Origin of the sequence: Celeribacter baekdonensis, assembly GCF_003047105.1 — a bacterium.
Lineage (GTDB): Bacteria > Pseudomonadota > Alphaproteobacteria > Rhodobacterales > Rhodobacteraceae > Celeribacter > Celeribacter baekdonensis_B.
Map to the genome: position 1 here is coordinate 1 of NZ_CP028475.1, position 54,432 is coordinate 54,432.

The following is a 54,432-nucleotide window of genomic DNA, read 5'->3' on the forward strand; positions in this document are numbered from 1 at the left end:
GGCGAGATACCCGATATAGACACTGTGGTGGTTTATACGCATTTTCCGGGGTCCTTCCAGCATTCGAAATGCAGCGCCCAACGAAGGATGCCACTTGTTTCGACCGTGTTGCCCGGACCCAAAAACACCACAAATGGTGTATTGGGCATATTAGTAACGTCGGTCTGATCGCCACAGGTCTTCAAGCACGGTTAAGAAAACCGACGCGCGACGTCAGGTCAATCGTCCTTTGTTCCGTCATAGCTCGAATGCGGCTGCTGTGACCTATTTGCACGCTTGAAGGCTGGTCGCCGCAAACGCTTTAGTTTGAACCATTTTGCCTCGCGTGGAGGCCGCTCTGAGATATAACGTTCCCTTTGGATGAGTGCCTCGCGGCATTCCGCATGTTCGATAGAATTTCGGCAAAGTGAGCTCAGCCTCAACCTTTTCTGAGGTTGCGTCCGGGAGGGGAAGCATGAACCAATCTGAACGGTTGCTTCCTCCCATCTAGACGAGCGAGTTTGCACGAGCAGCGAACGTCTGGTTTCTGCCCTTCTTTACCCCACAAACCGATACCGCTCCTTCGCCTTGCTGAGCTTATTCGCGGCGCGTGCAGGGTCGGCCTGTCTCTCCGCCCGCAAGCGCTGACCCATGCGCTCCATGTCGTCTTGTCGGTCGTCGCTCTCGATGCCCTCAAGGGCGGCGAGCGTAGTGCAGTTGCCCACGGCGCGGGTCATCCTCAGTTTGATGTGGTCGGCCTTGTGGACTGCTTTCACCTTGTCCACGTCCAAATGGCTGCGCATTTCGCTCAGGTCCGTGTCGGCGTCTACCTTTGCCATGTCCCAAATCTCATGATTGGGCCAGCGGGCGCGGTTTGTGTCCATCGGGTCGGGGTCGCAATAGTGGATTTTCTCGAACGCTTCCGCGATTACATCGCTGAATTTGGCGTCGAAATCCTCCCATGTGGTGATGCCCCAGCGGTCTTTCATGATCCGCTTGCCTGCCCGCGCTTCAACGCGCCAGATTGGCTCTCTGAGCGGTCTTTCGGGTCCAGAGGGGGCAAGCCTTCGGCTTTGAGGCTTGCATTCCATATGTCCCACCAGATCGGCTTGCGCTTGTCAGTGATGTCCAACCGCTTGTCATAGAGGGTGATCGGCGCGGTTCGTGTGGCTGTGGATCACAAAATTTTCGGGCGTCGGCTCAAACTCTGGGGCCAGAATATCGACGCAAAAATCGGTGCGCCCGATGCTGACCTGATGCGGGCCATAGCGCACGCCCAGCCGTTCCAAGGTCTTGGCGGTATAGGCGCGGACCATGCCAAGCCCTTGGGTCGCCAAAAACAGCGAGCCGACAACAATGCGAATGCCCCAAGGATCGCGTGCATTCGGTTTCTTAAAGAACCATGTGACCGGCAGAGGCCCGCTTTGCAGGATAAAGCGATAGCCCTGCACGCCATGGGGCAACAGGTCAAAATCCGCGCCGCCATAGCTCACAGCGCGGTTTCTCGGGCGTCCTCGGCCTCTTCGCGGATCGGGTCGAGATATTCGAACAGCTCGGGCGGAATATTGGCCTCAATCGACAGTTCCAGACGATCAAAGCCACGGTGAACGATGCGCATAGTTTTTCCTGTTTGTTGGGCAGTATTTCCAGAGGGGGGTGCTATAATGATCCCCCCTCATTCGGCGGATGCCGCGCGCACCTTTCCAAGGTGGTTTTGAAGAGGTCGGGCGCAAGCGCCCTTGAATGGTGCCTCCGGCGGGGCAGCGATTGTTTTGGGGCCGGGCGTGACGCCCGGCGCTCCAATCAGGTGTTGGCCGCAAGCTGCTTTGCGATCCAGCTTTCTGTCCGTTCCGCGCATTTGGAGAGGTTCAGGAGGTCGTTGTGACCGAAGCTCGCGGTGTTGCGCCAATCGCCGTCCTGCGTCTTGTCGGCGCGGGTGAGATCGGCGGAATAGAAGCCGTCATTGTTCCAGATGGTAGCGGTGATCAGGCCGATTTTGAACCTGTATGCGGGTTGATTGGACATGGTGATTTCCTTTCTGTGCCAAGTCATTTCGGGTCGGCAGAGGACATAGAAAGGGCGCGAGGTGACGGTGTCGCCCCACGCCCCTAGAGCCATCCGGCCCCAAAATCCCGTTCACCGGGCCATCATCGTATCTGGCAGCCATGTCACAATTTGTGGGAACGCGAAAAGCACCACCACGGTGACCATTTCGATGGCCACAAACCAAAGCGCCCCCCGAAACACGTCCGGCAAGGGGTGTCGCGATCAATCCCGCAATCACGAAACAATTGAGACCCACGGGAGGCGTGATCAGTCCAATCTCACACATTTTACGCAGAGAATGCCGAACCAGATCGGATCAAATCCAAGCCCGAGACGGTCGGAACACGATGGGGAGTGTGATCACCATCATTGAGAATGCGTTCCAAAAACATCCCAAGCGGAATGTAGAGCAACAGCAGAACAGCGACGATAACATGGGCGGAACGCCGCTTTGAGTGATTGCGCCGGCAATCATTTGCGGGACCTGAACGAGGGTCAGAAAATAGCTAAAGATACCTGCGCCGATCATGGTGAAAAGGATCATCACCGTGGTCGTGGCGGTCGAACGAAAACTTTCAGACAGATTTCGTCTGAGGCTCCCCGCGCGGATTTTGCAAAAAGCAGCATCACGAAAGCCGCAAGTGCCCCGATCGCCCAGCCTCTGTGGGCGTGACCAGCCAAGGTAAATCCCCCGAGAACAATTGTGAAAAGCACCAAAACCTGCCACGCCTGTGTCGTGGTCGATATCCGGTCGCCCCATGTTGCCCGTGTGCGCGGGTGGAGTGGTCCTGAACCCGGCGGCCAATCAACGCCACGCCTAGCATAAAGGCAATCGTTGTGATGATGCCGGGCACAAAACCCGCGATCAACATTTTGCCAGCAGAGACTTCGGTCAGCGCCGCATAGAAAATCAACAGACGGAAGGGGATCAACACCCCCAAAACGCCGCCCGCCGCAACCGCTCCGGCCGCGAGACGGCGATCATAGCCCTTTGCCTTCATTTCAGGGAGGGCCACTGCGCCCACAGTCGCCGCAGTGGCAAACCGAAGAACCGGAGGTGCCGCAAACCCAGCCGAGGTCAGGATGCTAGCCATGGCAAAGCCCGCCGGGCAAATGGCCGACCCATTTGTTGGCCACATGGAACAGCCGTTTCCCGACCTGTGCGTGATGCGCAAACGCCCCCATCAAGATGAACAGCGGGATCACGTGAGCGCATAATTGCGGTATGGGCGAAGGAAAAGGATTTCAGTCTGGCCAGCAAAAAGGCCAGATTTTCAACCATGATGATGCCGAAAGCCCCGGACAGAGCCAGTGCGGCAAAGACCGGTGTGCCAAGCGCCATCAGCAGAAAGATCAACCCGACGGCGAGTGCGGTGATGAGTGTCACATCCATTGTCTATGTCCCGTTGTTGTGGGCGCGCAGCCGTCGCAAAAGCAACGGCATCAACGCCGTGCGAGGCAGGCAAACCTCGTCGTTAATCAGTGAATGTCGGATTGAACGCGGTCGAGTGTCGGCAAGGCCACGTGTTTCAACGCGATGCGCAGCGCATGGACCGCGGCTTGGAGTGCGGCAAACCAGAGCCCTGCAGCCACCGCAATTTTGGCCCACCAGATTGGCACTTGGAAATAGCCCAGCGGAATTCACGGATCGAAAACGAATAGATCGCTTCCTGAGTTGCAGGCCATGCCAGCATGGCAAACGTGAGCCCGGCGAACAGCCACGCCAAAGACGTGCAGACGCGGGACCAGGGCCGGGCAGCGCATCGGTCATCATCGTGACACGGATATGCCCGTCATCAAGCAACGTCGCCCCAAGCCCCATGAAGACCACCATCACCATCGACATTTCCGTCATTTCGAAAAGCCCCGCACAGCGCGTCCAAAGAGGGCGCGGGCCACCACATCCAATGTGATGGCCACCATCATGAAGGCAAGAAAGCTCAATGCCACCCATGATGTGATCCGGGCAATCCCGTCGAGCAGGCGGTTCAAACGCGCCAGCATCGCTTACAAGCCTGCCGCAATTTCGACCGGACGCTTCATTGTGCCGGTCCCTGCGTGGCGTGCGATGGCGTCTTCCACCACGTTCTGCATCGCATCCCCGTCAATGCCGTTCGGCTTGGCGACTGTCTCGATCCATTTATTGACTTGAGCAGGCTGAACCGTGGCTTTGGCCTTGGCTTTTTCCGCGTCAGGCAGAGAGGACAGGGTCACGCCTTCTGAGATCGCCTTTTGCACATACTCGGCCAACACCTTGTTGTAGATTTCGGCAAATTTCCCTGCGTAAAGCTCATTGGCGAGATCGGTACAGACCTGTTGATGCTCAGCAGGCAGGCCATCCCAAACGCGGCGGTTCATCACCGTCACCGCAGGGGCATGAGGACCATCGCCGATGTCATGGAAATTCGGCGCAATCTCGTGCAGCTTATAGGCCACGGCGGTGACGAAATCGAAACCGTAGACCCCGTCAAGCACGCCGCGTTCAAGTGCTTGATACACTTCGCCCGCCGCCATTGGCACAGCGATGCCGCCAAAGCCTTCGATCACATCCGTGGCCACACCATAGGCGCGGATTTTCTTGCCTTTGAGATCGGCAAGCGAGGTGATCGGCTCGCGCATGATGAGGGGGGCGTAGTTCCAGTTGGTCCAGTACAGCACCTTAGAGCGATGCCGGTCTTCCCACTCCTGACGCAGCGGTGCGAAGGCTTCGTAAACATCGCGGCACACCAATTGCAGTTCATCGGCACGCGCCATACGGAAATACCACTCAAGCCCACGTGTGACCGGGAGTTCGGCCTGATAATAGCCCGGAGCAATCAGAGTTGCCTCGCTCGTCCCATCACGCACAGCGCCCAGATGCTCCCCCACTTTGTTGAGGCTCCCGGCCCAGTAATATTTCATACTGATGTCCCCGTTTGTGCGTTTTTCCAGTTCCTCAAAGAACCAGCGATCAACCCAAGACGGTCCGGCCGTTTCACTCACGTAGCTGTCGAATTTCAGCGAAGTGGCAGCCTGCGCAAAACCGGGCAGGCTTGAGAACATCCCGGCCCCTGCCAAAGCCCCTGTGGTTTTCAAAAAGTCACGTCTTTTCATTGTAGTGTCTCCTCCAATATGCCCGAGCTCCTCCTGCCCGGTTGTCTTATTTTCCGGTTTACACCGGCGCTGCCTCAGAGGCAGCTTGGGTTCTAAGGTCGGTTTTCAAAACCTTCCCATAGCTGTTCTTCGGCAGATCCTTGACGAATTCGTAGCGTTTCGGGCGTTTGAACGCCGCGATATGTTGGCGGCACCAACTGTCGAGCTCCGGCACACTGGCGCTTTGTCCGTGTTCGAACACGACATAGGCGAGAACCTGTTCGCCCCAGTCCGGTTCGGGCACTCCGATCACGGCAACCTCAAAGACGGCCGGATGGCACAACAGCGCTTCTTCGACCTCACGGGGGTAGATATTTGTGCCTCCGGAGATGATCACATCCTTCGAGCGGTCGGTGAGATAGAGAAACCCGTCTTCGTCCAGATGCCCAAGGTCACCAGTATGAAGCCACCCGCCATTTAGGGCGTGTTCACTGGCCTGCGCGTTTTTTCCAATAGCCCTGCATGACCGTTGGCCCTTGAACGCAAATCTCCCCCGTCACCCCCGGTGGCACAGCGGTGCCATCGGCGCCAAGCACCGCGAGCGTGACAGCGCCCTGTGCAATGCCGACAGAGGCACGGCGGGCTTGCCAGCGTGGGTTCGACTGATCCGCGACCAAATCCCGCCCTAGGACGGAAATTGTCATCGGCGTTTCGCCCTGACCGTAAATCTGGACAAAACGCGGGCCATAACAGGCAAGGGCGTCATTGATGTCATTCGCATACATCGGCCCGCCGCCGTAAATGATCGTGCGAATGCCCTCACCAGTATATCCCTGCGCTTTTGAAACGGCGATCAGCCGTTTGACCATGGTGGGAGCCGCAAAGAAAACGAGATTTCCCCGTGTCTTGGCCAGACCGATGATCTCTTCGCTGTCAAACCCGTGCGAGGCGGGAATGAGGTGGGCACCACCGGCGCGGATTTGCGCGAACATATAAAGGCCCGCCCCATGCGACATCGGTGCGGCATAGAGCATGTGATCATTGGGGTGCGCGGCATCGACGTCCAAGGCGTAACAAAGCGTCATCTGACGCACATTCCCATGGCTTAGCATCACCCCTTTGGGGTTCCTGTCGTGCCTGAAGTGTAGAACAGCCAAGCGAGATCTTGATCTGAAACCGGCGCAGGGGCGTGAGTTTTTCATTTTGTCTGACGGGCATACAAAGCGCTGCTTCGTGAATATCTGCCTGTTCTGCAAACAGTGTCCCGCTTTGCGTGATCACCAGTGCGGCTTCTGAATCTCGAATGATCCATTCGGCTTCGCGCGGGTGAAGTTTGCAATTGATCGGCACAACCACGGCACCAATCCACCAACAGGCGTGAAGCGCTTCGATATATTCAGGCGCATTCTTGGCAAAAACTGCCACCCGATCCCCCGCCTGAACGCCATGTTCAGTGCGCAGCCACGCGGCGCGGTTACAGGTCGCTTGCAAGAGATCAGCATAAGTCTGGCGCAACACATCGCCCTCATACAGGGCAGGGCGGTTTGGCCAAGACAAGGCCGTTTGATACAGCCAATTCGCGATAGTCATCGTCTTTTCAGTCCTTGGATCATCTGGGGCAGGGGGCATCTGATTTAGGCGCGGTCGGCCTTTAAAACTGTCGCATAGTTGGCGACAGCCGCCCCGCCCATGTTGAAGGCAAGCCCCCATTGTGCACCTTCGCGTTGGATGTCCCCGCGCGTCCGGTCAGTTGCCGAAACCCGAGTGCATGCATGGAGACGCCTGTGGCCCCGACCGGATGGCCTTTGGCCTTGAGGCCGCCCGACAGGTTCACCGGCGTGCGACCGTCCGCATAGACTGTCCCCTCACTCAAAGCACGGGCACCTTGCCCTTTGGGAGCAAGCCCCATTGCCTCATAGATCAGCAATTCGGCAGGCGTGAAGCAATCATGGACCTCGGCAAAATCGAGATCGGACACGGTGATTCCCGCCGCCTTATAGGCCATTTGAATGGCGCGTTCCGGGCCCTCGAAGGCCACAAAATCACGACGGCTCATCGGTAGGAAATCCGATACATGTTCGGCAGCGGCCACCAAAACCCGTGCCGTCGCATCGCTGGCATGTGCCGTGCTTGCGCTCAACACAATGGCTGCTGCGCCATCCGTGACCAACGAACAATCGCTCAATCGAAGCGGAGGCGCGATCAACGGGTTTCTCTCGCTCACCTCGCGGCAAAAGTCATAGGGCAGCGCCTTATGCATATGTGCGAGGGGGTTTTTCATCGCGTTGTCATGGTTTTTTGCGGCGATGCGCGCAAATGTGTCCATGGGGTCACCGTACCGCTCGGCATATTGCGCTGCCGCAACGGCAAAGACTTGGGGAAAACTCAAAGCCGCTTCGGCCGCATCATTTTGATACCCAGCCCCCGCCAATGCGGTGGTGACATCGGGTGTCGAGCGATGGGTCATCTTTTCAGCGCCAACAACCAAAACGTTCCGGGCACGACCGGCCCGAATGGCGTTCAGTCCGGCATGGATCGCCGCCGCACCAGATGCACAGGCATTTTCACACCGCGTTGCGGGTTTGAACCGCAAATCAGGGTGGGCCTGCAAAATGAGGGAGGAGGCAAAACCATCCGGCACCAGCCCGGAATTGAAATGCCCGAGAAACACAGCATCAATGTCCGCAGGAGGAATTTGAGCGTCCTCGATTGCCTCGCGGGCGGCGTCGACGATCAAATCCTCAAGGCTTTGTTCCAGGCGCCCAAAGCGCGTGTGGCCGGAACCGGTGATAAAGATGTCTGTGGTCATGAAATATCCTCCTGCCCTAAAGGTCATGCAAAAAACACATGGCAGCAATTCGTAGAATTACGTATAAATCTACGTATGAACTACGTAGATGCATGTGCAGCGAAAGGGGTGGCCAGATGAATTACGATCAAATTTCCGAGGCAGATCTCGATTTGACCGGGTTCATGGATGCCCCGATTGGCCTCATGGTTCTTTCAAACCGTGTCATTCAACGCGCCAATACGGAGATGGAGCGTATCTTTGGCTGGACCCGTGACGAGCTTGAGGGACAGTCGATCCGCATCCTCTACCCGTCGAGTGTGGATTACGAAAAGACAGGCGCACGGTGGCAGAGGTGGCTCAAGGGCCGACCGCGCTATGCTGACGAACGGTTCATGCAATGTCGCAGCGGTGAGATCATCTGGACCCGAGCTGCGGCGCGCACCCTGACGCCAACCGATCCCTTTCGGCTTATGGTCTGGACCTTTGAGCATCTGGAAAATAGCCCCGCAACATCTGCGACACTGACGCCGCGCGAACGCGAAGTCGCGCGGTATATTGTGAATGGCTACACCAGCAAAGAAACAGGGCAGGCCATGGGGATTTCGCCGCGCACGGTTGAGGTCCATCGCAGTTCTGTCATGAAAAAACTCGGCGTACAGAATGCAGCCGAACTGGTCGCAAAGATGATTGTGCGGAGTTAAACAGCCCGGAACACCCGGCCGACAAGGGGGCAGGCAAGGCCATGAGTTGGGCCGCCAAGCCCCCCGCCAACACGTTTCTCACGCATATGGTTGAACACGCCCTTGCCGACGTTTCGGTGATGACAAGCACGATGACATCGAAATGCGGGTGCGGCTGTTTCGGAATGCCGTCAGGGCGACCAAAATGAGGCGGCCCCTCTTTGGCCTCTTTGATCTGGGTCCTTTTATCTGCTTTCACAAAGGCACCAGACGCATTAGGCATCCCTATCTTTCATGTCAGGGAAAATCATGGCGCAAAAATCCACCATTTATAAAGTTGAACTGACCGTATCTGATATGGATCGTCACTATTATGAGACCCATAAACTGACCGTTGCCAAGCACCCGTCAGAGACAGATGAACGGTTGATGGTGCGCCTTTTGGCGTTTGCTTTGAATGCCCATGAGCAACTGGAAATGACAAAGGGCCTGTCAACGGATGATGAACCAGATATTTGGCAGAAAAGCCTGAGTGGCGAGCTTGAGTTGTGGGTGGCGTTGGGCTTCCGAGCGAAAAGATTGTGCGGCAATCCTGTGCCAAATCCGACAAGGTCATTGTCTATTCTTACGGTGGCAGGACGGCTGAGATGTGGTGGGACAAGATCAAAAACAGCACCACGCGTTTTGAGAACCTTCAGGTCATAAATCTCTCAGAACAGGACACCCGTGCTCTGGAAGGACTGGCAAATCGCTCGATGAAACTACAGGTGAATATTCAAGACGGCGAAGTGATGGTCAGTGTCGACGAGAGCGCGGTTTACGTCAGCCCGGTCAAATGGAAAAACGCGGATCATTGAGCACGGGGCATAGGGACGGGTATGGGGACGGGCATGAGCCGTGCGATGCTGCCTAGGTGTTGGCGCAAGATCGTCTGCGAAATGGAATGTTGGAGCGCCTCTTGCCCGATTGGACCTTGCCATAACATCCGATGCCGCCTCTCTCTCACGGTGACCGTTATAGGCCTTTAAGGCCGAAAGCCGCGTTCGGCAGGCGCAGGATCAGGTTGGGGTCCGGGCTGATGGTTGACCAAACGGGCCAGAGGCTATCGTGGCCGACGCCAAAGAAATTCCCGCCGGTTTGGGTCAACAGGCTGGTGATGATCTGAAAATGCAAATGCGGCGCCCAGCCGCCGTTCTCATGCCAATCCCCCAACGGCGCAATGTCTTGGCCGATGGCAATGTCTGCCCCTTCAGCGAGAGCAGGGAGGGGGACGCCAAGATGACCATAAAGGGTCCAAAACGGCAGGCCCTCCGCCGTCCGATGTTCCAAAATCACCGTATGGCCGTAATCCAAAGGATCGGCATTATAGGCCACGCGATGCACCCGTCCGGCCAAAGGCGCGCAAACCATCGTGCCAGCGGGGGCGAAAATGTCGATGCCCAAATGACGGCTGCGCGGTTCTGGCCCCGAGGCATCGCGATATTGATCGGCCATATAAACGCTGCGCTGTTCGCCATAGAGGCCATAGCCGTAAAGCGGCTGATCGGCAGGCAGATCGGGCGCGCGTTGCCCGGTGAACCATGCATCAAAGGCGCGATCGGAAAAGGCGGGCATCCCGACGCGATCCGAAGGCAGCGGTAGGAACGCCGTGCCATTGGGATCGGGACGCATCACCGGGGCCACCGCCACGCGCGCAAGATCGGTGTGAATGGCCGTGGCATGGGGATTGGCGCATGGCCCAACCCATAGCGGATCACAGCGGTTAAAAACGCCGGGTCCAGCGCCTCAAGCCTCTGGATCAGGGCGGCATCCTCAACCGGATCAAGAGCGGCGCGAACCTGATCATAAAGCCCGTCCGCCTGATCCTCTGGCACAGAAGACACTGCTGACACGGTCACTCCGTCGAGACAGGCGACAATCGCCCGGTGCACATCCGGCGCATCGCGCAGCGCCACGGCCAGCTTTTGCGCCAATTTGGCGGGTATTTCGATCTGGCGCATCAGCGGCCTCCTCAACACAGCAACAGGCGAAACGGCAGAGGATTACAGCATCGAGCCAGTGTCAATGAACCTTTGATGCCAACTCAGCGCCTCGCGCAGATCATGCGGCGTGTGACCGCCAAACGAACTCTTTTTAGCCCGCTCGAAATACTCCCGCAGCGCATCACGATACATCGGATGGGCACAGTTTTCGATGATCAAAGCGGCCTTCTTTTTCGGGTCCAAACCGCGCAAATCGGCCAAGCCTTGTTCGGTGACAATCACCTGAACGTCTTGGTTGATGTGATCGACATGGCTCGCCATCGGCACAATCGCGGAAATGGCCCCGTTTTTGGCGATCGAGGGCGTCATGAAAATCGACAGATAGGCGTTGCGGGCAAAATCGCCCGAGCCGCCAATGCCGTTTTGAATGCGCGATCCCATCACATGGGTCGAGTTCACATTGCCGTAAATATCCGCCTCAATCAGCCCGTTCATCGCAATACAGCCAAGGCGGCGCACCAGTTCGGGGTGGTTCGAAATCTCCTGCGGCCGCAGGATCAATTTGTCGCGAAACAGCCGGGCATGGGTGTTGAAATACTCGGCCTTTTCAGGGGAAAGCGAAAAGGCCGTGGCGGAGGCGACGCGCAAAGTGCCGGCTTCGATCATGTCGAGCATGCCGTCTTGGATCACCTCGGTGAAGGCGGTCATTTGCTCAAAGGGCGCTTTGATCAACCCGGCCATCACCGCGTTGGGCACGTTGCCAACGCCCGATTGCAACGGCAACAGGCTGGGCGGTAGGCCCGCGCGTTTGGCCTCCCACATCAGGAACTCAAGGATGTGGTCGGCAATCGCTTCGGCGGTGTCGCCGGGGGCGGAAAACGGGGCGTTGCGGTCGGGGGCGTCGGTTTCGACAATGGCGACGATTTTGGACGGATCGACCTTGAAATGCGGCTGACCGATGCGATCATCGGGCTTGTTCAACGGGATCGGCACGCGGTTCGGCGGCAAAGCCGTGCCGTAGTAGATGTCATGCATCCCGTCGAGCATTTCGCTTTGCCAACTGTTAACCTCAAGGATGATTTTATCGGCGCGCTCCAGCCATGTTTTGTTGTTGCCGATGGAAGAAGAGGGGATCAAATCGCCTTCGGGCGTGATGCCGGAGACCTCGATGATCGCGGTGTCCAGCGGACCCAAAAAGCCCTGCCATGCCATCGGCGCGACCTGCGACAGATGCATGTCGAAATAGTTCATCTCGCCCGCATTGATCTTTTGCCGCGCGATGGGATCGGAGTTGTAGGGCAGGCGGAAGTCAATGCCGTCGGCTTTGGCCAAGGCACCGTCAAGCTCGGGGCCGGTTGAGGCACCGGACCAGATTTTGATTCGAAACGGCTGACCCGCAGAATGTTCGGCCTCAATGCGCGCGGCCAGAGCGAGCGGCACGGCTTTGGGATAGCCCGAGCCAGTAAAGCCGCTCATACCCACCGCCGCCCCATTTTGAACAAGGCTTGCGGCGTCTTCGGCACTCATGATTTTGGATTGAAGCGATTGCGGCGCGATGCGCGAGGGCTGGGTCAAGACCGGTCTCCATTTCACACGGATTCCGGGCGTGATGTGGGAGTGTCACGGCAAATGGGGTCCCCTCCCTCCATCAGCGCCCGATGTTTCTCGCATCTATGCCTTCGATGGAAGGAGGGTCCAGCACATTCTTGTGGTGTAACCCCGCTATGCGAATTCGCACAGATATGTGATAATTTATTTGCAAAACCGATCAATTGAACCGATTTTGCAAATGCTTTTTGTCGAACATTCCGGCGTGGTTTAGGTCGCGCACAAACGTCGCTTTAAAGCGTGGCGCTTTAGGCCCGGTGCCCGCGCGCCACGCGTAGGAATTGAACCACACGCGACGCATTTTGCGGGGCTTGCGCGTCTGGCCGTTCGGTGCGGCTGAGTTGATCCCAAATCGGGTGTCTGCGCGCCGTGCGGTCCAGTTTTGCAAACTGCACAAGACGGTGATTTTTGAACGGATCGTGGTGGCGATGATGGGCGTCAAAAACAGTGCGGTGGGTCATCAAAATTTCTCCTCTTGGACCCAAAGCCTAGCAGAAAATCGGCATTTTGTCAGGTCTTGCAACCAGAGAACATGCACCAAGCGGGCTTTGGCTCACGCCGCATCTTGGCGCACGCGCCAGTGCCACAACACGACCCCGGCCACGATGACAATTCCCATCGACAATAAAAATGGCGCGCCGGGCAGGTAATGCGCCGTGCCGGGGCGCGAAAAGATCGCGAAGGTTTCGGTCATGATCAAGGGGCTGAGAATGGTCGCGATGGCCGCGATGGAACCGATCACGCCCTGCAATTCGCCCTGTTGTGTGTCGGGGGTGGCGCGGCTCATCGTGCCTTGCAGCGCGGGGATGGTGACCGAGGAAATCCCTGACAGCACGGTGACGATCCACACCAACGGCACGCTACTGGTCACGCCCAAGGTGGCGAAGACAACGATATCGGCCAAAATGCCGCCCATGGTGACGCGATACGCCCCAAAGCGGCTCACAAGCGGCCCGATCAACACCGATTGCGCCAAACCCATTGAGAGGCCAAAGGCAAACAGCGTCAGGCCAATCATCCGCGCGTCAAATCCGAATTTTTCGACACCATAAAATGACCAGATCGCCGGATAGACGAAATAGGCCATTTCATAGAGGCCAAAGACCATCAAAAGCGGCTTGACCCCGGACAGCGACCCGATGGCGCGAAAGGCGGCAAAGGGATTGGCACGTCGCCAATGAAACGGGCGGCGTTTGTCGCGGGGCAGGCTTTCGGGCATGACCAAAAGGCCAAAGATCATGTTCAATCCGGCGATGCCCGCCGCCACATAAAACGGCGCACGGGTGTCAATTCCGGCCAAAAGCCCGCCAATCATCGGCCCCACCGCAAAGCCAACCCCCATGGCTGCATGGACAAGACCAAAGCGCTTTTCGCGATCCTCAGGCGCGGAAATATCCGCCATATAGGCAGCCGCCGTGGCATGCGTCGCGGCCGACAATCCGGCGATCAACCGGCCGATCAGCAACAGCCAAATCGTATGCGCCACCGCCATCACCAGATAGTCGAGCATCATCACAAACAACGCTGAGATCAGGACGGGTTTGCGGCCAAAGCGATCCGACAGATTGCCGACCGCCGGTCCAAACAGAAACTGCATCATCGCATAGCCGGTGGCCAACACCCCGCCCCAAAGGGCGGCATCGGCCAAGGCGCGCCCGGTCACGTCGCGGATCAGATCGGGCATGACCGGAAAGATCAGGCCAATGCCGATGCCGTCGATCAAGACGGTGAACACGATGAACAAGATCGGAAGATGGCGCAACATGACGAACCTCTGACACAGACTGCGCCTTTCTGACCGTCAAAACCACCGCTGTCTATCCGTCTTTGCGCACAGCCTTGATGAGCAAATCCGCCAAGCTGTCCGGGTGTGAGAAATAGGGCGAATGGCCTGCGGTGAGGCGATGCACCTGATCCTCAGGCCAATCTTTGACCATTTTTTCCTGCTCTTCCGGCGGGATGGTGCGGTCATCCGTGCAAAGCACATAATCGCGCGGCAGGGTGGCAGAGCGGGCTGTGATCGTCAGAGGCGTTTCTTGTGGGCGGATCGCCTGTGGCCCCAGATGCGGTAGGGCATAGGCCACGGCCTGCGCCGGACAATCGTGAAACAACGTCGCCACGACGGTATCAGCGCGAAAGGTAAAGGCCTTGTCGTCTGGGGTTTTCGCAATCGCGGCCAAAACCGGATGGGCGCGGGCGCTGCGACGCATGTCGCCAAGGCTTTTGCCATCCTCGGGCACATAGGCACAAACATAGATCATCTGCGCGACACATTCAGGCGCGGCCTCAGCGGCGGCGGTGATGGCGTAGCCGCCCGCGGAATGGCCGACCAGGATCACCGGCGTGCCGATTTCGGCGATCTTATGGAGGATCGCATCGCGGTAGAGATCCAGCGTCACCTCGAAATAGGGCGTGGTGTCCGCGCCATGAGAGGGCAGGTCCATCGCATGAACGATGCCCCCGCGTGCCACAAGTGCCGGGATCAGATCGCGCCAACACCATGCGCCATGGGCGGAGCCGTGGATCAAAAGAAAGACCGGATCAGTTGCTTCCAATTCAGACATGGCCAATCTCCTGTAAGAATGTTGTCAAAAGTGCGGCAAAGGCTTCGGGCGCATCTACGGGTGGCAAATGCCCGGAACGCCGCAGCAATTCAAACCGCGCGCCGGGGATGATGTCCAAAGTTTCGCGCATCAAATCGGCAGGGGTGGAGCCATCATAACCGCCGCCAATGCCCAAGCATGCCAGACGCAAGCCCGAGGTGGGCGTGTAAAAATCCGTGCCTGCAATGGCGGCGCAACAGCCCACATAGCCCTCAACGGAGGTGTTTAAAATCGACTGACCCCAGCGTTTGGCCGTCTCAGATTTGCGAAATCCGGGGGCAAACCAACGCTCCAACGTGGGCGCAACGATGCTTTCCAGCCCATGGGCCTCAATCTCGTCGATGCGTTTGTCCCAGACCGAGCGGGTGCCGATTTTGGCCGCCGTATTGGACAGGACCAGCGCGCGGATGTGATCCAGCCGCTTGACCGCCAGGCCCTGCGCGATCAACCCGCCAATGGAAATGCCGACAAACACCGCATCTCGCACCGCCAAATGATCCAGCAACCGCTCGGCGTCACGCACCAATGCGCCCATCGAATAGGGGCCTTTCGGCACGTCAGAGCCACCATGACCACGTAGGTCATAGCGGATGACCCGAAGCCCCTTTGGCAGGAGCGGCAGGACGTCATCCCACAGATGCAAATTGGTGCCCAAGGCATGACAAAACACAATCGTCGGGCCAGTGCGCGGCCCGTCGTCTTCAACGTTGAGAGAAATGTCACCAAGATCGACCCGCATCTGATCGCTCCTTTTAGAATGCGCGCAGATCATAGAGGGGGAGGCGGTGGGTCTCAATGGGGGAGGCGGGCCAAAAACCGCGCGATCACATCAAGGCTTTCAGGCTCATCCAAAAACGGCACATGACCGCGATCTTTCACCTCGGCACAGATCATATCCGGGCGGCGCGCGCACATCTCGTCCATACAGGCGCGGGGCAAAAGGGTGGAGTTTTCGCCCCGCAACAGCGCCAAAGGCAGCCCCGCAAGCGCCTCGAACAAAGGCCAGAGATCGGGCACGGCCCCGGTCACGCTTTGCGCTTCAATCGCGTCCCTAAGCTTAGGATCATAGCGCAATTCAAGCCGTTTTTCGCCCTCTGTCCAAATCCGGCGTGCATAGCTTAGCCAGTGATCCCGGCTGACATTGGGGAACTGATCGCCCAAAGCACGGGGCAATTTGTCGGCGGCATCTTCAAACGAGCGATAGGCCGAGGGGCGACCGAGATAGTCCATGATGTGGCTCAGCCCACGCGGGTCCATCTCTGGCCCGATGTCATTGAGCAACACGCCAGACAGGCGATGTTTGGCGGTGAGCGCCAAGACCATGGCAATCAACCCGCCCCGCGAGGTGCCTAAAATGGCGGCGCGGTCCAGCCCCAAATGATCCAAAAGGGCCAGCGCATCCGCGCCCTCTTGTGGCAATGTGTAGTTGAGGAAATTCGGGTCAAAATCAGACGCCCCGCGCCCGCGACTATCAAGGCGAATGACCGTGGCTTGATCTGCGAAATGCGCCACCACAGGTTCGAAATCATCCATGTTGCGGGTCAGTCCCGCGAGGCACAACAGAGCGGGACCTTTGCCCTGAACGTCATAGGCCAGCGAGAGGCCATCGGCGGTGGTGAACGTGTCAGGCATGGGCGGCGATCTCCGGAATTTGGGTCAGATCAGAGAGAATATAAGCGGGTTGGCCGGGCATCCGGTCGACGGGCAGGGACGCGCGGTTCACCCAAGCGGTGACAAAGCCAAATCGTGCCGCCCCGGCGATGTCCCAGCCATTAGAGGAGACAAACAACACCTCGTTGCGGGCGCAGTCGAACCGATCCGGGACCATGTGATACACCCGATCTGAGGGCTTGAAAATGCCGACGGTATCGACCGAGAGCACATCGTCCAACAGGCCGTCTAAACCCGCCGATGACACCGCAGCCTGAAGCATGTCTTGTGAGCCATTTGAGAGGATGGCGGTGGAAAACCCTTTGTCTTTCAGGGCTTGCAACATGATGGGCACCTCTGGATAGGCGCTCAATTCCTGATAAAGCTGCAACAAACGCGCGCGCAACGGCGGATCATCCTCAAGTCCCGCACGCGCCAGCGCCCAATCGAGCGCATCCATGGTGACAGTCCAAAACGGCGCATGATCCCCCATGATGGCGCGCAGCCAACTGTATTCCAACTGTTTGGCGCGCCAATCCTGCGCCAGTTGGGACCACAGCGGGATCAGGCGGGCAAAAGCGGGTTCATCCGCCGCGCGCTGGGCGGCAGAGGTGACATCGAACAGGGTGCCATAGGCATCAAAAATACAGGTGGTGATGGTCACATGCGCCTCCCTTGCAGCGAGGACAGACTGTCATGGAGTGCGCCCTGAGGAAAGAGGAGATGGCGCGGGTTTTAGAGCAACCCGGTCAAAAGCCAGAACCCGCCAGTGAAATGCACGGTCAGGGTAAAGGCATAGCTTGCCATCACCAAAAGCGCCTGATTTGGCGTCAGGCGGGTTTGGTCGGGGCGGCGGATGTGAAACAGGCTTTGCACGCCCGCGGCGGCGAGGATCATCATCGCCACCGAGTGATCGCGCAGAGCCGCCGAGGCAAAGGCGGCGGTCATGAACAGCGTGACGACACGCCCAAGACGTGGCCAAAACGCATCAGAAACCGCACGCACAACCCTGCCGCCACCAAAGGGCAGGAAGGGCAAAAGCATGATGAAATTGAACGTGCCCAACATAATCGCCGTGCTGCGCATGACATTGGCAAAGACCGGCGCGCTCACGACGAAGGTGTGAAACAGGCCAAAGCCGAGGATCATCGGAACAATCGCCAAGGCGGGGGCATAGAGCGCGGCAAAGCTTTCTTCCAGCGCGTGATCAAAGGGGCGATCCGAGCGCGGCGCGGCGAGATAGGGCAGGGGGATCAGCCGCACCCGCGCCACCTCATGGCCGATGATGCGACAGGCCAGTGCGGACCCCAACTCATGCAACAAAGCCGCAAAAACAAAGCCAATGCCAAGCAAAGGCGAGGTCAGCGCCGCGACCGCGACCGTGAGCACAAATCCAATCACAACGCCCGTGCCATCAAACCCGCTTGTGATCATCCTGCCCTGATGGGTCGACACCCCTTTGAGCAGAGGCAGGGAGAAGACCCCCAAAAGGATGGCGAGAAAGAGGAATGTCATAGCGATGTGCGGCGGCCTTTTGGCTTTGATCTTTGGGCTTTTGATGGGTCGAAAATGCGGCGACAATGTGGCAGGTGGCGGATTTGGCTGGGGATAACTCATCGTTCAACACAGTGTTTCTGAAATGAAAACGTTTAAAAATGCTTTTAAATGCGTCGAAAAATTTACAGGAATGCAAAATTTCAAGACAGGGGATGATTTGTCCGTCCCGCCTGCTAAATCTATATCTCGGACGCCCCTGTTTGGAGACAATGATGAACAGCACGGTTGAGAAACTCCGCGACTCCTTGCGGCAAATTCAGGATCAATTGGAACGGGATGCCGCAGAGGCGCGTGAAAAGTTTCAATATCGTCTCAGCAATGGCCGGGTGGTGTTCGAGGAAGAAGCGCGCAAACGCGGGCGTCTTTTACGTGTGCGTTTGTCGGTGTTTATCCGCCGCGCCCGTCCTTGGGAGGTGATCACCGCGCCGCTCATTTACAGTCTGATCGTGCCCTTCGTGATCCTCGATCTTTTTGTCACCGTCTATCAGGCGATCTGTTTCCCAATCTACGGTCTGCCAAAAGTCGAACGCAAAAAATACATCGCTGTGGATCGGCACAAGCTGACCTATCTGAACTTTATGCAAAAACTCAACTGCGTTTATTGCGGCTATGGCAATGGGCTTTTGGCCTATGTCCGCGAGGTTGCCGGACGCACCGAATATTACTGGTGCCCGATCAAACACGCCAGTCATCTGTCCGATCGTCACGAGCAATATCAGAACTTTTTGGAATTCGGAGACGGCGAGGCGTGGGACGAAAAATTCATTGAAATGAAAGGCAAAGCCCGTGCCTGCGAGGACTGTAGCGGCTGCGGCACGGGGGGCTGTCACTAAAGCGTCAAGGCCGAAGCATCATATCCGCCACGTTTTCCGCGATCATCATCGTGGGCGCATTGGTGTTGCCCGCGATGATCTGCGGCATGATTGAGGCGTCCACAACGCGCAGCCCCGAGACGCCGCGCACCCGCGCCTGCGGGTCCACCACTGAACTTTCGTCCATCCCCATGCGACAGGTGCCGACCGGGTGATAGATTGTCTCTGAGCGGGCACGAATATCCGCAATGAGCGCTGCGTCGCTTTGCAGGGCCGCACCAGGCAGAACCTCGGATGCGACGTGCTTTGCAAGCGCCGATGCAGCCATCACCGAACGGGCGATTTTGAGGCCAGATAAAAGCGTTGCCACATCCTCTGGGTGGCTCAGATAGCCGGCGTCAATCACCGGCGCAGCCCTTGGATCGGGTGAGGCCAATGTGATCCGCCCCCGCGATTTTGGCAAAAGATCACAAACATGCAGCGTCATGCCGTAGCCAAATGAGGTCTTGCGTCCATGATCACGCAGATAGGCCGGAATGAAATGGAATTGCAGGTTGGGACGTGGCTGATCGGGATCTGAGCGCACAAACCCACCAGCTTCGGCGACATTTGAGGTCAGTTCCCCGCCACGTTTGCGGCCAAAGGCGACGGCGGCACGCAGCGCACGGGGCACATATGTCGGCGCAATGCCAATGGGCAGGCGATCGCGCGCTTTCGACATCACTGTGATGTCGAGATGATCGGCTAAGTTCTGGCCCACCTCAGGCGCGTCATGCCGCACCTCGATCCCCTGCGCGCGCACCATGTCCCCCGGCCCAATGCCCGAGAGCATCAACAGATGCGGTGACTTGATTGCCCCGGCGCTAAGGATCACCTCGCCACCGGGATTGAGCAAAATCTCGCGATCCCGAAGCGCAACGCCATGGGCCTTGGTGCCCTTGAACAGCACTCGCGAGACCTGTTCTCCGGTCAAGAGCGTCACATTGGCCCGCCCACGCACCGGGTCCAAAAATGCCCGCGCGGCTGAAAACCGTTTGCCGTTTTTCTGAGTGACTTGGAGCAGGCCCACGCCCTCCTGATCCGCGCCATTAAAGTCACGCCGCTCTGCATATCCCGCCTCAACACCGGCGCGCACAAAAGCATGCGACAATGGGTTTGGACTACGCAGATCGGAGACGCAAAGTGGCCCGTCGGTGCCATGATACGCATCCGAAATCTGCGTATTGCTCTCCAACCGCTTGAACAGCTCAAACACCCGCGGCCAATCCCACGCATCCCCCGCCGCCTGTGCCCAAGCCCGGTAATCCTGAGGGTGGCCACGCATATAAATCATCGCGTTGATCGAGGAGGAGCCGCCCAAGGTCCGCCCGCGCGGCCAAAACAGGCGGCGGTCGTTTAGCGCTGGATCAGGTGCGGTGTGATCATTCCAATTATAGCCTTTGAGGCGCGCCAAAACCGCCAGCCCCAAAGGAATGTGAATGAAGGGCGAGCGATCCTTGCCCCCGGCTTCGATCAAACAAACCCGTTTGCTTGGATCGTCCGACAGGCGATTGGCCAACACGCATCCCGCAGACCCCGCGCCGACAATGATATAATCAAACATGTCACTCTCTCCCTCGCGGAGAGGCTACATCAGCCGTGCCGTCTGTCAGGTGAGACGTCGCGTCACATCCGTGGCTTTACCCGTGATACCTACTCAAAGAAAAGCCCCGCACGGGGGCGGGGCTTGGAGCTGTGGCAATCTGGACCGGATCAGAGGTTTTCAATCCGGGGCATGCCCATGATGTGATAGCCGCCATCGACGCGGATGATTTCACCCGTTGTATACGCGCCCACATCGGAGGCGAGGTACACGGCGGTGCCGCCCACGGCCTCAAGCGTTGCATTCGACAACAACGGCGCGTTCTGTTCGGCGTGTTTATAGGTGCGGCGCGCGCCACCGATGGCGGAGCCAGCCAGCGTTTTCATCGGACCCGGCGAAATGCCGTTGACGCGGATGCCTTCGGGGCCAAGGTCATTGGCAAGATAGCGGATCGAGCTTTCCAGCGCCGCTTTGGCCACGCCCATCACGTTGTAATTGGGCACAACTTTGTTGGAGCCTTCAAAGGTCAGCGTCATCAACGTGCCGCCATTGGGCATCATTTCAGAGGCGCGTTTGGCCACGTCGATGAAGCTATAGCACGAGATATGCAGCGAGTTTTTGAAGTTCTCGACAGAGGTGTCGCGGAACCGGCCGGTGAGTTCGTCTTTGTTGGAATAGGCGATGGCGTGCACGACAAAATCAAGGCTGCCCCATTTGGCTTTGAGTGCCGCAAAGGCTTCGTCCATTTGCTCCGGGTTGGTGACATCGACGTCCACCATCGTGTCCGAACCGACGCTTTCGGCCAGCGGTTGCAAGCGTTTGCCAAAGGCCTCGCCTTGATAGGTAAACGCAAGCTCCGCGCCCTCGGCGGCACAGGCTTTGGCGATGCCCCATGCGATGGAACGCTCGTTGGCGACGCCCATGATAAGCCCGCGTTTGCCCTTAAGAAGATCTGCCATGGATGAAATGCCCTTTTTGCTTTGCGGGTATTTGACCGTTTTGTGCCGCTAGGTCAAGTTTTTGAGGGCTGTGTTAGGTGAGCGGAGGCGGTTCGCTGCAATGAGACTGGAGGTCTGGTATGCGGGACAATGCGGGCTTTCGATGGCATTATGAGCAACTGAATTCGAGTAATCGATTCAAAACGCCCTCAACATATGTATGAACTTCCTCGAAATGCTCGAAGAGATGGTTTGTGGACGTGTCATTGTAAGAATGTATTCTTATTGTAAATTCAGGATCAAACCATGTTTCGCTCATGTGCTTGTCAAAAAAACGAGAACACGTCGTGATGTGGTACCGCGTCAGACAATTCAAACCTTCCCGATCACCCGCCTTCGAGGTTGCTCGATAGCAATCGAAGTATTTCACCGGGCTCCAATCTAACGCACCGGCGACAAAGGGGCGTTCACTTTCCGACATGTCTCGTGCCCATATGAAACTTGTCCCAACATCACGGTTTCCGTGGTCATCAAATATTTCCACGCTCCATATGTTTTTGGTAAAAGGTCGAATTTCAAAGGACGCACGCCCGTCAATTTGCATGGTTCGGTAACCCGGAGTTCTAACACCGAACAACTGTGCTAAACTGTGGCTCTTTTCAGGCGAATTCGAAAGCTGAACCACTATGTCCCATGGAAAATTTGCTTCAGGGCAAAGACTAAACCCGGTGATGACTTTTGCCTCTGATGCAAGTTTTTCGAAACTTCCTTCGAGATCATCCGTACACTGATCGAAACCCAGTGAGGTTTGGGCTTGAGCCGTCGAAGAAAAAGCGGCGGACAGCATTGCAAAGAGCAACAAGCGGAAGCGTGCAGAATTAAGCAAAGTATGTTACTCCATACGTCGTGTTTTTTATACTAGCCAGGTTTTTGATTGGCTACTCTGGGTTCAAACCCGACCTTGGCAACTCTCAGTCAAGCCCAGTCTAACACGAAAACGGCCACGCTCGTATAACGTGGCCGTTCAAATCATACCCTAAAACCAGATCAGTCGAGATATTTCGACAACAACATTGACCCGTTGGTGCCGCCAAACCCAAACGAATTGGTCATGACGGTATCAAGCCCTGCGTTTTCCACCAGAGTTGTGGCGATTTCAGTCGCGTGGATCGCGGGGTCGAGGGTTTCGACATTGATCGACGGGATGATGAAATCGTGTTGCAGCGCCAAGAGGCAATAGACGGCTTCCTGTGCGCCGGTGGCGCCTTGGGAGTGACCGGTCATGGATTTGGTCGAGGAAATCACTGGCGTGTTGCCTTCGCCAAAGACCCGGCGCACGGCTTCGACTTCGCCCACGTCACCGACCGGGGTCGATGTGCCATGCGCGTTGATGTAGCCGACCTTGCGGCCTTCCGGCAGGGTGGAGAGGGCAAGCCGCATCGCGCGTTCGCCGCCCTCACCAGAGGGGGCCACCATATCCGCGCCATCCGAGGTCGCGGCAAAGCCGGTCACTTCGGCGTATATTTTCGCACCGCGCGCTTTGGCGTGTTCCAACTCTTCGAGCACCAAAATCGCACCGCCGCCGGAGATCACAAACCCATCGCGGTTCGCATCAAACGCGCGCGAGGCTTTGGTGGGTGTGTCGTTGAACTTTGAGGACATCGCCCCCATCGCATCAAACAGGCAGGACAGGGTCCAATCCAATTCCTCGCCACCACCGGCAAACATCACATCTTGTTTGCCCATCATGATCTGCTCGCTTGCCGCACCAATACAATGCAGCGAAGTCGAACAGGCCGAGGTGATCGAATAGTTGATGCCCTTGATCTGATAGGCGGTCGCCAAGTTGGCGGAAATCGTCGATCCCATGCATTTCGGCACCGCAAACGGCCCCACGCGTTTGGTGGCTTTTGTGGCCAAAACCGACTGATGCGCGGTGAACATGGCGGAGGTGGACGGGCCACCCGAACCGGCAATCAAGCCGGTGCGCACGTTGATCACGTCTTTTTCCTCAAGGCCGGAGTCGGTGATCGCTTGGTCCATGGCGATGGAGGCATAGGCCGCCCCCGGACCCATGAACCGCAGGGCACGTTTTTCGACGTGGTCTTTGATGTCGAGTTTGATGTTCCCGGCGATTTGGCTGCGGAACCCATACTCTTTCATGTCTTCATTGGCAGTGATGCCGGAGGTGCCCGCCTTGAGAGAGGCCAGCACTTCCTCAGAATTGTTGCCGATCGAGGAGACAACCCCGAGACCTGTGACGACGACGCGACGCATGGCGTGTTCCTTCCCTGTGGTATTCGTTTCGATCCGCTTTGGGATCAGCTCTCGGAGAGCGCAACTTTCATGTCTTTGACGATATAAATCACTTCGCCATCGGCCTCGACGATTCCGTCTGCAACACCCATGGTCAGGCGGCGGGTCTGGATCGCTTTGGTGAAATCAATCTTGTAGGTCAACATCTTACGGTCCGGGCGCACCATGCCGGTGAGTTTCACTTCACCGACACCAAGCGCATAACCGCGCCCCTGCCAGCCGCGCCAGCCAAGGTTAAAGCCGGTGAGCTGCCACAGACCATCAAGGCCCAAACAGCCGGGCATGATCGGGTTGCCGGGGAAATGGCAATCAAAGAACCAAAGGTCCGGCGTGATGTCGAATTCCGCCACAACATGACCCTTGCCATGCGCGCCCCCGTCACCGGAAATCTCGGTGATCCGGTCCATCATCAACATGGGCGGGGCGGGAAGCTGCGCGTTGCCGGGGCCAAATAAGTCGCCCGCTGCACATTTAAGCAGATCTTCCTTGGTGAAACTCGTGGGATACTCGGCCATATAGAACCCTTGCCTTCCTGCAATCTTTCAAAGTCGTATCCCCTCTATCACCCCGCCCCCCAACCACGCAAGGCGCAAGAGCGGGCAAAGTCCGATGAGCGGGAGCGGGTGAAAATCGTCCGAACCGAGCCAAAACGTTGTCTGATTGCGGCGGGTCGTGTCTTGTTGCGATCTATTTTCATTTGAATTTAACCCCGCCTTGGCCTTATATTGGCACTTATACCAAAGAAACGGACCCCGATGACCCAGTCCCCAGCCCCCGAGCCGACGTGCCAGGCACTGCAAGACAAGAGCCTGCAAGACAAGACAAAGCGCGATCCGCGTCGTGGTGAGACGTGGCTGTGTGATGCGGGAGTGCGACCGACCCGTCAACGGGTGGCTTTGGCGACCTTGTTGATCGGTGACGGTCATGATCGCCATGTCACGGCTGAAAGTCTGTTTGCCGCGGCGCGCGATGCGGGCGAAAAAGTGTCCTTGGCGACGGTCTACAACACGCTGCGGGCCTTTTGTCAGGCGGGTTTGATGCAGGAGGTGACCGTTGATGGCTCGCGCTCCTATTTCGACACAAATATGAATGAACATCCGCATTTCTTTTGGGAAGAGCATGGCGCATTGACCGACGCGCCCGCCAAAGATCTGCAAATCGCACGTCTGCCGGACGCGCCCGAAGGCATGGAAATCGCCTCTGTCGATGTGGTGATCCGTCTGCGCCCCAAAACCCAAGTCCCGCACTGACCTCTGTGCCGGGCGCTCGGGCGATCCTGTTGAATAGGCTCGGCTTTCTGCATCCCTTTGCGCTCGACGCAGGTATTTTGGCGCTCGCGCTGTCAGTCACGCCGCTGGCGTTGTGGGCGCAGGGTGCTTTGCCGATCCAGTTTGAAACCCTCACAACCCCCGGCGAATTTACGATCTATTTCACCGATCTCCAATATTCCGCCGATCAGGTCTGGTTCGTCTCCGGCAGTTGCGAAAGTGCCTCTGAGGCGGCGGTGATTTCGGTGCAAGACTATGCCTATTCCGCCGATCTGACCGTGTTTTTGGCGCGCTATGCCTTTGAGGCGGATCAGGTGGTCTGTGTGGCCAATCCGGGTCAAGCGCCACAGGCGTTTTGGGATGCCTACCCGCAAAAATAAACGGTTCAACGGGAAAATTGAGGCTTGAGTTGACACCAAAAGGCGGACAAGTTTGGTCATGCACTGCGTTTCATATTCGTCTTCCGTGAGGGGCTTTTGAGGCGTGTTAGGAGGTCGATGTGGCACAGCTTTTCACCGGGTCAGATGGCCAATCGCGCTGCGCATGGTGCGCCAGTGACCCCGAATATATCCGCTATCACGACGAAGAATGGGGTTATCCGGTCGCCGACGACATCCGTTTGTTTGAGAAAATCTGCCTCGAAGGCTTTCAATCGGGCCTGTCATGGTGGACGATTTTGCGCAAACGCGAAGGGTTTCGCGCCGCTTTCGCCGGGTTTGATTTTCACAACGTCGCACAGTTCGATGAGGCGGATGTGACCCGGCTTTTGGCCGATGCGGGCATCGTGCGCCACCGTGGTAAAATCAACGCCACGATCAACAACGCCGCCCGTGCGGTCGAGATGGTGGCGAACGAAGGCTCGCTTGCTGCCTATTTTTGGTCCTTTGAACCCAAACCCGACGAACATGGCGCGCCGCAAACGGCGTCGATCTCGGAGACCTCAAAACGGCTTTCGAAAGACCTCAAAAAACGCGGCTGGAAATTTGTCGGCCCGACCACCTGTTTTGCCTTCATGCAGGCGATGGGGATGATCAATGATCACGCGACGGGCTGTGTGCATCGTGAGATCGCGGATCAAAAACGGGCGGTGTTTACGTCTCCGTCACAGGGCTGATCAGCTCCGCCAATCCGCGCAGCCACGCCCGGATGGCGCGCGGGTCCACCTCTTCGAGCCGGTCCAGATCGCCCGCTGCATCCGCAAGCTGGTCCAAAATGTCGTGTCGCCTATCATCTACCGCGTCCGAGAGGGGCAGGGTGGCCGCCGCGACCAAAAGCTGACGCAACTCCTGCACCTCGCGCATCTTGCGAAACGCTTCGATCATCGGTCCGGTCTGTGTCGGATCGCTGCGCCAGTCGCGCTCAAACAAGGACGTGACCCTTTGCCCGGCACCGAGGCAATCAAAGGCGATACAGCCGGAATAGCCGCGGTTCGCCAAATCGCCGTGAATGCCACAGGTAAACCCCGCAAGGTTGTGACAGCCCACACCTGCCGCTTTGTCATGGTCAAAATGATCGCCGCGATCAAAGGCCAAGGCCATACAGCACAGCGCGGCGCAGCGGCTACAGTCCGCAGAAAAGAGATCCGGTTTTTCCATGCCGCCATTTGACGCTAAACCCGGGTCAGTTCAACGAAAAAGGCGGCACCTGCGTGCCGCCTCGTCCACTCTTTGATCTTCATTGCTGCGAAAATACTCAGCTTCGCTTAGACGATTTCAACCAATTCAATGTCAAAGGTCAGATCTTCGCCAGCCAAACGGTGGTTGGCGTCCAGGATGACCTCTTCGTCGGTGACAGAGACCACGGTGACCGGGATCACTTGGCCTTGCGGGCTTTGCATCTGAAGTTGCAGGCCGACTTCGAGCGGGATTTCCGCCGGGATTTGGGCGCGCGGCACGGGTTGTTGCGCGTCGTCATGGCGTGGGCCATAGGCCTCGTCAGCCACGGCCACGATGGTTTTTTTCTCGCCAACGGTCATGCCTGGAAGGTGCTTGTCCATGCCGGGGATGATTTGGCCGGACCCAACTTCGAACTCAAGCGGATCACGCCCCGCCGAGCTGTCGAACACGGTGCCGTCTTTGAGGGTGCCAGTGTAGTGAATGCGAACTTTGTCGCCGGATTTGACTTCGGACATCAGAAAACTCTTTCGATTTCGGGTGGATTTTGAGGCCGCTTTGGTCCTGTTGGGCGCGGGTGCTCGTCGATTGCGGCCCAAGATAAGGGCTTAGAACCAGATGTAAAGGGCGGGGCTCAGTGCAAAAGCGGTTAAAAACCACTTAAAACCCCACTAAAACCACTGTCCCGGCTCCATCAGGCCCAGATCGAGCAACTGTTGGCTGTGCCATTCGAATTCGGTCGAATTGTGCCAGCGAAAACTGTCGATGTCATAGGTTGACCCAGAGTTCGACTTGAGCGCTTTGGCGGTGCGAAAGGACACGATGGCGGCCGTCAGGTTGTGATGCCACGGGCAGGCATAGGTGTTGTATTCCTCATCGTTGAACAGGTGGTTTTCCGACAGGGTGAGGCCCTTTTTCGCTTTGAAAATCGCAATCCGGTCGATGTGGCGGCGGTTGGCCGGGATATGCTCTTCGAACCGCCAGCGCAGCCCGCCGAAAAAGTCGAGTTGGCGTTCTTTTTGATGGCCTGCGGCGTCCATCCGGCCCAACGCATAATAGCCGGATTTGTCGAGGCAGGCGTCCTCAAGCGACACGGCATTGGGCGCGTCATGCACATCGCCGGCATAGAGATCAACCACATAGGTCAACATCCCGCCGCGCCGTTCTTCGGTGTGAAAGGTCAGCATGTCGGTGATGCTGCGGGTCTCGCAGAACGGGAAAAACAAGTATTCGGCATTGTAACAATAATACATCCAAATCCCCGGCGCCGCAGCGATAATGCGATTGACCGCTTGGGTCAGCATATTGGGCACGCGGGTGGCATAGCGGATGCGATGGATTTGAAGTTCTAACCCCTCTGGCAGCGTCAGCTCATCGGGCGCAAACAACAGCACGGCTTTGAACCCAAGCGTGATATGATGGCGCAGGGTCGTGTCCACCTCGATCAAATCTTCGGCAAAGACCATCGCGATTGGCCCTTTGAGCAAGGCGTCTTTGCCGTCTGAAAGAAAAGTGTTGAGGCTATCGTAACGCATAAACTGTCCCTATTCGGGGTGGCGGTCCGTGTGACTGTCCCCGTTTGTAGTAAAAAAGCCATGAAGAAGAGGGGATTGCAAGGATTGAGGACGCGGTTTGAGCGGTTGTCGTGACAGGGCGGCGGATCGGTCGCACCTCATAGGCGGATGAGCACGCATCCGCAGCACACAAACCCATTTGCTCCCGCACCCCTCTTGGGCTAGAGAGACGACTTAATTTCCCCAATCATCGTGGACCCAAGGTCATGTCTGACACAAAAGCCAACACCAAAAAGCTCTATATCAAGACCTATGGCTGTCAGATGAACGTCTATGACAGCGAGCGTATGGCCGAAAGCCTTGGCGGATCGGGCTATGTCGAAGTGTCGAGCCCCGAAGAGGCCGACATGATCTTGTTGAACACCTGCCACATTCGCGAGAAGGCGGCGGAAAAAGTCTATTCCGAATTGGGCCGCTACAAAGACCTGAAAATCGCCAATCCTGATTTGAAAATCGGTGTGGCGGGCTGTGTGGCACAGGCCGAGGGGGCGGAGATCATGCGCCGTCAGCCGATGGTCGATCTGGTGGTGGGGCCGCAGTCCTATCACCGCCTGCCAGAGATGGAGGCCAAGGCCGGAAACGGTCACACCGCGCTCGACACCGATTTCCCCGAAGAGGACAAGTTTGAGCACCTCAAAGCCCGGCCAAAAGCCAAACGAGCACCTGCGGCGTTTTTGACGGTGCAAGAGGGCTGTGACAAATTTTGCGCCTTTTGTGTCGTACCCTACACGCGCGGGGCCGAAGTGTCGCGCCCGGCGGAGCGGGTGATGAGCGAGGCGCGTGATCTGGTTGAGCGTGGCGTGCGCGACATCACGCTTTTGGGCCAGAACGTGAACGCCTATCACGGCACGTTCGAGGGCGGGACATGGGGGCTGGCCAAGCTCATCCGTGAGCTGGCCAAGGTCGACGGGCTGGAGCGCATTCGTTTCACCACGAGCCACCCCAATGATATGGAAGACGACCTGATCGCCGCTCATGGCGATTGCGAAAAACTGATGCCTTACCTGCATTTGCCGGTGCAATCAGGTTCGGACAAAATCCTTAAGGCGATGAACCGCAAGCATACAGCGGAGTCGTATCTACGCCTGATCGAACGTATCCGCGCGGCACGACCGGACATTGCACTTTCGGGCGATTTTATCGTTGGCTTCCCCGGTGAGACGGACGCGGATTTCGAGGCGACGATGGATCTTGTGCGCGAGGTCAATTACGCCTCCGCCTATTCCTTTAAATACTCGCCGCGCCCCGGCACACCCGCCGCCGAGAAGGGCGATAAGATGGTGGATTTCGATGTCGCCTCAGAGCGGCTTCAACGCCTGCAGGAGCTGATCACGCAGCAACAGCGCGCCTTCCAGGATGCGATGGTAGGGCGCGATGTATCGGTTTTGTTTGAGAAAACTGGACGGCAGGCCGATCAGATGGGGGGCAAATCTGAGTATCTTCATGCCGTTCATGTCACCGATCCGACGGTTCAAATCGGTGAGATGCGCCGGGTGAGAATCATCGAGAGCCGGACCAATTCTTTGTCCGGTGTTGTGTTGGATTAATCCAAGTCGTTGACGTTACGATAGTTTTTTTGGCAAAGGGCGCGTCGTGCGCGCAACAATTGCCGACAAATGCCCGGTTCGTTGCGCTCAAGGATACAATATATGGTATTTTTCCTTCACAAACCAACGAAGTTTGCTATCATTTGAACATATTTATGGTGAACAACGCGCGGCATCAAAAATGCCGCTCGGGTGGGTTTAATGCGGCCCAGAAACGGGACGATTGGGGGACGAAAGACGTGATCAACGAATTTCTCAAAAAAGGACGGGTCGTGATGGCCTGTGCTGCGATCGCCGGGCTCTCGCTCAGCACTGCCGCTCAGGCGCAAATGGTTTCAGGCGTGGTCAACGGCGAACGCTATGCGCCGACGATCTGGATCGACCCTGATGGCTGTGAGCATTGGGTCATGGACGACGGTGTCGAAGGCTATATGGACCTCAAAGTCGATCGTCAGGGCATTCCCACATGTCACCCGGTTCAGGCCTGTGCGGTGATGAATTCGGATCAGTTGTTCGCCACCGACCGTTACACTATTTCGGCTCCGGGCCGCAAACGCCTGACCGATTTCTTCGCTCAGGCTGGGGCCACCGCCTATATCATCGTCGGCCACACCGACAGCCGTGCCTCGGATGAGTATAATATGAAGCTCTCCTACAACCGCGCCAACGCCGTGGCGAAAATCGCGCAAGGCACCGGTGCACGGATCGCGGATGTGCGTGGCTACGGCGAGCGTATGCCTGTGGCCTCGAATGCGACGGCTGCCGGGATGCAAAAAAACCGCCGCGTCGAAATCATCTGTATTAAGTGAGGAGTGGACCGATGAAAGCACTGAAAGCAATCGCCCTTCTCGGCCTTTTGGGCGCGACATCCGCCTGTACAGAAGCTGCCTTTGGCAACATGGGGTATGAAGCCCATAAGAAAGACAAAACCGTTGACCGCGGCTTTGACAGCAAACACTTGTCTCAGCTTCAGGCCGGGATTTGGATCGACCCGCAGGGCTGTGATCACTGGATCATCGACGATGGTGTCGAAGGCTACCTGAGCGCGCGCGTCGACAAATATGGCAAGCCCGTGTGTTCCGGCATCGCGCCACCAAACACGGCTGTTGGCCCGTATAAAGATGGCTCCAAGTTCGGTGACCCGATCTAAAGCGTCATGCCTTTAAAAGCGTCATGCCTTTAACCTGAGACAGGGGAAAGGCGTGACGCAGCCAGACATATCCATGTTGCGGGCATTCCGCCATAACCCCGTGAAACAGGTTTATGGCGGAACGCTTTAAAGCCTGTTAATTAAAGCCTGTTAAAATTCCAAATCTATTGCGGCCATCCTGTTTGGGGTGGCCGCTTTTATTTTGCCTATTTTTTAGGCTGGGGCGTGTTTTTTGGGCGCCGTTCCGCTGGGCCTTATGCGAAGATTTTGTGTCCCGGCTTGCCAGAACCGCAATCCCTTGGCACCATGTGGGTATGGAGACCTCTAGAGTCGGAGATATTATTTGGGCCTAAGCGCGCTGACACCCCCGAAATCGCAGGACGCCGTCCACGAAACACTTCTCGAGTTTCACGACAACAGGTTGTTGATTGACCTGTGTGGAGAGTTCGACCGAAACCTCGCTCAGATCGAACATAAGTTGGAAGTTCAGATCGTGCGACGTGGCAATATGTTGTCGGTGATGGGAACGGGGTCTGCGCGCGGTCGCGCGGCGGCGGTGCTTCAGGAACTCTATAGCAAATTGGAAGCGGGTCGCGATGTCGAGCCAGGCGATATTGATGGCATGATCACTTTGGGCAATGCCGAAGTCGAAAAAGGTCTGCCGGGTGATCAAATTGAAATGTTCCGCGGCAGCGATGTCGAGATCAAGACCCGCAAAAAATTGGTCGAACCGCGCACGCCGGGTCAAAAAGCCTATGTGCAAAATCTGTTCAACCACGAGCTTGCCTTTGGCATCGGGCCTGCGGGCACGGGCAAAACCTATTTGGCGGTCGCGGTCGGCGTGAACATGTTGATCAACGGTCATGTTGACAAAATGATCCTGTCGCGCCCTGCGGTTGAGGCGGGCGAGCGGCTTGGATTTTTGCCGGGCACGCAGGACGAAAAAGTCGATCCCTATATGCAGCCGCTGTTTGACGCGCTCAATGATTTCTTACCTGCCAAGCAGGTGGCGAAAATGCGTGAGGAAAAAACCATTGAGATCGCGCCTTTGGCCTTTATGCGCGGGCGGACACTCAGCCGGGCTTTCGTGGTCTTGGACGAGGCGCAAAACGCCACCACCATGCAGATGAAAATGTTCCTCACCCGTCTGGGCGAAGGGTCGCGCATGGTGATCACCGGCGACCGCTCACAGGTTGACCTGCCGCGCGGGGTGCCTTCGGGTCTACGTGACGCCGAGCGGGTTTTGGCGGGCATTCAAAAAGTGTCGTTCAATTATTTCACGTCCAAGGATGTGGTGCGACATCCGCTTGTCGCCGCGATCATTGAGGCCTATGAGGCAGATGAAGCGCAATAACGCGCCTGTCGATTGGGCAAGATGACCGTAAAAGATGACCATAGACGTCGTATATGAAGACCCGCGTTGGCAAGAGGCGGGGCTGGATGATTTGGCCGAGGCCGCAGAACATGCGACCTTGGCCTTTCTCGGTTTGGACGCGGATCAGTGCGAGGTCGCGGTTTTGGCCTGTGATGACGCGCGCATTGCCGAGTTGAACGCCGAATTTCGCGAAAAACCGACACCGACCAATGTGTTGTCTTGGCCTTCTGTGGCGCGCGCCACCCCCGGTGCACGACCTGATTTGCCCGAACCCGATCTGCCGGGCATGGAGATCGAGTTGGGGGATATTGCCATCGCCTATGAGACCTGCGCCGCTGAGGCCAAGGCGGGTGGCACGCCATTTAACGATCATGTGACCCATTTGCTTGTTCATGGACTGTTACATCTGTTGGGTTATGATCACATAACGGACGAAGATGCCGCGATTATGGAAGGCATTGAGACCGAGATACTTGCAACCATGGGTATCAAAGACCCATATTAGGCGAACGGTCGATTTTGACCGCACACCTATAGATTTGATTTCTGGAAAGGACGCATGGGCGACACCGAGCCTGGGTCTTCTACGGCAGCGCAGAGCGCGCCGACGGACCCCATAAGTAGAACGCAAACGACCACCCGAGCCATGGCGCGCAAACGCCCAAAATGGCTGCGTCGTATGAAAAAGGCGTTTTCTTCCAAACCCACCACACAAACCGATGCGACCGGGGCAAATTCTGTGCCCCAGACGACAATAACCCCGCGTCCGGGGATGATGAACCTGCGCCGGATGCGCGTCGATGACGTGGCCATTCCAAAGGCTGAAATCGTGGCTGTGCCGTCCGATATCAAAAAGGACGATTTGGTCGAGGTGTTCCGCGACAGCGGAATGACGCGACTGCCCGTCTATAAAGGCACGTTGGACACGCCTGTGGGTTTGGTGCACCTGAAAGATTTTGCCCTCAATCACGGCTTCAACGGCAAGGGCGAGCGCTTCAATCTCAAAAAGATGCTGCGCCCGCTGTTGTATGCGCCGCCCTCCATGCCGATCGGGGTGCTGTTGCAGAAAATGCAAAGCGACCGAATGCATATGGCCTTGGTGATCGACGAATATGGCGGGGTGGACGGGTTGGTCACGCTCGAAGATCTGGTTGAACAGGTCATCGGCGAGATCGAAGACGAACATGACATCGACGAGGACGTGTTTTGGACTCAATCCGCGCCGGGCGTGTTTGTTGCCCAAGCCAAAGCGCCGCTCGATGAATTCGAAGCCGCGATTGACATGCGTCTGGGGACCGATGAGGACGAAGAAGAGATCGACACTTTGGGTGGTCTGGTTTTTGTGCTCTGTGGACGGGTGCCCGCGCGGGGTGAGGTGATCCCGCATCCCTCGGGTGCGGAGTTTGAAATCATTGATGCCGATCCACGCCGGATCAAACGCATTCGCGTGCGTTTGCCCTCAGCGGTCAAACCGAAAAAAGAAGAGGCATAAGCCATGCGCGTGACCCGTTTGCTGCGGCGCGGGGTCGCCCCGCCGCGGCTGCTTGCCTTGGCGGCGGGGATTTTGGTGGCTTTGGGGCAGGCGCCGTTAAACGCTTGGCCACTCGCGTTGATCGGATTGGTCATGGCCGTTTTGTCATGGTCCAAGGCGCTTACGGCCGGGGAGGCGGCGTGGCGCGGTTGGACGGTCGGCTTTGGTGCCTTTCTGCTGTCGCTGACGTGGCTGGTGAACCCCTTCCTTGTCGATCCCGCCCGCGATGCGTGGATGATCCCCTTCGCGTTGTTTTTCATGTGCGGCGGCTTGGCGTTGTTTTGGGCGCTGGCCTTTTATTTGGCCAAAAGGCTCACACTGGGTTTGCCCGGCTTGGTGGCATTTTGGGGACTGGCCGAATTGGCGCGCGGGCATGTGTTTACGGGATTTCCATGGGCGATGCCCGGCTATATCTGGCTCGACCAAGCTCCGGCCCAACTCGCAAGCCTCATCGGTCCATATGCTCTGACCACAGTGACCTTTGCCTGGGCGGCACTGGTGGCGCGGGCCGTGTTGAACCGCTCATTCTTCACAGCCGGGGCGGCGCTGATCCTGATGATCTCGGCCTATGGATACGGATGGGCGCGTCTCTCGCAACCGTTGCCACAGGATCGACCTCAGTCTGTCCGTGTCGTGCAACCCAATGCGCCACAACGAGAGAAATGGGATCCCGAGCTGGTCTGGACCTTTTATGAACGCGCCCTGAATTTGAGCCCGCCGGACGGGGCCGATCTGGTGATTTGGCCGGAAACCTCTGTCTCCGTGCCGCTTTGGGCCGCGGCTCCGTATCTTACCGAAATCGCCAATGACGTCGCACCTGCGCGCGCGATTGTCGGGCTGAACCGGGTCGAGGGTTACCAAGGCTACAATTCTGCCGTTTTGGTTGACCGTGATGGCCAGCCACAAGAGATTTACGACAAACATCACCTCGTGCCTTTCGGGGAGTATATGCCCATGCCCGCGCTGTTGGAGCGGATTGGTCTGCGCGCCTTTACCGCACAGGAGGGGTATGGCTATTCGGCGGGGCCGGGGCCGCGACTGATCGACACGGGCGGCACCGGGCGGGCGCTGCCTTTGATCTGTTATGAGGCTATTTTTCCGCGTGATTTGCGCACGCCCGAGCGCCCGGATTGGCTTTTGCAAATGACCAATGACGCGTGGTTCGGTACGTTTTCCGGCCCGCAACAGGCTTTGGCCCAGGCCCGGTTTCGCGCGATTGAGACGGGCCTGCCGATGATCCGCGCCGCCAACACCGGAATTTCTGCGGTGATCGACGCGTATGGCGACATCCGCGTTGCGATCCCATTGGGCACCTCCGGGGCGGTGACCGCCGCATTGCCGGGGGCGTTGCCCAAAACGCTCTATATGCGCTATGGCGAGACGGCCCTTTTGGGTTTGTTAACCCTTTTGATGGTATCAGGTCTGACAGTCTCAAAACCGGGCACAAGATTGAGAGAACGTGATCGCAGGACCCGAAAAACCGATTGACCCTCACTTGGGGCAACTATATCGCATTTTAAGTATCGACCCGCACAACGGCTTCCTGGCGTGCGGGACACATGAACCAATGGAGCACCACCCTCATGTCCCGTAAAGACTTCGTTTTCACTTCGGAATCTGTGTCCGAAGGTCACCCTGATAAGGTCTGTGACCGTATTTCTGACGCTGTGCTAGATGCGTTTATCGCCGAGGAACCCGAAGCACGGGTCGCCTGCGAAACTTTTGCCACCACCAATCGTGTGATCATCGGCGGCGAAGTCGGCCTGTCTGATCAAGACAAACTCCACGATTATATGGAAAAGGTCGATGGCATCGTGCGCGACTGTGTGCGTGACATCGGCTATGAGCAGGATAAATTCCACTGGAACACGTTGGAGGTGCAAAACTACCTCCACGAACAATCGGCTCATATCGCGCAGGGCGTCAATGCCTCTGGCAACAAAGATGAGGGCGCAGGCGATCAGGGCATCATGTTTGGGTTCGCAACCAATGAAACTGAGGCGCTTATGCCCGCGCCGATCCAATATTCCCACGCGATGCTGCGCCGTTTGGCCGAAGTCCGCAAAAACGGCACCGAGCCCGCGCTTGGCCCTGACGCCAAGGCCCAGCTTTCGGTGCGCTACCGCGATGGTCTCCCGGTCGAGGTCGCCTCGCTTGTGCTCTCGACCCAGCATTTGGACGAGACCATGACCTCCGACGATGTGCGCGCGCTTGTGGCCCCTTATATCGAAGAGGTGCTGCCCGATGGGTGGCTCACCGCCAACACGATCTGGCACGTCAACCCGACCGGGAAGTTCGTCATCGGCGGCCCCGATGGCGATGCAGGCCTGACCGGGCGCAAAATCATTGTCGACACATATGGTGGTGCCGCACCGCATGGTGGCGGCGCGTTTTCGGGCAAAGATCCAACCAAAGTGGACCGTTCTGCCGCCTATGCCGCGCGCTATTTGGCGAAAAACGTGGTGGCCGCGGGCTTTGCCGACAAATGCACCATTCAGCTCTCCTACGCGATTGGTGTGGCCGCGCCCTTGTCGATCTACGCCGATTTGCACGGCACGGGAAAGGTCGAGCCGTCTCAGATTGAAGCGGCGATCCCAAAGGTGATGGACCTCACGCCGCGCGGCATCCGCACCCATCTCGATCTCAATAAGCCGATCTACCAACGCACTGCGGCCTATGGCCATTTTGGACGTGCACCGGACGTAGATGGCGGCTTTTCTTGGGAACGTACCGATCTGGCAACGGCATTGGCAAACGCTGTTTGAGAGCTGTGATGTTTTGAAATATATAATAAAAGGGGCGGGAATTCTCGCCCCTTTTTGATGGGAGACCCCCAATGGTCACAACCGATACATCGCATTTGACTCAACTTGGCGGCCCAACCGCTTTGCCCGCCTCCCCGGAAGAGGCGGTGCTCGAACGTGTGCCACACACCCATGCGGGTGAACGCTATGTGGTGCGCTTCACCGCGCCGGAATTCACCTCGCTCTGCCCGATGACGGTGCAGCCGGATTTCGGCCATCTGATGATCGACTATATTCCGGGCACCTGGTTGGTTGAGAGCAAATCGTTGAAACTTTTCCTCGGCGCGTTCCGCAATCACGGCGCGTTTCATGAGGATTGTTCGGTTTATATCGGCAAACGTTTGGCCGAACTTTTGAACCCGGAATGGTTGCGCATCGGTGCCTATTGGTATCCGCGTGGCGGCATCCCGATTGATGTGTTTTGGGCCACCGGACCGGAGCCAAAAGACGTTTGGATCCCTGAACAGGGCGTGCCACCTTATCGTGGACGCGGCTGACGCGCGAGGCGAGCGAAGTCTTTAAAGGAAAAGATATGTCCGACACGTTAAGAGATCCTTTGGTCATGCTTTTGGCCGGGGTCGGCATCCCGATCTTTGCGGCGCTGAACGCCCAGCTTGGCGCTCGGCTCGGCTCACCTGCATTGGCCGCTCTTGTGTTTGCTGTGGTCGCCTTCAGTTCAATTTTTTTGTATCGCGCGGTGTTGGGATCTTCTGTGCCGGTCTCAACCCTTTTGCATCAGCCCGCCTATCTGTTCGGCGGCGGCGTCCTGTTTGCCTTCTACATCCTGTCCATCACGTCGATTGCGCCGCGTTTCGGTGTCGGAAATGCGGTGTTCTTTGTCTTGCTTGGACAGATTCTCTCCGCTGGCGTGATCGACCATTTCGGCCTGTTTGGAGCCGCAAAAGTCCAGATTTCCGCAGTGCGAGGCGCGGGCATGGCCATGATGGCGGGCGGGCTTTTCCTGATCCAACGGGTCTGAGCTTGCCCTGCGTCGGATTTCTTGGCAAAAGCCCCGCTTGAACACAGCGTATCGTGAAGGTTTGGCAAAATTTTCGGGATGCACTGTCCGAAGACGCGATGTTGTGGGCCTTTTGTCATCCACGCGCGATGCAATGAACGGCCAAAGGTTTTAAGCGGAGTTTTCCATGTCCGACGATCAAACGCACGAATCCGGCGCACCGTGGCGCAATTTCTATGGTCGCATCCATGGTAAGACGCTCAATCAGGCGCAAAAAGATTACCTTGTCGAGGACCTTGATGGCCTGTCGCCCGGCCCTGTGACTTGGGAAGAAAACCCCGACCGCACCCTGCTTGATCTGGCCACCCGCTATGGCGGGAAACCGATCTGGCTTGAGATCGGCTTTGGTGGTGGCGAACATTTGGTGCATATGGCCAAGACCTATCCTGATGTCGAAATCATCGGGTGCGAGCCCTATGTGAACGGAGTTGCCGCACTTTTGGGGCGGCTGCGGCGCGCGCCTGAGGTCCAAAACGCCTCAATCCACGCGGGCGATGTCCGCGATCTGTTTGATGTGCTGCCTGAGGGTTGTATTGAAAAAGCCTTCCTGAATTACCCCGATCCTTGGCCGAAAAAACGCCACCATCGTCGCCGCTTTGTCACCGCCGAGCACCTTGAACCGCTGCATCGGGTTCTCAAACCCGCTGCCGAATTCCGGGTCGCGACGGACATCCCCGACTATGTGCGTCAGACTATGGAGGAGGTGCCGCAGGCCGGGTTTGAATGGCTCGCGGAAGGGCCCGAAGACTGGCGCAAGCCATGGGCCGATTGGCCTTCGACGCGCTATGAACAAAAGGCCATTCGCGAAGGCCGTACCCCGCATTACATGACATTTCGCAAGGTCTAAGGCGTAGGAATTGCGCGCTAGTTTTGGTCGCGTGCGCGCCAGCGACGCGCCCTGACGAAGACGTGGTAGACCGGACCTCAGGGTTGCGCTATCAGGTCTGCGAAGAATGTGAGGAGAGACACATGTCGAGCCATGGCACCCCGATCCCGATGACTGCGCGCAAATCCGGCCCCCTCAAGGGCACGGCGGCGGTGCCGGGGGATAAATCCATTTCCCACCGGGCGCTGATTTTCGGCGCGATGGCTGTGGGGGAGACCAAAATCACCGGGCTTTTGGAAGGTGAGGATGTGTTGGATACCGCCAAGGCGATGCAGGCGCTGGGCGCGGATGTGATCCGCGAGGGCGCGGGCGAATGGACGGTGCATGGCGTCGGCGTTGGCGGGTTCACTGAACCGGCTGATGTGATTGATTGCGGCAATTCCGGCACCGGCGTGCGCTTGATCATGGGGGCGGTCGCGACCCATGATTTTTGCACCACGTTCACGGGCGACGGATCGTTACGCAAGCGGCCGATGGGGCGGGTGACCGATCCTTTGGCGCTGTTTGGGGCGCAATCCGTTGGCCGCTCTGAGGGGCGGTTGCCTTTGACGTTGATCGGCGCGGCGGAGCCTGTTCCGGTCGAATATGAGACCCCGGTGCCAAGCGCGCAGGTGAAATCTGCGGTGTTGCTGGCCGGGTTGAACGCACCGGGGCAGACCGTGGTGATCGAAAAGGAAATGACGCGCGATCACACCGAACGGATGTTGGTCGGGTTTGGCGCAGAATTGACCACCGAGACCACGCCGGACGGCTATCACAAGATCACCCTGACGGGCCGCCCGGAATTGACCCCGCAAGAGGTCGCGGTGCCGCGCGATCCATCATCGGCGGCCTTTCCTGTTTGTGCGGCGTTGATCGTCGAAGGGTCCGAAGTGTTTGTGCCGGGCGTCAGCCAGAATACGACCCGCAACGGGCTTTACACAACGCTGGTCGAAATGGGCGCGGATATCAGTTTTGAAAACCCACGGACCGAGGGCGGCGAACCCGTCGCCGATTTGCGGGTGAAATATTCCCAACTCAAAGGCATAGAGGTGCCGTCTGAGCGGGCCGCTTCAATGATTGATGAATTCCCGGTCCTCTCGGTCGTCGCCGCCTTTGCCGAGGGCACGACCGTGATGCGCGGCGTCAAAGAGCTGCGGGTCAAGGAAAGCGACCGCATTGATGCTATGGCGCGTGGGCTTGAGGCCTGCGGTGTGGAGATCGAAGAGGATCACGACACGCTGATCGTACATGGGCGCGGGAGCAAGGGCGTCAAAGGCGGCGCGACCTGTGCCACCCATATCGACCACCGTATTGCGATGTCGTTTTTGGTCATGGGGCTGGCCTCTGACACGCCTGTCACGGTTGATGACGGTAGCCCCATTGCCACCTCTTTCCCGGTGTTCGAAAAGCTGATGGCGGGACTTGGCGCAGCGATCACGCGGAACAACTGAGGCTCTTGACCTTGCCCGCGTGAGCGGGCAGCGTAAGCATCCCTTAGAAGGAAAATGCCATGAGTTTTTGCGTTGCAATTGATGGACCCGCCGCCGCCGGAAAAGGCACGATCGCCAAGGCGGTCGCGGATCATTTCGGTTTTGCCCATATGGACACTGGGTTGCTCTATCGTGCGACCGGGGTGAAGACGTTTCAGGGGCTCACGCCGCTTGAGGCGGCACAAAGCCTGCGCGCCGAAGACCTCAAACGCGACGATTTACGCACGGGGGATGCGGGGCAGGCGGCAAGCCGCGTGGCGGCAGAACCCGAAGTGCGCGCGGCATTGGTCGATTTTCAACAGGCCTTTGCCCGGCGCGAAGGCGGGGCGGTTTTGGACGGGCGTGACATTGGCACGGTGATTTGTCCGGACGCGGAGGTGAAACTTTTCGTCACCGCCACCGATGAAGTGCGCGCGCAGAGACGTCATGCGGAATTGCAGGGCAAAGGCGAAGAGGTCACGGTTGAGCACGTGTTGGAAGACCTGCGCGAACGCGATGCGCGTGACAGCGCGCGTGCCACGGCCCCACTGGCGGCGGCCACAGATGCGGTGCTGATCGACACCTCGGAGATGAGTATTGATGAGGCGGTGGCACGGGTCGTGGCGCTGATCGAGGCGCGTCGCAGGGGATAAGGGCGCACACCGGGCTGCGCATTGGCGCGCAGCATATGAGCGTGCCCGCACTGTTCTTGTTTTTTGTTATTGTATCAATGTGTTGGGTAATGTCGTGCGGTGGCATTGGCTGCGAGCTGTGCGCTTGTAAGAGGAGGCGTTTGGCCCATATTTGAGCGTAAGACACGCGGAGTACGCGTGCCACTTCACACACAAAGGACTTTACGCATGTTCCTCGATAAACTCGACTGGCGTTATGCCACCAAAAAAATGGACCCGTCCCAACCTGTCTCCGAAGAAAAGGTTGCTCAGATCGTCGAAGCGATCAGCAAAGCGCCGACGTCGTCCGGGCTTCAGCCGTTCCACCTCTTTGTGATCCGCAATCCTGAGCTGCGTGAAAAACTAAAAGCCGCTGCCTATGGTCAAGAACAGTTGACCGATGGCTCGCATCTTTTGGTGTTTGCCGCTTTTGATGGGTATAACGACGCGCGTATTGACGCCGTGGTGGACCACCATGCCGCCGAGCGCCCTGGCACGCGTGAGATGTTGGAAGGCTATTACAACAACCTCAAATCCATGTATCTGCCGCGCGAAGATCACGTGAACTTTGAACATGCCGCTCGTCAGGCCTATATCGCACTGGGCTTTGCCTTGGCCGCCGCCGCCGAACTGGGGGTCGACAGCACGCCGATGGAAGGGTTTGATCCGGCGCAGTTCGACGAGATCCTTGGTTTGAAAGACAAGGGCCTGAAAACCGTGGTGATCCTGCCGTTGGGCACCCGTGCGTCTGAGGGGGATTGGTTGGCCCCGATGAAAAAAGTGCGCAAGCCCGCAGAAGATTTGATCACCGAGATCAATTGAGAGATCGACTGATCCCATGGTGTAAAAGGCCGGGGCTGAGTGAATCAGTTCCGGCCTTTTTGTCTCCGCGCTGCGCCGACTGGAGACGGATTAGTTTGGTTTTGCGCGGTGTAGCACGAAATTCAAGACAGGCGGCAGAAGCGCCAGAACGGCAATCAGCCCAAGCATGTCACCCAGCGCGAATTTGATCGCGTTGAGCCGCAGGTCGAAAGAGGCCGTGTCGTGGGGGACATAGAAAATATGGATGAGCAGGCTGATCATGATGGAGGAGAGAAAGCCCACCGCGATGAGTTTACGCCAGCTCAACTCCGGGCTTGGGGGGACATGGTGCCCGCAGCGTGATGCCCAGTCGATGGCGGAAAAGATGAACGGCGCTGTGCCATAGCTGATGCATAAGGAAATATATGTGCGGCTTGATCCCCACGGCAAATCTATAAACAGAACTGATGCAAGAATGGCACCGGGGAGCAAGTATAAAATGGAACGCCAGCCCTCGAAAAAGGCGGAGATGATTTTGATCCCGAATGGGAGGTAGATCAAGATCGCGCCTCCGCCTAGCATCCCTATTTGGGGCAAGATCAGTTTTTGGAGCGGTGAGATCACCAACCAAGTGACCGCCATTGCCAAAAACAACGCACCGCTATGAACCGCGACTGGGCGCAAGACCGAAAAAGGAGAAGAGTGGGTGACGCGGGTCGAACTCAACATACGCAACCCCTCAATATTGGTCTTTTGACAAAAGCTGTTGCTATGTGTTCTGCGCGTTTTGATCTTTGATCCGGTAAGACCCGTGCGGCAGATCGTCGGACTTTTCGATAAAGCCTTTTTCGATCAGCCGTTTGAGAGCGCGGTGAAACGTAGGCTGAGACACATCGCGAAGGGTGGGCTGAGCTCGCACCCGTTCTGTCGTGCACATGCCGGCATCGGACACAGCACAGAATGCGAGAAATATATCTTTCTCGTTCCGAGACAGGGTGCTGAGACCCAAATCTGTTTCCATATTGTGAAGCAAAACCCGCAACTGCGCGAGCTGTGCAAAAATAGTCTGATCCATTCCCATTAAGTGTTAGCACCCATCTGACATATACTGGCCTTCGATTTAGGCCTAAAAAACCATAGTCAAGATGCATATCACGGCTTTGATTTGGATCAAAAAACATTTGATCACTTTTCCTGTTTGGGGAGGCAGATCTCTTTGTGCGTATTTGCGATAGTCAGGTTATAAATTTCCGTAGTCACTAACCTTATAGTTGTTTTTGCGGTGACTGGGTAGGACAAAAGTCGCATTTTGCCATAGGCTGGCAGGATGTCGGCGTCATCTCGCCACAATGGGCGAGATGACGCCTAGTCTTCTAAATGACTGTACAGCTGAGCAACCGGGCTTCGCGATTCGTTGCGATAGCATAGGCCGGGAGCACATATCCTGCGTCGAGGTCTTTGAATTCCGGGAAGATGGCAAGAATTTCTGCGATGTCGTCGGGGGTGAGGCTGCGAAGGCCAACTTGACCAAGAAGAAGCGTCTCGGTCGCAAGGCCATTTGAATGGATCACGGAGTGGGTGTCACAAAGGATGTGGTAATACGTCACTTCTTTTGCGTCGAGGTGTTGCGATGCCTGATGGCCGATAAAGGATTTTGCCGGGCATAGGGTTTCGTCCATCCCAAGGAGCAATTCGACCGCGTGACCTTCGATCAGGATGCGGTGTTGGGGCGAGACGTAGAGGTCCGTGTGGGGGCGACCCGGTCCAAACGCATTTGCATGGATGCAGATGGGGGCCAAGCGTTTGCGTGTTTCGTGGCAGGTGATGTCACGCAAGGGGATCGTTTTTTTGCCGATCCATTTGATTTCTTGTGGAGACCCTTCAATATCAAGTACGAAATCACCGGGTTGAAGGGTCTCCACGGCACGCTCTCCACTGGGGGTGAGGATGAGCGTACCTGCGCCAAAACATACCGGGGTGAAGTCCGAGTAAGGCGCGGGGGAAAGGTCAATGACGACGGCCACTGCGGACAGCAGATTGGGAGGGCCATCGGGGTAGACGAAGTAAATCTGACCGCCAGCTTCGAAAGCGACGATATCCTTTGATGTGCCAAGGGGCACGACAACACCAAGCACTTCAACGCCCGGTGTCGCGGTGCCGGAGCCGATATAGGTGACGGGCTCACCATTGAATGTGGCGACGCCGTCATCGTTGGAATCAAAGACCGCGTCGTCGTTTGTGAAGGTTCCTGATGTTGTCGACCCGAAGGAGGAAAGCACGAGTGTCTGTGATCCTGAGAGCAAATCCAAGGAGAGCAGGGAGCCGTTATATGCGACTGCGTCGATCGTGGAACTGGGCATGGGGCACTCCATGATGAAATCATTGTGATTACAGTCACAGTGACTACACGCATTTGGCGAGTCAAATCTAATTGAGGGCTAGTTTCTGCCTTGGGTTGTGTTTATTTTTAATATTTCATTATAAAACAATGAGTTGAAATTAAAATTGTCGTTGTTTCCATTTTGGAAATTATTCAAATTGACTGTTAATTAGTCTTATGTCCAATCAATCTTGATGTTTTTGAGTTAAATTTTTGACATTTTTAAAGTCATTTTGGCGGCGCTGAGCCGACTTGGCGGGCGTCGAATGCGTTTGTCCGCTGATGATTCGTAGGTGATTCTTAAAAAACCGGTGTGGAAGATGGACTGTGCTGTTGCGCGGTAAAGTGAGAGAGAGGGCATCATTTCTTGCAAAACCGGAGAAACTCTCCTATATGCGCGACTGTTAACGAGGCAATCAGGTCGCACAAAGCGAATGACACAGGGGTGGGGAAGCTCTCCCCCTGATCGTTTCGTGTTCGAAGAATGAGCAGGCAAATCGTAATTGAAGACCGGCGGAGACAACCGCATGGCCCGTATAAACGTTTGAAAAGGAAATTGAGACCACATGGCTCAGAACGTATCTATGGAGGACTTCGAAGCCCTCTTGAATGAAAGCTTCGAAATTGACACCCCGGCAGAAGGCTCGGTTGTCCGCGGTAAGGTTCTTGCGATTGAAGCAGGCCAAGCCATCATCGACGTCGGCTACAAAATGGAAGGCCGCATCGATCTTAAAGAATTCGCAAATCCTGGTGAAGCTCCCTCCGTTGCCGTTGGCGACGAGGTCGAAGTGTTCCTCGACCGTGTCGAGAACGCCCGTGGCGAAGCTGTCATTTCGCGTGACAAAGCCCGCCGCGAAGAAGCCTGGGATCGTTTGGAAAAAGCCTATGCATCCGAAGAGCGCGTCGATGGCGTTATCTTTGGTCGCGTCAAAGGCGGCTTCACGGTTGACCTCGGCGGCGCTGTTGCGTTCCTTCCGGGCTCCCAAGTTGACGTGCGCCCCGTGCGCGACGCTGGCCCGCTCATGGGTCTCAAGCAGCCGTTCCAGGTTCTCAAAATGGACCGTCGTCGTGGCAACATCGTTGTGTCGCGTCGTGCGATCCTTGAAGAATCCCGTGCAGAACAGCGCGCAGAAGTCATTGGCGGTCTGACCGAAGGTCAGGAAGTTGACGGCGTGGTCAAAAACATCACCGAATACGGTGCGTTTGTGGACCTCGGCGGTGTTGACGGCCTGTTGCACGTCACCGACATGGCATGGCGTCGCGTGAACCACCCGTCCGAGATCCTCGCCATCGGCGAAACGATCAAAGTTCAGGTGATCAAGATCAACAAAGAGACCCACCGTATCTCCCTCGGCATGAAACAGCTGCAGGACGATCCGTGGGATGCTGTTGAGACCAAATATGCACTCGAAACCGTGCACACCGGTCGCGTCACCAACATCACCGATTACGGCGCATTTGTGGAACTTGAGCCGGGCGTTGAAGGCCTTGTTCACGTGTCTGAAATGTCCTGGACCAAGAAAAACGTCCATCCGGGCAAAATCGTGTCCACAAGCCAGGAAGTGGAAGTCATGGTTCTCGAAATCGACACCGCGAAACGTCGCGTGTCCCTCGGTCTCAAACAAACCATGCGCAACCCGTGGGAACTCTTTGCTGAAACCCACCCGGAAGGCACCGTTGTCGAAGGCGAAGTCAAGAACATCACCGAATTCGGTCTGTTCGTGGGTCTGCCGGGCGACATCGACGGCATGGTTCACTTGTCCGATCTGTCCTGGGACGAGCGTGGCGAAGACGCCATCCAGAACTACCACAAGAACGACATGGTCAAAGCCGTTGTCACCGAGGTCGATGTTGAGAAAGAGCGTATCTCTCTCTCCATCAAAGGTCTCGACGACAGCTTCTCCGGTGCAGTTGAGGGCGTGAAACGCGGCTCGATCATCACCGTGGCTGTGACCGCGATCGAAGAAGGCGGGATCGAAGTGGAATATGAAGGCGCGAAATCCTTCATCCGCCGCTCTGACCTGTCCCGTGATCGTGCCGATCAACGCCCTGAGCGCTTCCAAATCGGGGATCACCTCGATGTGCGCGTGACCAACGTTGATCAGAAAACCCGTCGTTTGGGTCTGTCGATCAAAGCACGCGAAATCGCTGAAGAAAAAGAAGCCGTCGAACAGTATGGCTCTTCCGCTTCTGGCGCGTCCTTGGGCGATATCCTCGGCGCGGCTCTGAAGTCTGGCGACGAATAATCACTTCGCCTAACGCGTCACGCCTTTAACCTGAGACAGGGGAAAGGTGTGACGCTTTAAGTGCGATCAAGACTTTGAAAAGGCCCTGCTTTATCGCGGGGCCTTTTTGCATGAGCGCAATGGAGGCCTCCCCCAGCGGCAGCCTGCCCGAATCGCTTTGGCTTCGCCGCAGCGCAGCGTTCTGTCGGATGTCTCCTTGGCCGACGAAATTGTGAGGTTTTTGGATTTTTGGGCTAAATCTCAGCACATTAGGGGCAAAAAAATTCATTCCATGCCTCGGACCCTATTCCCCGCCAAACGATCCCATCCTATAGTCATAGGACAAATGAGAACGTCAAAGTGTTGCGCCAAAAATCGAAAACTGGGCTTTGCTGCAATGCCGTACAACCCTGACTGTTGTTCGCGCTGCGTATGATCCTATATCTCAGATGATAAGGTGTGACGCTTGAAAGAAACGCGCCCAAACCAAGGGGGGACTTCATGATCCGGTCTGAACTGATCCAGAAGATCGCTGATGAGAATCCGCATCTTTATCAACGCGACGTTGAGCGGATCGTGAACACGATCTTTGAAGAGATCATCGAAGCAATGGCGCGTGGCGACAGAGTCGAACTGCGCGGATTTGGCGCCTTTTCCGTCAAGAAACGGGATGCAAGACTGGGACGCAATCCGCGCACTGGCGAAAGCGTTCCGGTTGACGAAAAGCATGTGCCGTTTTTCAAAACGGGTAAGCTGTTGCGCGATCGCCTAAACGGCGAGTGAGTTTTGACATACAGGAAGGGGGCGCTGATGCGCTACATCCGTTACGCGTTTCTCGCGGCTCTTGCCGTGGTGCTGGTCACTGTGGCCTTGGCCAACCGCGATGTTGTTGTGCTCCACCTTTTGCCCGTAGAATTGGCCGGCCTGACTGGGCTGTCCTTGTCGGTGAGTTTGCCGATGTTTGTGGTGATCTTTGGCGCGATTGTCGCCGGGCTTTTGATCGGCTTTGTCTGGGAATACATGCGTGAGTACAAACACCGCTCCGCCGCCTCAGGCCATAAACGCGAAAAAGAAAAACTGGCGCGCGAAGTCAACAAGCTGAAAACCGCCAAAGCCAAAAGTGAGGGCGATGAAGTCCTCGCGCTTTTGGAAAACTGAGTGCACTAGAACAGCTCCATGGACACACGTGTTAAAATTTGCGGGCTGAGCACGCCTGAGACGGTCGACGTGGCTGTTGAGGCCGGAGCGCAATATTTAGGCTTTGTGTTTTTTCCGAAATCCCCCCGCTATGTCGATATTCCCCAAGCGCGTGCGCTGGCGGTTGAGGTGCCTACGGGGGTGGCCAAGGTCGCTTTGGTGGTGAATGCCACCGATGCGGAACTGGATCGGATCACCGATCAGGTGCCGCTCGATATGCTGCAACTTCACGGCACGGAAAGCCTTGATCGGGTGTCGGACATCCGTGCGCGCTATGGCTTGCCGGTGATGAAGGCTGTGGGCGTCTCTGGGCCTGAAGATTTGGCGGCGCTGGATGCCTATGGCATGGTCGCGGATCAGATTTTGGTCGATACCAAAGCCCCAAAAGGCGCGGTCATTCCCGGTGGCAATGGTGTCTCCTTTGATTGGCGGCTGATTTCCAAACGGGCATGGAATGCGCCGTGGATGTTGGCGGGTGGATTGACGGCGGACAACGTGGTCTCTGCGATCCAAATGACTGGCGCGAAACAGGTTGATTTGTCCTCTGGCGTCGAAAGCGCGCCAGGGGTGAAGGACCCGGCCAAAATACGCGCCTTTATGGCCGCCATCCGGGGCGCCTGACCGGCTTTTTCGAGTATTTTCCCTGCAATGAAGACGGGCGCGCTTTACCGGCCCGCGCCCGTGAGCTACATCCATGTGGATCCGCAAAGGAGCATCGCGATGAACGATCTTTTCAACAGCTTCATGAACGGCCCTGACGAAAAGGGCCGCTTTGGCAATTACGGCGGGCGGTTCGTGTCTGAGACACTGATGCCGCTGATCCTCTCTTTGGAAGAGGAATATGAGAAAGCCAAGGTCGACCCTGAATTTTGGGCCGAAATGGAGGATCTGTGGAAACACTATGTTGGTCGTCCAAGCCCGCTCTATTACGCGCAAAAGATGACCGAAGAGTTGGGCGGCGCGAAGATTTATCTCAAGCGCGACGAGCTCAACCATACCGGGGCACATAAAATCAACAATGTGCTGGGCCAGATTATTTTGGCGCGCCGCATGGGCAAAACCCGGATCATCGCTGAAACCGGCGCGGGGCAGCACGGGGTGGCCACGGCGACGGTGTGTGCCAAATTTGGCCTGAAATGCGTGGTCTATATGGGCGCGCATGATGTCGAGCGGCAAATGCCCAACGTGTTCCGGATGCAGCTTTTGGGGGCCGAGGTTGTGCCGGTGAAATCCGGTCGCGGCACGTTGAAAGACGCGATGAACGATGCGCTGCGCGATTGGGTGACCAATGTGCGCGACACGTTCTATTGCATCGGCACGGTGGCCGGGCCGCATCCATACCCGGCAATGGTGCGCGATTTTCAATCCATCATCGGCAAAGAGGTCCGGTGGCAGTTGCCCGAGCAAGAGGGCGAAGGCCGTTTGCCCGATACAGTGATCGCGGCGATTGGGGGCGGTTCCAACGCCATGGGGCTGTTCTATCCGTTCCTCGATGAGGAGAGCGTCAACATCATCGGCGTCGAAGCGGGTGGCAAAGGCGTGGACGAGAAAATGGAACATTGCGCCTCTTTGACGGGCGGGCGTCCGGGCGTGTTGCATGGCAACCGCACCTATTTGCTGCAAGACGACGATGGGCAGATTCTCGAAGGCTTCTCGATTTCTGCCGGTTTGGATTATCCGGGCATTGGGCCAGAGCACGCGTGGCTCAATGACATCGGTCGCGCCAAATATGTCTCGATCACCGACAAAGAGGCGTTGGAAGCGTTCCAGTTTTCCTGCCGCACCGAAGGCATCATCCCGGCGCTCGAACCGTCGCACGCGTTGGCCCATGTGATGAAATTGGCGCCGACCTTGCCGAAAGACCATATCATCGTGATGAACATGTGTGGGCGCGGCGACAAAGACATCTTTACTGTGGCACGCCATCTGGGCGTGAACATCGCGGGCTCTGAGGGTCGCGATCTTAAATAAAGTAAATATATCAATGCGCTATGAGGGTCGTTCCTGTTGGGAGCGGCCCTTTTTCATACCCTAAACTCAGGTTTAGGGCCGTAGGGCGGGGGTTTATGGCACCGGGTTTAGTCCCGTGGTTGGTAGAACTCAGTCAGGTTTGTCGGTGAAGGTGAGGCCATGCCGGGCGTGATCCCACGCCCCATTCATTGAAACCTGATCCCTTCGAAAAGGACCGACCCATGCATAAAGTACTTTTGACATCCATCGCCTTCTTTGCCGCAGCAGTCCCCGTTTCGGCATTTGCCGAGCTGACCACGCAAGAGATTGTCGATATGTTCCCCGGCGCGCAAAAAATCGAAATCAAACGCCGCGCCAGCACCACCAAAGTGGAGGTGCTTGTGGATGGTGAAAAGATCGAAGTGACCTTTGACAATGCCACCAACCAAATCCGCAAACGGGAGAGTGAGCGTCTTTCCGACAATGATTTGGCGGATGAGCTTGATGACATTGAGCAGCATAATGGTGATACTTATGCTGACGATGATCATGGTCGAGATGAAGGCGATGATGTAAGTGACGACGATGATGCCAACGACGATGACCATGGCAGCTCTCACGACAGTGGTGACGACCATGGCGACGATGATGGTGGCGACGATGATGATGGCGACGACAGCGACGATGATGGTGGCGACGACCACTAACCCCCGCGGGCGTTCCGCCTTTGGCACGGCGCATAGCTGTGCCAAATGACCCCATGACGTCCCCCGCGAAACCGCGCGGGAGACGTTTTTTAGGTGAGGATAGACGATGAATCGAAGACGCTTTTTTATAGGGCTGTCTGCGGCGCTCACCATGGGCGGGGCCGCACGGGCACAGCCTGCCGAAGATATGATCCTTGCGCAATTACGTCAGCAGGGGTTCAAAAAGATCACTGTGGGCCGCACTTTGTTGGGGCGGACGCGCTTTGTGGCGACGGGCAACGGTCAAAGGCGTGAGATCATTCTCAATCCGGTCACCGGCGAAATTTTGCGTGATTTTTGGCAGGATGAGATGGGGAACAAAGCCCCGCGGATTGTTGACAGTTCGGGGGGGCGAGATGACCGGCAGGGGCCGGAGGACGACACATCGTCCGATGAGGATAATGAGGCTGAGGACAGCCAGGACGATGATCAAAACGATGACCAAGACGATGACCAAGACGACGACAACAGCTCCTCAGATCACGACGACCACGAGGATAGCCGCGACGAGAACGACAAAGAGGATGACGGTGGAGACGACGACGAGTCTGACGACGACAGCGAGGACTGAGCAGAGGCCGCAATCCCATTTTATGCGGCAAAGGGAGGGATGCGTTTGCAAGAACGCTATATAATTTTGACGATTTTCATCGTGCAGGCCATCTGCGCGTTTTTCTTTGTCTCCGACATCCTTGGATCTGTGATCGGTCTTCGTGCCAACCCGATCGCGTGGCAAACCCGTGAGCTTATCGAAATTCTGGCCGCTGTCGGGCTGCTCCTTGGCCTTGGGCTGGGGGGGATTGCGCTTCATCGTTCATTGCGTCACCGGCAAAGAGCCGAGGATAAATTGCGCCGGGCCTCGTCGGCTTTTGTCGATGTGTTGGAGGAACGATTTGCGACCTGGTCGCTGACACCCGCCGAACGCGATGTGGCGTTGTTTTTGATCAAGGGCCTGTCCATTTCCGATATTGCGTCGGTGCGCGCCACATCGGAAGGCACGGTCAAGGCACAGATGGGCGCGGTCTACCGCAAAGCGGGCGTGAGTGGCGCGGCCCAGCTGTTGAGTCTGTTCATTGATGATTTGATGGATGGTGTCACGGTTGAGACATTACGCGACGATGAAGCCGCCTAAAGTGCCTCTATGGCATGGGCTTTGAGCACCTCAAGAGGCACAATCTCAAGGGCGCGGTTATGGGTCGCACGCAGGGACACTTTGGGCGCACAGCCCTCATCATGAGCCTGAAAAAACCGTGCCGCACAAAGGCACCACGCATCCCCCGGCTTGAGCCCGGCAAAGCCAAACTCTGGCCGCGGCGTCGACAGATCATTTCCGACATATTTGGAATAGGCGAGAAATTCGTCGGTCATCACCGCGCAGACGGTGTGCGAGCCGGCATCTTCAGCGCAAGTGTTGCACGACCCATCGCGAAAAAAGCCCGTCATCGGATCGGTCGAGCAGGGCGCCAAAGCGCCGCCCAGAACATTGATCGACGGGGAAGGGGTGACCATCGCGCATCTCCTTTCGGATCAAGGTAGAGGGTGTGGCTCCGTGGTCAAGGGGACGGCCTAACGGAATTTGTCGCGCAACGTGTCGAAAGGCGATTTTGGTGCCTCAGGCTTGTCTGACGTCGGGGCCGGGGGAATGGGTTTTGGATCGCCCGCTTTGGCTCCGGTCGAGGGCCGGGGCGGGTTGGTGCGCAAGGCGACGGCATTGGAAAATTTCGCAGCCTCGCCCGCGGCCAGAGACGCCGCACCATCGGAACAGCCCCGGATCACATCATCAAGCCAGTTCTGATCCGCTTTGGCAAAATCTGACAGAACATAGGGCGCGACACGGTCCTTATGCCCCGGATGGCCAATGCCCAAACGCACCCGGTCATAGTCCGCTCCGATATGTTGATGAATGGAACGCAACCCGTTGTGCCCGGCATGCCCGCCGCCGGTTTTGACCCGCACCTTGCCGGGCGCGAGGTCCAACTCGTCGTGAAACACCACCACATCGGCCGAGGTGAGTTTGTAAAACCGCATCGCTTCGCCCACCGATTGGCCGGAAAGGTTCATAAAGGTTTCAGGTTTGATCAAGATCACCTTTTCGGAGCCCAGTTTGCCCTCAGACACCTGTCCCTGAAATTTGGACCGCCAAGGTGCAAATCCGTGATCCTCTGCGATCCGGTCCACAACCATAAATCCGATATTGTGGCGGTTTCCCGCATATTTCGTGCCCGGATTTCCGAGGCCGACAAACAAACGCATGGCAGTCTCCTTTGGCGAAGACCTAGCGTGTCATGGCGCTTTTGGCGAGTCCTGAGCAGTGCGAAAAGCATGAAAGTCAGAGACGTGATCGGTGTTGAGGCACCCGGCACCCCAATCCCGGATTTGGGCAAAAAGCGCGGGTGAGACTGTGTCGGAATAGACCTGGGTGGCCAATCCTGCCGCTTGCGCCGCCCTGACGTTTTCAAGGGTGAAATCATTCTCGGCGTCATCGGAGGCATAGAATTCGACGATGGTGGCGTCAAATTTTTCGGTCAACACCTCAGGTGGGCCGCGTCGCCAATGCACCATCTGGGCGACATCGGGGGCGGCGCGCAGCATATCGAGGTGCATTTGTTCTGAAAAGGAGCAGGTATAACATTGCGCGGCGATGTCGAGGCGATGGATGATTTGGGCGATGGCGTCGCAATCGGCCCACTTGACTTCGATGTAGAAGGCGGCGCGGGATTTGAAGGCGTCCAAAAACGCATCGAGACGCGGCACGGGCGTTGCCGCAAAACGCGTATCAAACCATGCGCCTGCGTCCAAAGCATCGACCTCTTTCGATGTCATCTCGGCGATCGGACCGGAGCCATTTGTGGTCCGGTCCACTGTCTCGTCATGCATCACATAAAGTACGCCATCGCGGGTTTGGCGCACGTCGAATTCAAGCACATCCCCACCCTGTGCCAAAGCAGCCTCGAAGGCGGGACATGTGTTCTCAGGTGCGCATAAGCGTGCGCCGCGGTGGCAGGCAATCTGTGTCATCATGTGCCCGTGCTAAAGGGGCGAGATCACAGGGGCATGACGATTGGGCCGGGAATTGGGGGGATGAAACGAAAAACGCGAGCCCCGAAGGACCCGCGTTTCCATGCCAGAACAGGGCGGCGGAGGATTATTCCTCTGCGACTGCCTCTTCGGTTTCTTCTTCGTCATCGGAGCTGCCAAGGCCAGCCGGTGCAGTGATGTTGGCGATCACGAAATCGCGGTCGATCACGGCTTTGGTGCCTTTAGGAAGCTCGATGTCGGAAATGTGGTACACATCGCCGATGGAGCCTTTCGAGATGTCGAGAGTGATGTGATCGGGGATATCCGCCGCAGTCACGATCAGCTCAACTTCGGTGCGCACATGAGTGACAACACCACCTTTTTTGATGCCCGGGGACACTTCTTCGCCGACGATTTCAACCGGAATGAACAGGTTGATGCGGGAGTTGCGGTGCAGACGCATGAAATCGACGTGAGTCGGAAGGTCTTTCACCACGTCGCGCTGAACGCCACGGCAAATCACGCGCACGTCGTCCTGGCCTTCAACCTTGAGGTTGAACAGTGTGGACAAGAAACGGCCTGCTTTCAGGCGTTTCAACAGCACGTTGAACGGAAGGTTGATCGGCATCGGCTCTTTGTCATCGCCGTAAACGATACCCGGCACAAACCCGTCACGACGAGCTTGGCGAGCGGCGCCCTTGCCTGTCCCCGCGCGTACCGTGGCAATAAGATCAGGAATCTCACCAGCCATTTTAAGTCTCCAAATGTTAGGGCAGGACTCCTCCAAGGCTGTAGTCCCGCATGAAGTCGCGCGTATAGGCGAGATTCTTCCGAATTGGAAGCCCCATCTTACCCACATCTGTGCGACTTGGCGTAAATGCGACTTGTGGCGGAGGCAGGGGGCGAGCTATCTATGTCAAAGCGCTTTGAATTATGCGCCTTTGACCCGTTTCAACACTGCTTTGGAGCCTGACATGGCAAAAACCTTTTTGCGTGCGCTGACACTTTCGCGTGGACCCATGTTGGCCTTGGGCGCGGTTGGCGTCATCTGGGGGACCTTCGCCGCGATGGTTCCCGTCATTAAAGCTCAGGCACAGGCCAGTGATGCCGCATTCGGCACTGCGCTATTGGGCTCCGCTGCGGGGGGAATGGTGGCGATGTATATCGCACCGAAACTCTCTGAGGCGCTCGGACGTTTCGTCCTGCTTTTTCTCGCCGTGCTGTCGGTTCTGGTGCTACAATTACCCGTCTTCGTGACATCCACAGGCCGGTTGTTGCCCGTGATGGCCGCAATGGGCATCGCTGTTGCCAGCCTCGATATCAATGCCAATCTGCGGGTGTCACAACTCGAGGACCGTCATGGCCTGCACCTTATGAACCTCAATCATGCAATGTTTTCCCTGTGTTTTGGAGCGGCAGCCGTGTTGGTGGCGGCGCTGCGTCATTCTGGGTGGAGCATTGCACAGATTTTGCCGCTCATGGGCGGGGGCGTCTTGGTGTTGGGGGCCTTGTCCTTTGAGGGGCGCGACCCGGTGGTCCCGGACACGGATGAAGAGGCCACGCCTGCGATGCCGGGTTTGCCGTGGCGTCCGATCCTGTTGGTGGCGGTGA

67 protein-coding genes, 1 pseudogene and 1 riboswitch (1 of these 69 only partly in view) are annotated in these 54,432 nt (G+C 57.1%); of the genes and pseudogenes, 29 read left to right on the forward strand and 39 right to left on the reverse strand.

Annotated elements, in window-relative coordinates; genetic code table 11:
* Positions 1–536: 536 nt before the first annotated feature.
* The 14 genes from DA792_RS03240 to DA792_RS03275 form a co-directional block, all read right to left on the reverse strand.
* A complete protein-coding gene (locus DA792_RS03240) occupies positions 537–968 on the reverse strand; it encodes a hypothetical protein (protein WP_107718049.1) in 432 nt (143 codons plus the stop codon).
* Positions 965–1,111: a hypothetical protein gene (locus tag DA792_RS22135; protein ID WP_159075142.1), complete on the reverse strand. Its 147-nt coding sequence runs from the start codon at positions 1,109–1,111 to the stop codon at positions 965–967. Before DA792_RS22135 ends, DA792_RS03240 begins: the two co-directional genes overlap by 4 nt.
* Before the next feature lie 7 nt (positions 1,112–1,118).
* Entirely contained in the window at positions 1,119–1,472 is a 354-nt protein-coding gene (locus tag DA792_RS03245) for a hypothetical protein (RefSeq protein WP_107718051.1), read from the reverse strand.
* Positions 1,469–1,597 (reverse strand): hypothetical protein, encoded by a 129-nt coding sequence (locus DA792_RS23025; protein ID WP_302666403.1) that lies wholly within the window; start codon positions 1,595–1,597, stop codon positions 1,469–1,471. The genes DA792_RS03245 and DA792_RS23025 overlap by 4 nt, the downstream gene beginning before the upstream one ends.
* 185 nt (positions 1,598–1,782) lie before the next feature.
* Positions 1,783–2,004 (reverse strand): hypothetical protein, encoded by a 222-nt coding sequence (locus DA792_RS03250; RefSeq protein ID WP_107718053.1) that lies wholly within the window; start codon positions 2,002–2,004, stop codon positions 1,783–1,785.
* A 337-nt stretch (positions 2,005–2,341) separates the two neighbouring features.
* Positions 2,342–2,569, reverse strand: coding sequence for a TRAP transporter large permease subunit (locus DA792_RS22685; RefSeq protein WP_368074490.1), 228 nt, complete (start codon positions 2,567–2,569; stop codon positions 2,342–2,344).
* Positions 2,570–2,651: 82 nt separating this feature from the next.
* Positions 2,652–3,119 carry a TRAP transporter large permease subunit gene (locus DA792_RS22690; protein ID WP_254679341.1) on the reverse strand — a complete coding sequence of 156 codons (468 nt, stop codon included), beginning with the start codon at positions 3,117–3,119 and terminating at the stop codon, positions 2,652–2,654.
* Positions 3,112–3,210, reverse strand: coding sequence for a hypothetical protein (locus DA792_RS22695; RefSeq protein ID WP_254679733.1), 99 nt, complete (start codon positions 3,208–3,210; stop codon positions 3,112–3,114). The genes DA792_RS22690 and DA792_RS22695 overlap by 8 nt, the downstream gene beginning before the upstream one ends.
* 666 nt (positions 3,211–3,876) lie before the next feature.
* The gene (locus DA792_RS22700) at positions 3,877–4,029 is read right to left on the reverse strand and encodes a hypothetical protein (RefSeq protein WP_254679342.1); all 153 of its coding nucleotides are present in this window, start codon (positions 4,027–4,029) and stop codon (positions 3,877–3,879) included.
* Positions 4,030–4,032: 3 nt separating this feature from the next.
* The gene (gene dctP, locus DA792_RS03265; RefSeq protein ID WP_107718055.1) at positions 4,033–5,118 is read right to left on the reverse strand and encodes a C4-dicarboxylate TRAP transporter substrate-binding protein; all 1,086 of its coding nucleotides are present in this window, start codon (positions 5,116–5,118) and stop codon (positions 4,033–4,035) included.
* Between the two features lie 58 nt (positions 5,119–5,176).
* Positions 5,177–5,494 carry an AMP-binding enzyme gene (locus DA792_RS23185; RefSeq protein WP_368074491.1) on the reverse strand — a complete coding sequence of 106 codons (318 nt, stop codon included), beginning with the start codon at positions 5,492–5,494 and terminating at the stop codon, positions 5,177–5,179.
* Between the two features lie 91 nt (positions 5,495–5,585).
* Positions 5,586–6,182, reverse strand: a complete 597-nt coding sequence (locus DA792_RS23190) for an AMP-binding protein (RefSeq protein ID WP_439099376.1) — start codon at positions 6,180–6,182, stop codon at positions 5,586–5,588.
* A complete protein-coding gene (locus DA792_RS23435; RefSeq protein ID WP_439099377.1) occupies positions 6,136–6,687 on the reverse strand; it encodes an AMP-binding protein in 552 nt (183 codons plus the stop codon). The genes DA792_RS23190 and DA792_RS23435 overlap by 47 nt, the downstream gene beginning before the upstream one ends.
* Before the next feature lie 61 nt (positions 6,688–6,748).
* Positions 6,749–7,906 carry a thiolase domain-containing protein gene (locus DA792_RS03275; RefSeq protein WP_368074492.1) on the reverse strand — a complete coding sequence of 386 codons (1,158 nt, stop codon included), beginning with the start codon at positions 7,904–7,906 and terminating at the stop codon, positions 6,749–6,751.
* A 116-nt stretch (positions 7,907–8,022) separates the two neighbouring features.
* Here DA792_RS03275 and DA792_RS03280 point away from each other — a divergent pair, with 116 nt between their 5' ends.
* On the forward strand, positions 8,023–8,589 hold the full coding sequence (locus DA792_RS03280; RefSeq protein ID WP_107718057.1) for a LuxR C-terminal-related transcriptional regulator: 567 nt from the start codon (positions 8,023–8,025) through the stop codon (positions 8,587–8,589).
* Between the two features lie 288 nt (positions 8,590–8,877).
* A pseudogene (locus DA792_RS03285) lies at positions 8,878–9,425 on the forward strand (YaeQ family protein).
* A gap of 157 nt (positions 9,426–9,582) precedes the next feature.
* Here the strand turns inward: DA792_RS03285 and DA792_RS03290 are convergent.
* The 10 genes from DA792_RS03290 to DA792_RS03335 form a co-directional block, all read right to left on the reverse strand.
* Positions 9,583–10,239 carry a peptidoglycan DD-metalloendopeptidase family protein gene (locus tag DA792_RS03290; protein WP_159075143.1) on the reverse strand — a complete coding sequence of 219 codons (657 nt, stop codon included), beginning with the start codon at positions 10,237–10,239 and terminating at the stop codon, positions 9,583–9,585.
* Positions 10,239–10,568 carry a hypothetical protein gene (locus tag DA792_RS03295; RefSeq protein ID WP_107718061.1) on the reverse strand — a complete coding sequence of 110 codons (330 nt, stop codon included), beginning with the start codon at positions 10,566–10,568 and terminating at the stop codon, positions 10,239–10,241. Before DA792_RS03295 ends, DA792_RS03290 begins: the two co-directional genes overlap by 1 nt.
* Positions 10,569–10,610: 42 nt before the next feature.
* A complete protein-coding gene (locus DA792_RS03300; RefSeq protein ID WP_199908106.1) occupies positions 10,611–12,125 on the reverse strand; it encodes an acetyl-CoA hydrolase/transferase family protein in 1,515 nt (504 codons plus the stop codon).
* A 281-nt stretch (positions 12,126–12,406) separates the two neighbouring features.
* On the reverse strand, positions 12,407–12,619 hold the full coding sequence (locus DA792_RS03305; RefSeq protein WP_107718063.1) for a hypothetical protein: 213 nt from the start codon (positions 12,617–12,619) through the stop codon (positions 12,407–12,409).
* A gap of 92 nt (positions 12,620–12,711) precedes the next feature.
* The gene (locus tag DA792_RS03310; RefSeq protein WP_107718065.1) at positions 12,712–13,923 is read right to left on the reverse strand and encodes a TCR/Tet family MFS transporter; all 1,212 of its coding nucleotides are present in this window, start codon (positions 13,921–13,923) and stop codon (positions 12,712–12,714) included.
* A gap of 52 nt (positions 13,924–13,975) precedes the next feature.
* The gene (locus DA792_RS03315) at positions 13,976–14,722 is read right to left on the reverse strand and encodes an alpha/beta fold hydrolase (protein ID WP_107718067.1); all 747 of its coding nucleotides are present in this window, start codon (positions 14,720–14,722) and stop codon (positions 13,976–13,978) included.
* Positions 14,715–15,500 (reverse strand): 3-oxoadipate enol-lactonase, encoded by a 786-nt coding sequence (pcaD, locus tag DA792_RS03320; protein WP_107718069.1) that lies wholly within the window; start codon positions 15,498–15,500, stop codon positions 14,715–14,717. The genes DA792_RS03315 and pcaD overlap by 8 nt, the downstream gene beginning before the upstream one ends.
* Positions 15,501–15,553: 53 nt before the next feature.
* A complete protein-coding gene (locus DA792_RS03325) occupies positions 15,554–16,393 on the reverse strand; it encodes an alpha/beta fold hydrolase (protein WP_107718071.1) in 840 nt (279 codons plus the stop codon).
* Positions 16,386–17,075, reverse strand: coding sequence for a haloacid dehalogenase type II (locus DA792_RS03330; protein WP_107718073.1), 690 nt, complete (start codon positions 17,073–17,075; stop codon positions 16,386–16,388). The genes DA792_RS03325 and DA792_RS03330 overlap by 8 nt, the downstream gene beginning before the upstream one ends.
* Positions 17,076–17,146: 71 nt before the next feature.
* A complete protein-coding gene (locus tag DA792_RS03335) occupies positions 17,147–17,926 on the reverse strand; it encodes a hypothetical protein (RefSeq protein ID WP_107718075.1) in 780 nt (259 codons plus the stop codon).
* A gap of 254 nt (positions 17,927–18,180) precedes the next feature.
* On the opposite strand from DA792_RS03335, the gene DA792_RS03340 reads away from it, so the two are divergent.
* Complete coding sequence (locus DA792_RS03340) at positions 18,181–18,801, forward strand: hypothetical protein (RefSeq protein ID WP_107722536.1); 621 nt, start codon at positions 18,181–18,183, stop codon at positions 18,799–18,801.
* Between the two features lie 4 nt (positions 18,802–18,805).
* On the opposite strand, the gene DA792_RS03345 is transcribed toward DA792_RS03340, so the two are convergent.
* The 5 genes from DA792_RS03345 to fabA form a co-directional block, all read right to left on the reverse strand.
* Positions 18,806–20,383, reverse strand: a complete 1,578-nt coding sequence (locus DA792_RS03345; RefSeq protein WP_107718077.1) for a GMC family oxidoreductase — start codon at positions 20,381–20,383, stop codon at positions 18,806–18,808.
* Between the two features lie 149 nt (positions 20,384–20,532).
* Positions 20,533–21,321 carry an enoyl-ACP reductase FabI gene (locus DA792_RS03350; protein ID WP_009572038.1) on the reverse strand — a complete coding sequence of 263 codons (789 nt, stop codon included), beginning with the start codon at positions 21,319–21,321 and terminating at the stop codon, positions 20,533–20,535.
* Positions 21,322–21,469: 148 nt separating this feature from the next.
* Positions 21,470–22,186 (reverse strand): hypothetical protein, encoded by a 717-nt coding sequence (locus DA792_RS22140; RefSeq protein WP_159075144.1) that lies wholly within the window; start codon positions 22,184–22,186, stop codon positions 21,470–21,472.
* A gap of 161 nt (positions 22,187–22,347) precedes the next feature.
* The gene (gene fabB / locus DA792_RS03355) at positions 22,348–23,577 is read right to left on the reverse strand and encodes a beta-ketoacyl-ACP synthase I (RefSeq protein WP_107718079.1); all 1,230 of its coding nucleotides are present in this window, start codon (positions 23,575–23,577) and stop codon (positions 22,348–22,350) included.
* A gap of 44 nt (positions 23,578–23,621) precedes the next feature.
* The gene (gene fabA / locus DA792_RS03360) at positions 23,622–24,131 is read right to left on the reverse strand and encodes a bifunctional 3-hydroxydecanoyl-ACP dehydratase/trans-2-decenoyl-ACP isomerase (protein ID WP_107718081.1); all 510 of its coding nucleotides are present in this window, start codon (positions 24,129–24,131) and stop codon (positions 23,622–23,624) included.
* Between the two features lie 240 nt (positions 24,132–24,371).
* Between fabA and irrA the strand changes: the two genes are divergently transcribed.
* The 3 genes from irrA to DA792_RS03375 all read left to right on the forward strand — a co-directional run bounded on the left by irrA (position 24,372) and on the right by DA792_RS03375 (position 25,998).
* Positions 24,372–24,866 carry an iron response transcriptional regulator IrrA gene (irrA, locus tag DA792_RS03365; protein ID WP_254679343.1) on the forward strand — a complete coding sequence of 165 codons (495 nt, stop codon included), beginning with the start codon at positions 24,372–24,374 and terminating at the stop codon, positions 24,864–24,866.
* A 29-nt stretch (positions 24,867–24,895) separates the two neighbouring features.
* Positions 24,896–25,264 carry a hypothetical protein gene (locus DA792_RS03370; protein WP_159075145.1) on the forward strand — a complete coding sequence of 123 codons (369 nt, stop codon included), beginning with the start codon at positions 24,896–24,898 and terminating at the stop codon, positions 25,262–25,264.
* A 119-nt stretch (positions 25,265–25,383) separates the two neighbouring features.
* Entirely contained in the window at positions 25,384–25,998 is a 615-nt protein-coding gene (locus tag DA792_RS03375) for a DNA-3-methyladenine glycosylase I (protein ID WP_107718085.1), read from the forward strand.
* On the opposite strand, the gene DA792_RS03380 is transcribed toward DA792_RS03375, so the two are convergent.
* From DA792_RS03380 to DA792_RS03390, 3 genes are all read right to left on the reverse strand, one after another.
* Entirely contained in the window at positions 25,976–26,479 is a 504-nt protein-coding gene (locus DA792_RS03380; protein WP_107718087.1) for a hypothetical protein, read from the reverse strand. The two genes, DA792_RS03375 and DA792_RS03380, sit on opposite strands and share 23 nt — an antisense overlap.
* 107 nt (positions 26,480–26,586) lie before the next feature.
* Positions 26,587–27,015 carry an FKBP-type peptidyl-prolyl cis-trans isomerase gene (locus tag DA792_RS03385; RefSeq protein WP_009572046.1) on the reverse strand — a complete coding sequence of 143 codons (429 nt, stop codon included), beginning with the start codon at positions 27,013–27,015 and terminating at the stop codon, positions 26,587–26,589.
* 153 nt (positions 27,016–27,168) lie between these two features.
* Positions 27,169–28,032, reverse strand: coding sequence for a hypothetical protein (locus tag DA792_RS03390; RefSeq protein WP_107718089.1), 864 nt, complete (start codon positions 28,030–28,032; stop codon positions 27,169–27,171).
* A 245-nt stretch (positions 28,033–28,277) separates the two neighbouring features.
* On the opposite strand from DA792_RS03390, the gene miaB reads away from it, so the two are divergent.
* The 14 genes from miaB (at position 28,278) to DA792_RS03460 (ending at position 41,326) form a co-directional block, all read left to right on the forward strand.
* Positions 28,278–29,618 carry a tRNA (N6-isopentenyl adenosine(37)-C2)-methylthiotransferase MiaB gene (gene miaB / locus DA792_RS03395; protein WP_107718091.1) on the forward strand — a complete coding sequence of 447 codons (1,341 nt, stop codon included), beginning with the start codon at positions 28,278–28,280 and terminating at the stop codon, positions 29,616–29,618.
* A gap of 239 nt (positions 29,619–29,857) precedes the next feature.
* On the forward strand, positions 29,858–30,427 hold the full coding sequence (locus DA792_RS03400) for an OmpA family protein (protein ID WP_107722538.1): 570 nt from the start codon (positions 29,858–29,860) through the stop codon (positions 30,425–30,427).
* Between the two features lie 11 nt (positions 30,428–30,438).
* On the forward strand, positions 30,439–30,768 hold the full coding sequence (locus DA792_RS03405; RefSeq protein WP_107718094.1) for a hypothetical protein: 330 nt from the start codon (positions 30,439–30,441) through the stop codon (positions 30,766–30,768).
* 343 nt (positions 30,769–31,111) lie between these two features.
* Positions 31,112–32,122, forward strand: a complete 1,011-nt coding sequence (locus DA792_RS03410) for a PhoH family protein (protein ID WP_107718096.1) — start codon at positions 31,112–31,114, stop codon at positions 32,120–32,122.
* Positions 32,123–32,156: 34 nt separating this feature from the next.
* Positions 32,157–32,648, forward strand: a complete 492-nt coding sequence (gene ybeY, locus DA792_RS03415) for an rRNA maturation RNase YbeY (RefSeq protein ID WP_107718098.1) — start codon at positions 32,157–32,159, stop codon at positions 32,646–32,648.
* Between the two features lie 54 nt (positions 32,649–32,702).
* Positions 32,703–33,635, forward strand: a complete 933-nt coding sequence (locus DA792_RS03420; protein WP_199908108.1) for a hemolysin family protein — start codon at positions 32,703–32,705, stop codon at positions 33,633–33,635.
* 3 nt (positions 33,636–33,638) lie between these two features.
* On the forward strand, positions 33,639–35,162 hold the full coding sequence (gene lnt, locus DA792_RS03425; RefSeq protein WP_107718100.1) for an apolipoprotein N-acyltransferase: 1,524 nt from the start codon (positions 33,639–33,641) through the stop codon (positions 35,160–35,162).
* A gap of 36 nt (positions 35,163–35,198) precedes the next feature.
* Positions 35,199–35,249: riboswitch (SAM-SAH riboswitch) on the forward strand.
* 8 nt (positions 35,250–35,257) lie between these two features.
* Complete coding sequence (metK, locus tag DA792_RS03430) at positions 35,258–36,439, forward strand: methionine adenosyltransferase (protein WP_107722540.1); 1,182 nt, start codon at positions 35,258–35,260, stop codon at positions 36,437–36,439.
* A 71-nt stretch (positions 36,440–36,510) separates the two neighbouring features.
* Positions 36,511–36,975, forward strand: a complete 465-nt coding sequence (queF, locus tag DA792_RS03435; RefSeq protein ID WP_107718101.1) for a preQ(1) synthase — start codon at positions 36,511–36,513, stop codon at positions 36,973–36,975.
* Between the two features lie 35 nt (positions 36,976–37,010).
* The gene (locus DA792_RS03440) at positions 37,011–37,457 is read left to right on the forward strand and encodes a DMT family transporter (protein WP_107718103.1); all 447 of its coding nucleotides are present in this window, start codon (positions 37,011–37,013) and stop codon (positions 37,455–37,457) included.
* 166 nt (positions 37,458–37,623) lie between these two features.
* On the forward strand, positions 37,624–38,343 hold the full coding sequence (trmB, locus tag DA792_RS03445) for a tRNA (guanine(46)-N(7))-methyltransferase TrmB (RefSeq protein WP_107718105.1): 720 nt from the start codon (positions 37,624–37,626) through the stop codon (positions 38,341–38,343).
* 122 nt (positions 38,344–38,465) lie between these two features.
* The gene (aroA, locus tag DA792_RS03450; RefSeq protein ID WP_107718106.1) at positions 38,466–39,815 is read left to right on the forward strand and encodes a 3-phosphoshikimate 1-carboxyvinyltransferase; all 1,350 of its coding nucleotides are present in this window, start codon (positions 38,466–38,468) and stop codon (positions 39,813–39,815) included.
* 59 nt (positions 39,816–39,874) lie between these two features.
* The gene (locus DA792_RS03455) at positions 39,875–40,486 is read left to right on the forward strand and encodes a (d)CMP kinase (protein ID WP_107718108.1); all 612 of its coding nucleotides are present in this window, start codon (positions 39,875–39,877) and stop codon (positions 40,484–40,486) included.
* Positions 40,487–40,693: 207 nt separating this feature from the next.
* Entirely contained in the window at positions 40,694–41,326 is a 633-nt protein-coding gene (locus DA792_RS03460) for a nitroreductase family protein (protein ID WP_107718110.1), read from the forward strand.
* A gap of 90 nt (positions 41,327–41,416) precedes the next feature.
* On the opposite strand, the gene DA792_RS03465 is transcribed toward DA792_RS03460, so the two are convergent.
* The 3 genes from DA792_RS03465 to DA792_RS03475 all read right to left on the reverse strand — a co-directional run bounded on the left by DA792_RS03465 (position 41,417) and on the right by DA792_RS03475 (position 43,665).
* On the reverse strand, positions 41,417–41,866 hold the full coding sequence (locus tag DA792_RS03465) for a hypothetical protein (protein WP_159075146.1): 450 nt from the start codon (positions 41,864–41,866) through the stop codon (positions 41,417–41,419).
* Positions 41,867–42,074: 208 nt separating this feature from the next.
* Positions 42,075–42,380 carry a MarR family transcriptional regulator gene (locus DA792_RS03470; protein ID WP_159075147.1) on the reverse strand — a complete coding sequence of 102 codons (306 nt, stop codon included), beginning with the start codon at positions 42,378–42,380 and terminating at the stop codon, positions 42,075–42,077.
* 298 nt (positions 42,381–42,678) lie between these two features.
* On the reverse strand, positions 42,679–43,665 hold the full coding sequence (locus DA792_RS03475; RefSeq protein WP_159075148.1) for a Hint domain-containing protein: 987 nt from the start codon (positions 43,663–43,665) through the stop codon (positions 42,679–42,681).
* Positions 43,666–44,251: 586 nt separating this feature from the next.
* Between DA792_RS03475 and rpsA the strand changes: the two genes are divergently transcribed.
* From rpsA to DA792_RS03520, 8 genes are all read left to right on the forward strand, one after another.
* Positions 44,252–45,931, forward strand: a complete 1,680-nt coding sequence (gene rpsA / locus DA792_RS03480) for a 30S ribosomal protein S1 (RefSeq protein ID WP_199908109.1) — start codon at positions 44,252–44,254, stop codon at positions 45,929–45,931.
* Between the two features lie 480 nt (positions 45,932–46,411).
* Positions 46,412–46,693, forward strand: a complete 282-nt coding sequence (ihfB, locus tag DA792_RS03490; RefSeq protein ID WP_009572065.1) for an integration host factor subunit beta — start codon at positions 46,412–46,414, stop codon at positions 46,691–46,693.
* A 27-nt stretch (positions 46,694–46,720) separates the two neighbouring features.
* Positions 46,721–47,068 (forward strand): lipopolysaccharide assembly protein LapA domain-containing protein, encoded by a 348-nt coding sequence (locus DA792_RS03495; RefSeq protein ID WP_199908110.1) that lies wholly within the window; start codon positions 46,721–46,723, stop codon positions 47,066–47,068.
* 18 nt (positions 47,069–47,086) lie between these two features.
* Positions 47,087–47,728 carry a phosphoribosylanthranilate isomerase gene (locus tag DA792_RS03500; protein ID WP_107718122.1) on the forward strand — a complete coding sequence of 214 codons (642 nt, stop codon included), beginning with the start codon at positions 47,087–47,089 and terminating at the stop codon, positions 47,726–47,728.
* Between the two features lie 99 nt (positions 47,729–47,827).
* Positions 47,828–49,078, forward strand: coding sequence for a tryptophan synthase subunit beta (gene trpB, locus DA792_RS03505; protein ID WP_107718124.1), 1,251 nt, complete (start codon positions 47,828–47,830; stop codon positions 49,076–49,078).
* Between the two features lie 221 nt (positions 49,079–49,299).
* A complete protein-coding gene (locus tag DA792_RS03510; RefSeq protein ID WP_107718126.1) occupies positions 49,300–49,764 on the forward strand; it encodes a hypothetical protein in 465 nt (154 codons plus the stop codon).
* A 106-nt stretch (positions 49,765–49,870) separates the two neighbouring features.
* Positions 49,871–50,374 carry a hypothetical protein gene (locus DA792_RS03515; RefSeq protein ID WP_107718129.1) on the forward strand — a complete coding sequence of 168 codons (504 nt, stop codon included), beginning with the start codon at positions 49,871–49,873 and terminating at the stop codon, positions 50,372–50,374.
* Between the two features lie 39 nt (positions 50,375–50,413).
* Positions 50,414–50,935 carry a helix-turn-helix transcriptional regulator gene (locus tag DA792_RS03520; protein WP_254679344.1) on the forward strand — a complete coding sequence of 174 codons (522 nt, stop codon included), beginning with the start codon at positions 50,414–50,416 and terminating at the stop codon, positions 50,933–50,935.
* Here the strand turns inward: DA792_RS03520 and DA792_RS03525 are convergent.
* The 4 genes from DA792_RS03525 to DA792_RS03540 form a co-directional block, all read right to left on the reverse strand.
* Positions 50,932–51,312 carry a DUF2237 family protein gene (locus DA792_RS03525; protein WP_107718131.1) on the reverse strand — a complete coding sequence of 127 codons (381 nt, stop codon included), beginning with the start codon at positions 51,310–51,312 and terminating at the stop codon, positions 50,932–50,934. The genes DA792_RS03520 and DA792_RS03525 overlap by 4 nt on opposite strands.
* Positions 51,313–51,369: 57 nt before the next feature.
* Entirely contained in the window at positions 51,370–52,056 is a 687-nt protein-coding gene (gene pth, locus DA792_RS03530) for an aminoacyl-tRNA hydrolase (RefSeq protein ID WP_107718133.1), read from the reverse strand.
* Between the two features lie 30 nt (positions 52,057–52,086).
* A complete protein-coding gene (locus tag DA792_RS03535) occupies positions 52,087–52,824 on the reverse strand; it encodes a glycerophosphodiester phosphodiesterase (RefSeq protein WP_107718135.1) in 738 nt (245 codons plus the stop codon).
* 124 nt (positions 52,825–52,948) lie between these two features.
* Positions 52,949–53,572 (reverse strand): 50S ribosomal protein L25/general stress protein Ctc, encoded by a 624-nt coding sequence (locus tag DA792_RS03540; protein ID WP_107718137.1) that lies wholly within the window; start codon positions 53,570–53,572, stop codon positions 52,949–52,951.
* Positions 53,573–53,795: 223 nt separating this feature from the next.
* Between DA792_RS03540 and DA792_RS03545 the strand changes: the two genes are divergently transcribed.
* Positions 53,796–54,432, forward strand: the 5' portion of a protein-coding gene (locus DA792_RS03545; RefSeq protein ID WP_159075149.1) for an MFS transporter. Its footprint extends 521 nt past the window's final position; 637 of the gene's 1,158 nt are visible here — the first part of the coding sequence; its start codon is at positions 53,796–53,798; its stop codon lies beyond the right edge, outside the window.

Coding starts and splice junctions, on each gene's coding strand:
- ihfB (WP_009572065.1), top strand. CDS start 46,412: ATGATCCGGTCTGAACTGATCCAGAAGATCGCTGATGAGAATCCGCAT.
- miaB (WP_107718091.1), top strand. CDS start 28,278: ATGTCTGACACAAAAGCCAACACCAAAAAGCTCTATATCAAGACCTAT.
- rpsA (WP_199908109.1), top strand. CDS start 44,252: ATGGCTCAGAACGTATCTATGGAGGACTTCGAAGCCCTCTTGAATGAA.
- DA792_RS03535 (WP_107718135.1), bottom strand. CDS start 52,824: ATGATGACACAGATTGCCTGCCACCGCGGCGCACGCTTATGCGCACCT.
- DA792_RS03280 (WP_107718057.1), top strand. CDS start 8,023: ATGAATTACGATCAAATTTCCGAGGCAGATCTCGATTTGACCGGGTTC.
- DA792_RS23190 (WP_439099376.1), bottom strand. CDS start 6,182: ATGACGCTTTGTTACGCCTTGGACGTCGATGCCGCGCACCCCAATGAT.
- DA792_RS03520 (WP_254679344.1), top strand. CDS start 50,414: ATGCGTTTGCAAGAACGCTATATAATTTTGACGATTTTCATCGTGCAG.
- DA792_RS03250 (WP_107718053.1), bottom strand. CDS start 2,004: ATGTCCAATCAACCCGCATACAGGTTCAAAATCGGCCTGATCACCGCT.
- DA792_RS03290 (WP_159075143.1), bottom strand. CDS start 10,239: ATGCGTCCCGATCCCAATGGCACGGCGTTCCTACCGCTGCCTTCGGAT.
- irrA (WP_254679343.1), top strand. CDS start 24,372: ATGACCCAGTCCCCAGCCCCCGAGCCGACGTGCCAGGCACTGCAAGAC.
- pth (WP_107718133.1), bottom strand. CDS start 52,056: ATGCGTTTGTTTGTCGGCCTCGGAAATCCGGGCACGAAATATGCGGGA.
- DA792_RS03460 (WP_107718110.1), top strand. CDS start 40,694: ATGTTCCTCGATAAACTCGACTGGCGTTATGCCACCAAAAAAATGGAC.
- DA792_RS03350 (WP_009572038.1), bottom strand. CDS start 21,321: ATGGCAGATCTTCTTAAGGGCAAACGCGGGCTTATCATGGGCGTCGCC.
- DA792_RS03340 (WP_107722536.1), top strand. CDS start 18,181: ATGAACAGCACGGTTGAGAAACTCCGCGACTCCTTGCGGCAAATTCAG.
- DA792_RS03525 (WP_107718131.1), bottom strand. CDS start 51,312: ATGGTCACCCCTTCCCCGTCGATCAATGTTCTGGGCGGCGCTTTGGCG.
- DA792_RS03405 (WP_107718094.1), top strand. CDS start 30,439: ATGAAAGCACTGAAAGCAATCGCCCTTCTCGGCCTTTTGGGCGCGACA.
- DA792_RS03420 (WP_199908108.1), top strand. CDS start 32,703: ATGGGCGACACCGAGCCTGGGTCTTCTACGGCAGCGCAGAGCGCGCCG.
- DA792_RS23435 (WP_439099377.1), bottom strand. CDS start 6,687: ATGACTATCGCGAATTGGCTGTATCAAACGGCCTTGTCTTGGCCAAAC.
- aroA (WP_107718106.1), top strand. CDS start 38,466: ATGTCGAGCCATGGCACCCCGATCCCGATGACTGCGCGCAAATCCGGC.
- DA792_RS03390 (WP_107718089.1), bottom strand. CDS start 28,032: ATGCGTTACGATAGCCTCAACACTTTTCTTTCAGACGGCAAAGACGCC.
- queF (WP_107718101.1), top strand. CDS start 36,511: ATGGTCACAACCGATACATCGCATTTGACTCAACTTGGCGGCCCAACC.
- DA792_RS03240 (WP_107718049.1), bottom strand. CDS start 968: ATGAAAGACCGCTGGGGCATCACCACATGGGAGGATTTCGACGCCAAA.
- DA792_RS03380 (WP_107718087.1), bottom strand. CDS start 26,479: ATGGAAAAACCGGATCTCTTTTCTGCGGACTGTAGCCGCTGCGCCGCG.
- DA792_RS03315 (WP_107718067.1), bottom strand. CDS start 14,722: ATGTCTGAATTGGAAGCAACTGATCCGGTCTTTCTTTTGATCCACGGC.
- DA792_RS03510 (WP_107718126.1), top strand. CDS start 49,300: ATGCATAAAGTACTTTTGACATCCATCGCCTTCTTTGCCGCAGCAGTC.
- metK (WP_107722540.1), top strand. CDS start 35,258: ATGTCCCGTAAAGACTTCGTTTTCACTTCGGAATCTGTGTCCGAAGGT.
- pcaD (WP_107718069.1), bottom strand. CDS start 15,500: ATGCGGGTCGATCTTGGTGACATTTCTCTCAACGTTGAAGACGACGGG.
- DA792_RS03495 (WP_199908110.1), top strand. CDS start 46,721: ATGCGCTACATCCGTTACGCGTTTCTCGCGGCTCTTGCCGTGGTGCTG.
- DA792_RS22685 (WP_368074490.1), bottom strand. CDS start 2,569: ATGATCCTTTTCACCATGATCGGCGCAGGTATCTTTAGCTATTTTCTG.
- DA792_RS03500 (WP_107718122.1), top strand. CDS start 47,087: ATGGACACACGTGTTAAAATTTGCGGGCTGAGCACGCCTGAGACGGTC.
- fabA (WP_107718081.1), bottom strand. CDS start 24,131: ATGGCCGAGTATCCCACGAGTTTCACCAAGGAAGATCTGCTTAAATGT.
- DA792_RS03515 (WP_107718129.1), top strand. CDS start 49,871: ATGAATCGAAGACGCTTTTTTATAGGGCTGTCTGCGGCGCTCACCATG.
- DA792_RS03475 (WP_159075148.1), bottom strand. CDS start 43,665: ATGCCCAGTTCCACGATCGACGCAGTCGCATATAACGGCTCCCTGCTC.
- dctP (WP_107718055.1), bottom strand. CDS start 5,118: ATGAAAAGACGTGACTTTTTGAAAACCACAGGGGCTTTGGCAGGGGCC.
- DA792_RS03295 (WP_107718061.1), bottom strand. CDS start 10,568: ATGCGCCAGATCGAAATACCCGCCAAATTGGCGCAAAAGCTGGCCGTG.
- DA792_RS03305 (WP_107718063.1), bottom strand. CDS start 12,619: ATGACCCACCGCACTGTTTTTGACGCCCATCATCGCCACCACGATCCG.
- DA792_RS03325 (WP_107718071.1), bottom strand. CDS start 16,393: ATGCCTGACACGTTCACCACCGCCGATGGCCTCTCGCTGGCCTATGAC.
- DA792_RS22700 (WP_254679342.1), bottom strand. CDS start 4,029: ATGCTGGCGCGTTTGAACCGCCTGCTCGACGGGATTGCCCGGATCACA.
- trpB (WP_107718124.1), top strand. CDS start 47,828: ATGAACGATCTTTTCAACAGCTTCATGAACGGCCCTGACGAAAAGGGC.
- DA792_RS23025 (WP_302666403.1), bottom strand. CDS start 1,597: ATGCGCATCGTTCACCGTGGCTTTGATCGTCTGGAACTGTCGATTGAG.
- DA792_RS03540 (WP_107718137.1), bottom strand. CDS start 53,572: ATGGCTGGTGAGATTCCTGATCTTATTGCCACGGTACGCGCGGGGACA.
- lnt (WP_107718100.1), top strand. CDS start 33,639: ATGCGCGTGACCCGTTTGCTGCGGCGCGGGGTCGCCCCGCCGCGGCTG.
- DA792_RS22695 (WP_254679733.1), bottom strand. CDS start 3,210: ATGGGGGCGTTTGCGCATCACGCACAGGTCGGGAAACGGCTGTTCCAT.
- DA792_RS03310 (WP_107718065.1), bottom strand. CDS start 13,923: ATGTTGCGCCATCTTCCGATCTTGTTCATCGTGTTCACCGTCTTGATC.
- DA792_RS22690 (WP_254679341.1), bottom strand. CDS start 3,119: ATGGCTAGCATCCTGACCTCGGCTGGGTTTGCGGCACCTCCGGTTCTT.
- DA792_RS03455 (WP_107718108.1), top strand. CDS start 39,875: ATGAGTTTTTGCGTTGCAATTGATGGACCCGCCGCCGCCGGAAAAGGC.
- DA792_RS03470 (WP_159075147.1), bottom strand. CDS start 42,380: ATGGATCAGACTATTTTTGCACAGCTCGCGCAGTTGCGGGTTTTGCTT.
- fabB (WP_107718079.1), bottom strand. CDS start 23,577: ATGCGTCGCGTCGTCGTCACAGGTCTCGGGGTTGTCTCCTCGATCGGC.
- DA792_RS03440 (WP_107718103.1), top strand. CDS start 37,011: ATGTCCGACACGTTAAGAGATCCTTTGGTCATGCTTTTGGCCGGGGTC.
- DA792_RS03275 (WP_368074492.1), bottom strand. CDS start 7,906: ATGACCACAGACATCTTTATCACCGGTTCCGGCCACACGCGCTTTGGG.
- DA792_RS03335 (WP_107718075.1), bottom strand. CDS start 17,926: ATGACATTCCTCTTTCTCGCCATCCTTTTGGGGGTCTTCTCCCTGCCT.
- trmB (WP_107718105.1), top strand. CDS start 37,624: ATGTCCGACGATCAAACGCACGAATCCGGCGCACCGTGGCGCAATTTC.
- DA792_RS03385 (WP_009572046.1), bottom strand. CDS start 27,015: ATGTCCGAAGTCAAATCCGGCGACAAAGTTCGCATTCACTACACTGGC.
- ybeY (WP_107718098.1), top strand. CDS start 32,157: ATGACCATAGACGTCGTATATGAAGACCCGCGTTGGCAAGAGGCGGGG.
- DA792_RS03345 (WP_107718077.1), bottom strand. CDS start 20,383: ATGTTTGATTATATCATTGTCGGCGCGGGGTCTGCGGGATGCGTGTTG.